Annotated in this window: 44 protein-coding genes and 2 tRNA genes (2 of these 46 cut by a window edge); 18 read left to right on the top strand and 28 right to left on the bottom strand. The window is 60.5% G+C overall.

Going from position 1 to position 57671, the window contains the following annotated elements:
• The 4 genes in view from hisS to trpS are tightly spaced (each overlapping or abutting the next) and all read right to left on the bottom strand, a layout consistent with a single transcriptional unit that may run on beyond the window.
• Positions 1–381: the beginning of a histidine--tRNA ligase gene (gene hisS / locus AC6HU3_RS10270; protein WP_497473665.1), read on the bottom strand. 858 nt of this gene lie to the left of the window's left edge; the window shows 381 of its 1239 coding nt (coding positions 1–381); it begins with the start codon at positions 379–381; the stop codon falls past the left edge of the window.
• Positions 378–1217: a sugar phosphate isomerase/epimerase family protein gene (locus AC6HU3_RS10275; protein WP_497473666.1), complete on the bottom strand. Its 840-nt coding sequence runs from the start codon at positions 1215–1217 to the stop codon at positions 378–380. The genes hisS and AC6HU3_RS10275 overlap by 4 nt, the downstream gene beginning before the upstream one ends.
• Positions 1201–1806 (bottom strand): riboflavin synthase, encoded by a 606-nt coding sequence (locus AC6HU3_RS10280; RefSeq protein ID WP_497473667.1) that lies wholly within the window; start codon positions 1804–1806, stop codon positions 1201–1203. Before AC6HU3_RS10280 ends, AC6HU3_RS10275 begins: the two co-directional genes overlap by 17 nt.
• Positions 1806–2999 carry a tryptophan--tRNA ligase gene (trpS, locus tag AC6HU3_RS10285; RefSeq protein ID WP_497473668.1) on the bottom strand — a complete coding sequence of 398 codons (1194 nt, stop codon included), beginning with the start codon at positions 2997–2999 and terminating at the stop codon, positions 1806–1808. Before trpS ends, AC6HU3_RS10280 begins: the two co-directional genes overlap by 1 nt.
• 117 nt (positions 3000–3116) lie before the next feature.
• Here trpS and AC6HU3_RS10290 point away from each other — a divergent pair, with 117 nt between their 5' ends.
• Genes AC6HU3_RS10290 through AC6HU3_RS10300 form a run of 3 tightly spaced genes read left to right on the top strand, consistent with a single transcriptional unit; the run spans position 3117 to position 6806 of the window.
• Entirely contained in the window at positions 3117–3440 is a 324-nt protein-coding gene (locus tag AC6HU3_RS10290; RefSeq protein WP_497473669.1) for an antibiotic biosynthesis monooxygenase family protein, read from the top strand.
• Between the two features lie 34 nt (positions 3441–3474).
• Positions 3475–4500, top strand: coding sequence for an RluA family pseudouridine synthase (locus AC6HU3_RS10295; RefSeq protein WP_497473670.1), 1026 nt, complete (start codon positions 3475–3477; stop codon positions 4498–4500).
• Positions 4488–6806, top strand: coding sequence for a cation:proton antiporter domain-containing protein (locus AC6HU3_RS10300; RefSeq protein ID WP_497473671.1), 2319 nt, complete (start codon positions 4488–4490; stop codon positions 6804–6806). Before AC6HU3_RS10295 ends, AC6HU3_RS10300 begins: the two co-directional genes overlap by 13 nt.
• Here the strand turns inward: AC6HU3_RS10300 and AC6HU3_RS10305 are convergent.
• From AC6HU3_RS10305 to AC6HU3_RS10335, 7 genes are all read right to left on the bottom strand, one after another.
• Positions 6800–7555 (bottom strand): arginase family protein, encoded by a 756-nt coding sequence (locus tag AC6HU3_RS10305; protein WP_497473672.1) that lies wholly within the window; start codon positions 7553–7555, stop codon positions 6800–6802. The genes AC6HU3_RS10300 and AC6HU3_RS10305 overlap by 7 nt on opposite strands.
• A gap of 4 nt (positions 7556–7559) precedes the next feature.
• Positions 7560–8393, bottom strand: a complete 834-nt coding sequence (speE, locus tag AC6HU3_RS10310; protein WP_497473673.1) for a polyamine aminopropyltransferase — start codon at positions 8391–8393, stop codon at positions 7560–7562.
• Complete coding sequence (locus tag AC6HU3_RS10315) at positions 8390–8884, bottom strand: pyruvoyl-dependent arginine decarboxylase (RefSeq protein ID WP_497473674.1); 495 nt, start codon at positions 8882–8884, stop codon at positions 8390–8392. Before AC6HU3_RS10315 ends, speE (AC6HU3_RS10310) begins: the two co-directional genes overlap by 4 nt.
• Before the next feature lie 14 nt (positions 8885–8898).
• Complete coding sequence (gene speE / locus AC6HU3_RS10320) at positions 8899–9813, bottom strand: polyamine aminopropyltransferase (RefSeq protein ID WP_497473675.1); 915 nt, start codon at positions 9811–9813, stop codon at positions 8899–8901.
• Complete coding sequence (locus AC6HU3_RS10325; protein ID WP_497473676.1) at positions 9813–10469, bottom strand: MBL fold metallo-hydrolase; 657 nt, start codon at positions 10467–10469, stop codon at positions 9813–9815. The genes speE (AC6HU3_RS10320) and AC6HU3_RS10325 overlap by 1 nt, the downstream gene beginning before the upstream one ends.
• Positions 10466–12262: an OmpA family protein gene (locus tag AC6HU3_RS10330; RefSeq protein ID WP_497473677.1), complete on the bottom strand. Its 1797-nt coding sequence runs from the start codon at positions 12260–12262 to the stop codon at positions 10466–10468. Before AC6HU3_RS10330 ends, AC6HU3_RS10325 begins: the two co-directional genes overlap by 4 nt.
• Before the next feature lie 390 nt (positions 12263–12652).
• Complete coding sequence (locus AC6HU3_RS10335) at positions 12653–12910, bottom strand: hypothetical protein (protein ID WP_497536327.1); 258 nt, start codon at positions 12908–12910, stop codon at positions 12653–12655.
• Positions 12911–13115: 205 nt separating this feature from the next.
• Between AC6HU3_RS10335 and AC6HU3_RS10340 the strand changes: the two genes are divergently transcribed.
• From AC6HU3_RS10340 to AC6HU3_RS10350, 3 genes are read left to right on the top strand one after another with little or no spacing between them, the layout of a single operon-like run.
• The gene (locus AC6HU3_RS10340; protein ID WP_497473678.1) at positions 13116–16019 is read left to right on the top strand and encodes a cache domain-containing protein; all 2904 of its coding nucleotides are present in this window, start codon (positions 13116–13118) and stop codon (positions 16017–16019) included.
• A complete protein-coding gene (locus tag AC6HU3_RS10345; RefSeq protein ID WP_497473679.1) occupies positions 15991–16986 on the top strand; it encodes a GGDEF domain-containing response regulator in 996 nt (331 codons plus the stop codon). The genes AC6HU3_RS10340 and AC6HU3_RS10345 overlap by 29 nt, the downstream gene beginning before the upstream one ends.
• Entirely contained in the window at positions 16983–17300 is a 318-nt protein-coding gene (locus AC6HU3_RS10350) for an Hpt domain-containing protein (RefSeq protein ID WP_497473680.1), read from the top strand. The genes AC6HU3_RS10345 and AC6HU3_RS10350 overlap by 4 nt, the downstream gene beginning before the upstream one ends.
• A 395-nt stretch (positions 17301–17695) precedes the next feature.
• Here AC6HU3_RS10350 and AC6HU3_RS10355 read toward each other — a convergent pair whose 3' ends face one another.
• The gene (locus AC6HU3_RS10355) at positions 17696–21187 is read right to left on the bottom strand and encodes an ATP-binding protein (protein ID WP_497473681.1); all 3492 of its coding nucleotides are present in this window, start codon (positions 21185–21187) and stop codon (positions 17696–17698) included.
• Positions 21188–21546: 359 nt separating this feature from the next.
• Here AC6HU3_RS10355 and AC6HU3_RS10360 point away from each other — a divergent pair, with 359 nt between their 5' ends.
• The 9 genes from AC6HU3_RS10360 to AC6HU3_RS10400 all read left to right on the top strand — a co-directional run bounded on the left by AC6HU3_RS10360 (position 21547) and on the right by AC6HU3_RS10400 (position 30692).
• Complete coding sequence (locus AC6HU3_RS10360) at positions 21547–23034, top strand: aldehyde dehydrogenase family protein (RefSeq protein WP_497473682.1); 1488 nt, start codon at positions 21547–21549, stop codon at positions 23032–23034.
• A gap of 1 nt (position 23035) precedes the next feature.
• The gene (locus tag AC6HU3_RS10365) at positions 23036–23239 is read left to right on the top strand and encodes a Trm112 family protein (protein WP_497473683.1); all 204 of its coding nucleotides are present in this window, start codon (positions 23036–23038) and stop codon (positions 23237–23239) included.
• Between the two features lie 15 nt (positions 23240–23254).
• Complete coding sequence (locus AC6HU3_RS10370) at positions 23255–26965, top strand: C25 family cysteine peptidase (protein WP_497536319.1); 3711 nt, start codon at positions 23255–23257, stop codon at positions 26963–26965.
• 14 nt (positions 26966–26979) lie between these two features.
• The gene (locus AC6HU3_RS10375; RefSeq protein WP_497473684.1) at positions 26980–27336 is read left to right on the top strand and encodes a bactofilin family protein; all 357 of its coding nucleotides are present in this window, start codon (positions 26980–26982) and stop codon (positions 27334–27336) included.
• Positions 27333–28127: a TatD family hydrolase gene (locus tag AC6HU3_RS10380; protein ID WP_497473685.1), complete on the top strand. Its 795-nt coding sequence runs from the start codon at positions 27333–27335 to the stop codon at positions 28125–28127. The genes AC6HU3_RS10375 and AC6HU3_RS10380 overlap by 4 nt, the downstream gene beginning before the upstream one ends.
• Positions 28124–29128 (top strand): bifunctional heptose 7-phosphate kinase/heptose 1-phosphate adenyltransferase, encoded by a 1005-nt coding sequence (locus tag AC6HU3_RS10385; protein WP_497473686.1) that lies wholly within the window; start codon positions 28124–28126, stop codon positions 29126–29128. Before AC6HU3_RS10380 ends, AC6HU3_RS10385 begins: the two co-directional genes overlap by 4 nt.
• On the top strand, positions 29109–29657 hold the full coding sequence (locus AC6HU3_RS10390) for a D-sedoheptulose-7-phosphate isomerase (RefSeq protein ID WP_497473687.1): 549 nt from the start codon (positions 29109–29111) through the stop codon (positions 29655–29657). Before AC6HU3_RS10385 ends, AC6HU3_RS10390 begins: the two co-directional genes overlap by 20 nt.
• Positions 29654–30577, top strand: coding sequence for an SPFH domain-containing protein (locus AC6HU3_RS10395; protein ID WP_497473688.1), 924 nt, complete (start codon positions 29654–29656; stop codon positions 30575–30577). Before AC6HU3_RS10390 ends, AC6HU3_RS10395 begins: the two co-directional genes overlap by 4 nt.
• Positions 30578–30616: 39 nt before the next feature.
• Positions 30617–30692: transfer RNA gene (locus AC6HU3_RS10400), tRNA-Thr, on the top strand.
• Here AC6HU3_RS10400 and AC6HU3_RS10405 read toward each other — a convergent pair.
• The 13 genes from AC6HU3_RS10405 to AC6HU3_RS10465 form a co-directional block, all read right to left on the bottom strand.
• Complete coding sequence (locus AC6HU3_RS10405; protein ID WP_497473689.1) at positions 30693–31241, bottom strand: phosphatase PAP2 family protein; 549 nt, start codon at positions 31239–31241, stop codon at positions 30693–30695.
• Positions 31238–32695, bottom strand: a complete 1458-nt coding sequence (gene lnt, locus AC6HU3_RS10410; RefSeq protein ID WP_497473690.1) for an apolipoprotein N-acyltransferase — start codon at positions 32693–32695, stop codon at positions 31238–31240. The genes AC6HU3_RS10405 and lnt overlap by 4 nt, the downstream gene beginning before the upstream one ends.
• A gap of 61 nt (positions 32696–32756) precedes the next feature.
• Positions 32757–33773, bottom strand: a complete 1017-nt coding sequence (locus AC6HU3_RS10415) for an ABC transporter substrate-binding protein (RefSeq protein WP_497473691.1) — start codon at positions 33771–33773, stop codon at positions 32757–32759.
• 49 nt (positions 33774–33822) lie between these two features.
• Positions 33823–36939, bottom strand: a complete 3117-nt coding sequence (locus tag AC6HU3_RS10420) for an outer membrane protein assembly factor BamB family protein (RefSeq protein ID WP_497473692.1) — start codon at positions 36937–36939, stop codon at positions 33823–33825.
• An 84-nt stretch (positions 36940–37023) separates the two neighbouring features.
• Positions 37024–37098 (bottom strand) — tRNA-Pro (locus AC6HU3_RS10425).
• Between the two features lie 50 nt (positions 37099–37148).
• A complete protein-coding gene (locus tag AC6HU3_RS10430; RefSeq protein ID WP_497473693.1) occupies positions 37149–37451 on the bottom strand; it encodes a MazG nucleotide pyrophosphohydrolase domain-containing protein in 303 nt (100 codons plus the stop codon).
• 10 nt (positions 37452–37461) lie between these two features.
• Positions 37462–38370: an AEC family transporter gene (locus AC6HU3_RS10435; RefSeq protein ID WP_497473694.1), complete on the bottom strand. Its 909-nt coding sequence runs from the start codon at positions 38368–38370 to the stop codon at positions 37462–37464.
• Positions 38367–38951 carry a methyltransferase family protein gene (locus AC6HU3_RS10440; protein ID WP_497473695.1) on the bottom strand — a complete coding sequence of 195 codons (585 nt, stop codon included), beginning with the start codon at positions 38949–38951 and terminating at the stop codon, positions 38367–38369. The genes AC6HU3_RS10435 and AC6HU3_RS10440 overlap by 4 nt, the downstream gene beginning before the upstream one ends.
• Before the next feature lie 16 nt (positions 38952–38967).
• Positions 38968–39555, bottom strand: coding sequence for a hypothetical protein (locus tag AC6HU3_RS10445; RefSeq protein WP_497473696.1), 588 nt, complete (start codon positions 39553–39555; stop codon positions 38968–38970).
• Positions 39543–40574 carry a hypothetical protein gene (locus AC6HU3_RS10450; RefSeq protein ID WP_497473697.1) on the bottom strand — a complete coding sequence of 344 codons (1032 nt, stop codon included), beginning with the start codon at positions 40572–40574 and terminating at the stop codon, positions 39543–39545. The genes AC6HU3_RS10445 and AC6HU3_RS10450 overlap by 13 nt, the downstream gene beginning before the upstream one ends.
• Positions 40575–40578: 4 nt before the next feature.
• On the bottom strand, positions 40579–42237 hold the full coding sequence (locus AC6HU3_RS10455) for a hypothetical protein (protein WP_497473698.1): 1659 nt from the start codon (positions 42235–42237) through the stop codon (positions 40579–40581).
• A gap of 14 nt (positions 42238–42251) precedes the next feature.
• The gene (locus tag AC6HU3_RS10460; RefSeq protein WP_497473699.1) at positions 42252–43190 is read right to left on the bottom strand and encodes an isoaspartyl peptidase/L-asparaginase family protein; all 939 of its coding nucleotides are present in this window, start codon (positions 43188–43190) and stop codon (positions 42252–42254) included.
• Between the two features lie 22 nt (positions 43191–43212).
• Positions 43213–44628: a response regulator gene (locus tag AC6HU3_RS10465; RefSeq protein ID WP_497473700.1), complete on the bottom strand. Its 1416-nt coding sequence runs from the start codon at positions 44626–44628 to the stop codon at positions 43213–43215.
• A 223-nt stretch (positions 44629–44851) separates the two neighbouring features.
• Between AC6HU3_RS10465 and AC6HU3_RS10470 the strand changes: the two genes are divergently transcribed.
• On the top strand, positions 44852–46069 hold the full coding sequence (locus tag AC6HU3_RS10470; protein ID WP_497473701.1) for a helix-turn-helix domain-containing protein: 1218 nt from the start codon (positions 44852–44854) through the stop codon (positions 46067–46069).
• Between the two features lie 73 nt (positions 46070–46142).
• Here AC6HU3_RS10470 and AC6HU3_RS10475 read toward each other — a convergent pair whose 3' ends face one another.
• On the bottom strand, positions 46143–47414 hold the full coding sequence (locus AC6HU3_RS10475) for a glycosyltransferase (RefSeq protein ID WP_497473702.1): 1272 nt from the start codon (positions 47412–47414) through the stop codon (positions 46143–46145).
• 262 nt (positions 47415–47676) lie between these two features.
• On the opposite strand from AC6HU3_RS10475, the gene AC6HU3_RS10480 reads away from it, so the two are divergent.
• Together AC6HU3_RS10480 and pbpC are read left to right on the top strand one after the other, a co-directional pair.
• A complete protein-coding gene (locus tag AC6HU3_RS10480) occupies positions 47677–52914 on the top strand; it encodes an alpha-2-macroglobulin family protein (protein WP_497473703.1) in 5238 nt (1745 codons plus the stop codon).
• Between the two features lie 25 nt (positions 52915–52939).
• Positions 52940–55135: a penicillin-binding protein 1C gene (pbpC, locus tag AC6HU3_RS10485; RefSeq protein ID WP_497473704.1), complete on the top strand. Its 2196-nt coding sequence runs from the start codon at positions 52940–52942 to the stop codon at positions 55133–55135.
• Between the two features lie 212 nt (positions 55136–55347).
• On the opposite strand, the gene AC6HU3_RS10490 is transcribed toward pbpC, so the two are convergent.
• Both AC6HU3_RS10490 and AC6HU3_RS10495 read right to left on the bottom strand, forming a co-directional pair.
• A complete protein-coding gene (locus AC6HU3_RS10490; RefSeq protein WP_497473705.1) occupies positions 55348–56235 on the bottom strand; it encodes an FIMAH domain-containing protein in 888 nt (295 codons plus the stop codon).
• A gap of 14 nt (positions 56236–56249) precedes the next feature.
• Positions 56250–57671: the 3' portion of a hypothetical protein gene (locus AC6HU3_RS10495; protein ID WP_497473706.1), read on the bottom strand. The gene runs 474 nt beyond the window's last position; the window shows 1422 of its 1896 coding nt (coding positions 475–1896); its start codon lies beyond the right edge, outside the window; its stop codon occupies positions 56250–56252.

Here is a 57671-nt window from a genome sequence, read left to right on the forward strand (position 1 = left end):
CTCCACGCCCACCTGCCAGAATTCCCGCAGGCGCCCTTTTTGAGGACGCTCGGCCCGGAAGTTGTTGATATGGTATCCCAGACGAAGGGGAGGCTGCATGCGGTGCTCCAGAAAGGCCCGCACCACCGGGGCCGTGCCTTCGGGTCGGAGGGTTACCCGGCGCCCTCCCCGATCCTGAAAGGTGAACATCTCCTTTTCCACGATGTCGGTGGCCTCGCCAATGCTGCGCTCAAAAAGTTCGGTTCGCTCCAGGGTGGGCGTGGTGATCCAGTGCACGTCGTGGGCAAGAAAGATGTTCCGAACGCGGTCCAGAAACGCATGTCTCCAGCGCATCTCCTCAGGCAGAAGATCCTCAAATCCACGCAGACGCTGAAACTTCATGGGGCATCCTCCGGAATGTAGGTTCGGAGAAAGGCATCAATCCGCTCCCGGGCCATTCGGAGAAACTCGGAGAAGGGGACGTCTCCATAGGTGTTGTAAATTTCAAATGTGAAGGGAACGGACGCCTTTCGGAGCACCCCCATCACCTGATCCCAGGGAACCCTTCCCTTCTCGTCCGGGAGGATGTGATCATCCATCCCCTCGCCCCAGTTGTCTGAAAGGTGGGTGTGGATCACCCGGTGACCCAGGCGTTCCCAGAATTCGGAGACCTGGGTGTTGCTCATCACGAGATGAGATGTGTCCATGCACACCCCGATCTCGTCAGGGAGGTCCGACATCAGGGCCACGAGATCATCCAGACGCCGTCCCCAGAACTTGGGCATCATGTTTTCCACCGCAATCCGGATACCGTGCTCCCGGGCCTCCGGCAGGAGGCGTTCCAGGGCTTCCCGGACCCGGATCAGACGACGGGGATTGCGGTCGTCGGAATAGATTCCTCCCGGATGGATGACCACCACCTTCACCCCCAGCACCTGGCCCACCTGAAAGGACACCCGGATCTTGTCCACGGACCGGCTCCACAAGTCCTGGTTCTCGGAAGTGAGGTCCACGTCCACAAACGGCGCGTGGAGAGAATAAAAGACAAGCCCATGTTCATCTGCCTTCTTCCGAACAGCCCGGGCATCGGCTTCCTTCCAGGGGGCATCCACGAACACCGCCTCGAGATGATGAAATCCCGCTTCACGAAAGAGGTCCAGATAAGGAAGAAGGGGGGTCTTCCAGAGAAAACCCGTGGAAAACACAACGGGACGTTTGTTTTCAGCGGGTTGTGACATAGGCCGTTCCCAGCCGGAGCACGTATTTTCCGATCACGTCAAATTCCACATTCACGGGGGCTCCTGCCCCTTTTTCCAGAAAATGGGTTCGTTCCAGGGTGTGGGGGATGAGCTGGATCTCCACGCGGGTGTCCTGGATCCCGTTGACGGTGAGGGACACCCCGTCCACGGCAATGGACCCCTTCTCCACAAGAAGTGGGGCAAACTCCTCCCGGAGCACGTCCACGGTCATGCGGGCTCCTTCCCGGGTTTGAACCAGGGCCCGGATCACCCCCACCGTATCCACGTGGCCCAGGACCAGGTGTCCGTCCAGCGGATCCCCCATCCGGAGAGGTCGTTCCAGATGAACCTTCTGACCGGGGCGAACCCCCATGCCGAAGTGGGTTTTCTCAAGGGTTTCCGGAGAAAGGAAGACCCGGAACCGCTCGTCTTTCACCTGTTCCGCGGTCAAACACGCTCCGTCTACGGCTACCGAATCCCCCACCCGGAGATCCCGGGCGAGTTCTGATCGGATCCAGAAACGAAGGCCTTCCTCCGTCGGTGTGGGATCCTCCACCACCCCCAGATGACGGATGAGACCGGTGAACATCAGGAAGCGCCTCCCGGCCGGGGCATGCCCATGGCCTCATACACCTGTTCCATGGTGGATCGCGCCATTTCCCGCGCCTTTCGCGTTCCCTCTTCCAGAATATCCCAGACGTCCTGACGACGCTTTTCAAAACGAGACCGGGCTTCCCGGAGTTCGTCCATTTTGGGTTCCAGATGTTCAAGCAGACGCGCTTTGCACGCCACGCATCCCAGCGCACCGGACCGGCAGTCCCGTTCAATGGCTTCCACTTCCTGGGCAGGGGTGACGATGCGGTGGAGGTGGAACACCGGGCAGATCTCGGGCCGGCCCGGATCGTTCTTGCGCACCTTCTGGGGGTCGGTGAACATGCCCCGCACTTTCTTCGCAAGGCTTTCCCGATCTTCTCCGATGACGATGGTGTTGTTGTAGGACTTGGACATCTTCCGACCGTCCGTGCCCAGGACTTTTTTGTGTTCGGTGAACAGGGGACGGGGGATGGGGAACACCTCTTTCCGGTAGGTCCGGTTGAAACGCCGGGCCAGCTCCCGGGTGAGTTCCAGGTGGGCTGCCTGATCTTCCCCGATGGGCACAAAGGCCGGACGATAGAGGAGCACATCGGCCGACTGGAGGACCGGATACCCCAGCCGCCCGTAGCTCACGAGGTGACCGTAGGACAGTTCTTCCTCCACCTCCTGTCCGGCAGCCTTCAGGCTGTCCAGAAAGGTCTTCTTCATCTCCGCTTTCAGGATGGCTTCCCGATCCGGGTGATTCTGAAGCTCCGACAGGCGGGCGAAAAGGGTATCGGCGGTTCTCTGGCTTGCCTCTTCGAGAAGGTTCTTCTGCTGGGTCCGGAGTTCTTCTGCTTTGAGCTGCGCCACGTATTCTTTCAGCGTGGGCATCCGGGTGAGACGGGAGACCGTGGTGAGCATGGAAAGGACCATGTGGAGTTCCACATGCTCGGGAATCCAGGACTGCACGAAGAGAACGGCCTTTTCGGGGTCCACGCCGGAAGCCAGCCAGTCCATCACCATTTCTTCGATGTTGGTCCGGAACTCCAGGGATTTTCGGGGATCTTCCGTCAGGGCATGCCAGTCCGCCACAAAGAAATAGCATGCATACCGGTTCTGCAGATCCTTCCAGTTCTCCAGAACACCAAAAAGATGTCCGAGATGCAAACGCCCCGTCGGGCGCATACCCGAAAGAACCCGTTCCACCGTCGGTATCCTCCTTTCCGGCGTTGGGCTATATCCTACACCCCCTCCGTGCAACTGTCAACCACACGCATTGGCTCCAGCGTTGATGCTCCGGTCCCAAACCTCTATCCTTCGGACATGTTCGTGACCATGAACCGCATCTTTGTCCATCCGGACTATGCCCGGGACTTTGAAGAGGTGTTCCGCAACCGGGCGCGTCTTGTGGATCGGATGCCGGGGTTCATCCGGAACGTGGTCCTCCGACCGGAGGACCCGGCAAAAGAACCCTATATCGTGATGACCTTCTGGGAGAGCCGGGCCCATTTTGAGGCCTGGGTGAATTCCCCTGAATTCCGGGAAGGTCATGCCCGCAGCGGTTCCCTTCCCCGGGAGGCTTTTCGGGCCCCCAACGTGCTGGAAACCTTTGAGGTCCTCCTGGATTCCGACGCCCCGGATTCTTGACCTTTCCCTTTCCGTATCGTACAATCCCCCCGCCATGAGCGGAAAGTTCCCCGTGGTTCAAAAAACCTTTCACCGTCGGGTGGCCGCCCGGATGGCGGGCACCCGGCTGGATCACTACATTACGCAATCGGGTATTGGCCTTTCCAGGAGCCAGGTGGAGAAACTTATCCAGTCCGGCCACGTCCTGGTGAACGGAAAACCCGTGACGAAGGCCGGATACCGGGTGAAGGAAGGGGACGAAATCCATGTGGAATACGAAATCCGGGTGAACCACGAGATCATCCCTCAACCCGAAATGGAGATCCCCATCCTGTATGAGGACCAGGATCTCGTGGTGATCAACAAGCCGGTGGGGGTGGTGGTCCATCCCGCCCGGGGCAACTTTATGAACACTCTGGTGAACGCGTTGATGGGACGATATCATGATCTCCCCGAAACGTCTGAACGGGTTCGCCCGGGCATCGTCCACCGGCTGGACAAGGATACCTCCGGCGTGATGGTGGTGGCCCGTTCCGAACGGGGGGTGCGGAGTCTTTCCCGACAGATTGAGGATCGCACGGCCTCCCGTATGTACCTTGCGCTGGTGTGGGGAAGCGTTCCGGTCCACGAAGGGGAGATCCACGCGCCCATCGGCCGGCATCCCATCCATCGGACCCGCATGGCCGTCACCCCCCTCCATTCCCGGCCGGCCCTCACCCGGTTCCGGGTCAGGGAGCGTTTCGGGAAGCTTGCCACCCTTCTTGAAATCACCCTGGGAACGGGCAGAACCCACCAGATTCGGGTTCATATGGAACATTACGGCCATCCCGTGATCGGGGACCCCACCTATTCCGGACGGGATACCCGGAAGATCTTTCAGGTGGTCCCGAGCACCTTGCTTCCCCACGTTCGGGAGATCCTTTCCCGGATTGATCGCCAGGCCCTTCACGCCTGGAGACTTTCCTTTGAACACCCGGCCACCGGCGCCTGGGTGACCTTTGAAGCACCCCTCCCGGAAGACATGGAATCCGTTCTCGCCTATCTGCGACAGCACAGAGAGGCGTTCATGTGGAAGGGCTGATTCACCTGATCCAGAGCGCCACTTCGGGAGCCGGTGGGTTCAGCCTGATCCACCTTCTTCTCGCCCTTTCTCTCGCGTGGATTTCGGGAGAAGTGGTGGCACGCATGGGCTATCCCGCGGTGCTGGGAGAACTGGCGGCGGGGATCGTGTTCGGGCCGGCCCTCCTCGGATGGATCCAGCCTTCCGAAGGGCTTGCGGCCCTGGCCGAGGTGGGGGTGTTCCTGCTCATGCTCTACATCGGCATGGAGATGGATTACACCGACATCCTGCGGGAAGCCCGGCCAGGCTTCTGGGCCACCTTCGGAGGGGTGCTGATCCCCTTCGTTACCGGTTTCGGGATCGGCTATTTCGCCGGGCTTTCCCTCCAGGAAAACCTGATCATCGCCACCACGTTTGCGGTCACCGCCCTGGCCACCAAATCCCGGATTCTGGTGGACCTGAACCTCCTCGGGACACGTCTTGCAAGTGTCCTGATCGCCACCGCCCTCACCACGGACATCCTCGCCCTGGTGCTTCTGGCCCTGGTGTATGGCCTCATCCACACCGGGAGTTTCGCATTCCACACCCTGATCTCCACCCTTCTTCACGTGGGCGCCTTTTTCACCGCAGCCGTGGTGATCGGCCACTATGGCCTTCCCCTCCTTGCACGCCTTGTGAGCCGGGTGGGCTTTCAGGGGCGAACGGTGAACTTCACCCTTCTGCTCATCGTGGCCCTGGTGTATGCGGCCATGGCGGAATGGGCCGGGATGCACGCCATCCTGGGGGCGTTCATTGCGGGGTTGTTTATGCGGGAAGGGATGATTCGGCGCAAACTCTCCCACGAACTCCGGGAGATGGTCCACGACCTTTCGGTGGGATTCCTTGCTCCGGTGTTCTTTGTGTATGCCGGGTTTGATGTGGATCTGGGCAGTGTGATGCACGCCCTCCCTTTTTTCCTCCTGGTCCTCTTCGGAGCCACCCTTTCCAAGATCCTGGGGACCATGCTGTTTTATGCAGGGGGTGGCTATCCCTGGCGGGAGGGACTGGTGCTGGGAAGCGCTCTCAACGGCCGTGGTGCGGTCGGCATCATCGTGGCACAGATTGGCCTTGAATCCGGTGTGCTTCAGCCTTCCACCTTTTCGGCCCTGGTTCTCATGGCCTTTTTCACCACCCTGAGCGTCCCCCTGCTCCTCAAGGCCGGGGTGGCCTGGCTCCGTCGAAGGGGCGAACTGGAAGCTTCCCGAACCCGGAAGGGGGTCCTCCTTGTGGGGGCTAACCCGGTGGGGCGGCATCTGGCTCGTGCGCTGGAAGAAGCCGGTGTCGTGCTGGTGGACGCCAACCCCGATTTTTGCGAAGAGGCTGAACGGCAGGGATACGCGTGCGTCCAGGGGAATGCGCTCAAAGAAGAGGTGCTTGAAACGGCTGGAGCAGAAAAGGTGCGCACCCTCATCGTGATGACCCCCAACACGGAAACCAACGTCCTGGTGGGCCGATACGCCCGGGAGATCTTCCTGGTCCCCGAAGTGTATGTGCTGGTGGAGGCAGACCACAAGGATGCCCTGTGGGAACCGGTGCAGGAGGAGGGACTTCTTCCTTTCAACTTCGGCGCATTCACCCTCAACGAGTGGATCCGGTGGGTTGGGGAAGGGCGGGTCCAGCCGGATGAGGTGGGAGTGACCCGGGAGATTCACCCGGAACTGTTTCTAGAAACCGTGTATCAGCACGACGTGGTGCTCCCCCTCTCTGTGATCCGGGATGGCGTCCCCGTGTTCTTCTATGCCCTGGAAGGCCTCCACGCCAGCGACCGGGTGAGGGTGCTCAAGCTTTCCGAACCCGCCTATGCGGCGCGTGATGATCTGGATCTCCTTATTGAGAAGGCGCGGGTCCTGGATCTTGAAGGGCAGGTGGATCAGGAGACCGTTTTTGAAATTCTTGCCAGGGCGTTTTCCGAACTTCTGGATATCTCGCCCGAAGACCTTCGGGTCCGCTTCAAGAACCGGGAAGCGGAACTCTCCACCTGGGTTGCTCCCGGTCTGGCCATTCCCCACGTTGTGATTCCCGGAAACCGGAAGTTTGCGCTGGTGATTACAAGAAGTGAACAGGGAATTCCCTGGGGGTCACCGGACCGAAAGGTCCACGCCATTTTCGCCTTTGTTTCCACCCTGGACTATCGCCTTCTCCACCTGCGGATCCTCGCGTCCATCGCCCAGATTGCCCACCACCCCGAATTTATGGACCGTTTTCTGGAAGCGAAAAATCCGCAGGAATTGCGTCAGTTTCTCCTCTCCGTCCCCCGCAGGCGTTTTGCCCGCCGGTATCTTCACTGAAGGGCGAGGAGAAGTTCCCGGAACACCACGGCGGCAAAGGACGCGCAGGCCGGAGGGCCGGCAAGGGGGTTGTATTCCACGAGATCGGCGGCCACGAGGCGGGGAATGCCCTTCAGGAGATGCACGAATTCACGAAAGGAGAGCCCGCCTGGCTCAAAGTTGGACACGCAGGGGAAATCTCCAAACACGTCCATATCCACCGTGAGATACACGGGACCCTCCGGAAGCGGGATCCGGGTCAGATCGGTTTCACCGGCCAACCGGACCTCCCAGGCGGGTTCTTCTTCGGGGGCCCGGGAGCGGATGCCGATGGAGAGGACGCGGTTCTGGACACGCCGGGCGACATGGTGCATCACCGTGGCATGGGTGAAGGCATCCCCCAGATATTGCTTTCGGGCATCCAGATGGGCGTCCAGATGGACGATGTGAAGGTCGGGATGGGTGCGCAGGGCGTGTTCCACACCGGCAAGGGTGATGAGGTGATCGCCTCCCAGGAGGAGGAAAGGCGGTGTCAGGTTGTCAGGCCAGAGCTCCAGGAGACGATCCAGACGGTTCCGCCCGTCACTTTCTTCAAGAACAAAGGGAAGATCCCCCAGATCTTCGAAGGGCTGGAGGACCTTCCCGTCCTGATAGGGGCTTGCATCCTCAATCCCCACAAAGCCCCACCGGATGAAGGCAGGCGCGAGGGCCACACCCTTCAGAAAGTTTTCTTTTCCCTCTGTGGGGATCCCCAGCACACGCACCGGCATGGAGTCAGGCGGGTTCTTCAACTTCCAGCAGGTTTTTCAGGAACAGGGGAAGGCTGAACAGGGCCCGGTGAAGACCTTCATGATAGAACTGGAGTCCCTCCGGAATCATCCGCCGAAAGGCCGGGAGAGAAGGCTGCGGTGAGGCGAGAAGAAAGGCCCAGAGTCCCCCTGGATAGGTGGGCACGGGTGCCACATAGGGTCGAACCGTCCGGAAAACGTTCTTCAGGATTTCATGGAGTTCCTTCAGACGGTCGCGGTGAAAAATGGGAGATTCAGCCTGAATACCCACGACCGACACGGGTTCCATCACCTTCAGAAGGTTTTCATAAAATGCCGGCGTGTAAAACACGGTGGCCGGTCCCACGGGGTCGCTCGTGTCCAGAAGGACCACATCAAAGGTTTCCCCGGCAGAACGGACAAACTCCGCTGCATCCTGGGTGACAAGTTCCAGGCGGGGATGATGAAAGGCCTCGGCATATTCCGGGAAAAAGGTTTTGGAGACCTCCACCACCTCGGGATCGATCTCCACCATCACCACCCGTTCCACGTCCGGATATCGCAGCACCTCCCGGGCCGTTCCTCCATCTCCGCCGCCCAGAATCAGGACCTTGCGGGGATCCGGGTGGTGCTGCATGACCGGGTGAACCAGGGCTTCGTGATAGAAAAACCCGTCCCGTTCCGTGGTCATCACCAGCCCGTCCAGAAGGAGCACCCGCCCGTAATCCCGGGTTTCGATCACCAGGATGTCCTGAACGCTTGAACGCCGGTGATACAGCACCCGCTCCGGAAGGAACACGATCCCGGCGTCCTTTCCGTGGATTTCCTCCACCCGGATCATGCTTCGCCTCCCGGGATGAGGGCCACGCCGGCAAAAACCGCGGTGGGACCATCCTCCACCACGGTGCTCGCCACCTCCACAAGAATCTCCCGAACGGGGATCGCCCGCATGGCCATGGCTTCCCGGGCCATGGCCTCCACCAGCCGGCGGGCGTCGTCCGGGGAAAGTTCTCCGGAATATTCCATGATCACGCCGATGGATGCGGGATCCTCCGGGATGGCCACGGAGACGGCAGCCGTGATGCGCTCGTTCCGGGTGGAGCTCACCTCGGCACCATAGGCAATGGGGAGCAGGGATCCCGGAGCAAGGTGGATATGCTCCACCCTGGGCGTTCCGGGCGGAAGGATGCTGGAGACCTTCACGAGATTGAACTGGCTGATGCCCGCATGGTGAAGGGCGCTGTCAAAGGCGTTGAGCGGGGTGGACGCCTTCCCCACCCCGGAGACCAGCATAAACCCCTGAAAGTGCGACGGAAAACGAACCTGAACCATGGATTCCCCTCGCGTTAGTCCGGATACACGTAGGGTTCACGGTCCGTGAGCACCCGGCCCTTTTGAAGGAGTTTTCTCAAATATACGGGAAGACGGAACATGGCGGGATGGAGTTCCGGGCTGTAATACCGGAGGCCTTCCACCCCCCGTGCTGCAAGGCGTTCCCGGATCTCCTGCTCCACCAGGAGTGCAGGATCCACCTTCCGGGAGGCCACCACGAAGGCCCAGGGCATCTGGAAGGAGAACACAAAGGCCCAGTAGACACGCACCACCGGGAAGAGATCCTCCAGGGTTCGGGCCACCGACGCCACAAAATCCGCATACACGGGATCGGCGCTGGCGGCCTGAACCACCAGCATGCCGTCATCTGAAAGGCGTTCCAGGACCTTCACATAGAATTCCCGTGTGAAGAGGAGCTGGGAGGGCCCTTCTTCCAGAGGTTCCGTGAGATCAGAAATCACCACGTCAAAGGTTTCGTCCGTCTCAAACACGAATTTCCGGGCGTCGTCAATCAGGACCTCCGACCGGGAGTCTTCAAAGGCTCCCCGGTGCCATTCGGGAAGGTGGACCTTGCACAGATCCACGAACTCGCCGTCAATGTCCACCATCACCGCCCGCTCCACGGTGCGATGCCGGAGGACCTCCCGCAGGGTGGCACCCTCCCCGCCTCCTGCGATGAACACCCGCCGGGGGTGAGGATGGGCCACGAGAACCGGATGGACCAGGGATTCGTGATAGATGTATTCGTCCACCTCTGCCGACTGGATCTTTTCGTCCAGAAACACCGTTTTTCCGAACACGTCCAGTTCGACGATGTCCACCTTCTGGAAGCGGGTTTTCCCCGAAAAGATGGGGCGGCGAACCCGATAGGCAAACCGCAGCGACGGGGAATGCTGTTCCACGAAATACAAACCCGTTGCCGTCTCCATCAACCTCCTCCCGGGATCAAAAGGTCATTCAAAAAGGGGTTATGCTGTTTTTCATGGGCCACCGTGGTCTCGGGGCCATGACCGGGGAAAAGACGCGTATCGTCCGGGAGCAAAGAGAAGAGCACTTCAAGGGAAGACCGCATGGCTGCAGGATCGCTTCCGGGAAGGTCGGTGCGTCCGATGGACTCCCGGAAGATCAGGTCGCCGGTGAAGGCCACCTTTTCCTTCGGGCTCCACAGCACCACACTCCCCGGAGAGTGCCCGGGCGTGTGGATCACCAGAAACTCCACCCCTCCCAGTCGAAACTTGTGGTTTTCCGTCAGGGCGTTCAGATTGGGATACACCACCGGCTCCAGGTGGGACATTCCGAAGAGGGCAAGTTGCTCCCGCATGTTTTCCACAAAGGGCCAGTCGCTCTGGTGGAGCCACAGCCCCTGGCGGAACAGCGTGGTGTATTCCCCGGCTTCAAGCACATGATCAAAGTGGCCGTGGGTGGCCACCAGGGCTTTGATGTTGAATTGCCCTTCCACCAGGGACTCCGCAACCTGGGGGAGGAAACGCCCCGGGTCGATCACCAGGACCTCCCGGGACGCCTCCTCCATCACCACATACAGGTTGCTCGCAAAAGGCTCCAGAACCTGGCGTTCAACCCTCACGGTCCCTCGCCCGGTGCGATCACCACCAGTTCCACCCGACGGTTCTGCTCCCGCCCGAAGGGCGTGCTGTTGTCCGCGATGGGACGGGTGGGGCCGTACCCCCTTGCGATGAGACGATCTTCGGGAATTTGATGCACCGTCACGAGATAGTTTTTCACCGCTTCGGCTCGGGCCTGGGACAGACGCATGTTGAAGGCAAAGGAACCCTGGCTGTCTGTGTGCCCCTGGATCTCGATCTTCACGTTGGGGTTGTCGGCCAGAATCCGCTTGATGAGTTCCGCCGCGCGGTCCAGAATGGGATAAGATTCCGGACGGATGGTGGCTTTCCCCACATCGAAGTGGATTTTCGGAAGGCGAACTTTGAGTTTTTTCCGAACCAGCGCCACCTCGGATTCCACCGTCTTGTCGGCTTCGATTTCATAGGTTTTGGAGACCGGGATATAGCCAGGGGCGGAGATCTTCACCGTATACGTTCCGGGCGTGAGGGTGAAGGAAGCCGAAGAGCCCTGGACCTGTTCGCCTCCTTCCACCTGAATGGTGGCGTTCACCACGGGCGTGCCTTTCTCCACATCCACGACGGTGATCTTGAGGGTGCCGAGTTTTGGCTTGGGTTTGGCTTTCCGCTTGAGGGTGAAGGTGAGGGAGAGGGTGTCCCCCGGTTTGAGCACCAGTGGTTTGGATGCGGGGAGGAAGTCGGTGTGCTCAAGATTCAGGGTATACACGCCGGGATCCGCAACGAGCTCAAAGGCTCCCGCGTCGGTGGAGGTGGCCTGGGCGATCAGACTATCTCCCCGATAGAGGCGGACATCCGCCCCTTCCACCGGGAGTTCGTTTTCGTCCAGAACCACACCGGCAAGATAGGCCGGTTTGGGTTTTTCGGGCGCTTTTTTCTGCGGGGGAGCAATCAACACATAGGCGGCCACATCCACACCGATGTCCGGGCGGAATCCGGGAAGGAGCCCCTCTCTGGGATAGCTGTTATGGCGGGAGAAGAGAGGAATGCTCCCGGCCACCTGGATGTTCGCCCCCTGCCGCTGACCCAGGCGAAAGCCGAGGCTCAGCCAGGTGGGACCGTTGCCGTACAGGTCCCGATAGTCTTTCTTGGTATACTGCAGGGTCCAGATTTCAAGGAGGGGAGAGAACACGGCGGGGGAGATGTCCACCCCGAGACCCCCAAACACCAGAGAAGGAAGGGTGTCGGCGATGTAGGAGTAGCCCCCCGCGTTCAGATGGACACCCCAGCGGGATGCCCCCCGGAAGGTGGCCATCACCTGCGCCCCCAGGGCCAGATCCTCCATGGTGAACCGGCGCAGGTATCCCCCCCGGAACTGAATTCCGGAGGATGTGATTTCCGGCGCAACGGCCGGATCCCGTTTCACACCCGTGGGGATCACGCCAAACACCCCGGCACCGAGGGTCCAGGGGCTCTCGGGCAGGGGATAGGACATTTTCAGGTCCACCCGGGTGTCACCCAGACCGTACGAATACCGGGTGGTTTTGGAACGGTCTTTTTCATAATCGGCCAGAAACTGTCCGGTCACGGAAAAGGCCACGTACCGGGTCAAGGCGTAGCCCAGGCCGAAATAGCCGTTGACTGCGAGGGTGGGCACATCGGATCCGTCCGTGGCTTTCACACCCCGATACCATGCGTGGATTCCGGGAAGAAGGAGGGCCAGCTGTCCCGGCGCGAAAATCTCAGCGCTCTGAACCCGAATCACCCCTTCCTGTGCGTTGTACGACAGCCCTGCTCCCAGAAAACCGGGAAGCAGAAGCATCCACACCACACGTTTCATCACCAACCTCCTGTTGGATGGACATCCTTCACCTGGAGAAAGTCCTGCGTGGCTGGGCAAAATTATACACCCTGCATGTCCGACCGGCAACCTGAAACCGAGGCAACGCTCCACGTATTGCCTCACGAGAAAATCTATTCGAACCGTAGTCGTTGCCTCATGAAGGCTCTTCAATACATGGAGATCTTCCTCCGCAGGCTCTGGAGGGGTCGCAAGGGAGAAAAGACGCTCCTGTAGCGAGAGAATCCGTTTCCTCAATTGAACCACATTGAGCTGAGCAAATCGCTCCCGAAGTTTCGCCTTCACCTCCTCCGGTACCCTCGGATTCCTTTCACCCCACGGAATTCCTTTGGAATTCCGTGGGGACCCCGTAAAATTCGCGACACGATTTTAGCAAGTCCAAGTCTTCTCCACCACCTTCATTGTCGGTTTGAAAAAGTTGACGAAAATGGAATCCAACCGCTCCACCTCCTCAAGCACCTCCAGTGCCTGGGGCGTGTCATACCGGAAATGCCCCACCAGGTCGATTTCGATGAAGCCGGGCTCGGCTTCGTTCCAGTCGGCGAAGGTTCGGATGGGGATCTGGTGTTTGAGATGTTTTCCCGGACGGGCAGGATCAAGGATTCTATACCCCCGAAAAGCAGGCAAAGATTGATTTTTACGGGGTCCCCCTGCGTTTCCGTGCGGAAACGCAGGGGGTGAAAGAAGGGTACGGGAGATTTCATGTAGATTCTTTCGTGAGGCAACCATGTCTTTTCGTGTAGATTTTAAATGAGGCAATGCGCCATATTGAACTGTTCACGTTTATCCTGTATGATTTAGACAGCGTTGTCACTTTTTAGGGAGCATCGTGATGAAGTGGCGAATGGACAGCATTCGTTCACAGAGTTTGGTCTTCACCTTTCTCTCCCTTACCGCCCTTTCTCTCCTGTTCGCTTTCATCGGGGTGGAGGTGGTGCGTCGGGCCATGGCGCGGGCCGAAGAACAGGCCGCCCGAAACGTACTGGACATGGTCTATCTCCAGGTGGAAAGCGAATACAACGATCTGGAGTATTTCCGGAATACCTTGCTTCAGAAGCACAAAGATCGTCTCAAAGACGTGGTGTCCGTCGTTGAGAGTGAACTCCGCCACCTCTACGAGCAGGTTCAACGGGGAGAAATCCCGGAAAGCCAGGCAAAGCGTCAGTTCCTTGAGAACCTTCGGCACGTTCGGTTCGGCCACAACGATTACATCTGGGTCTCCAACTACCAGTCGGTCCTGATCTCCCATCCCGATCCCCGTCTCCACAATAAAGATGTGTCCGACCTCAAAGACGTGAAGGGAAATCTCATCGTCCCGCCCATGGTGGTCATGGCCCGGGAAAAAGGCGAAGGGTATTACACTTACTGGTGGCGGCGTCTGGGCTCGGAAGAACCGGTTCCCAAACTGGCATATTTCAAACACTTTCCCGAGTGGAAGTGGGTGCTCGGAACCGGGGTGTATATCCCGGACGTTCAGGAAGAAGTGGATCGGAAAATCCAGAACATCGTTGAGCATCTCCAGAAGGTTCTGGAAAGTATTCGGGTCGGTAAAACGGGCTATATCTTTATCTTCACCGGCGATGGGAAGATGCTTGTCCACCCCAATCTGGCTGGAAAGGACATCCGCAACCTGAAAAACCCGGTCACGGGGCGCCCCATCATGCAGGAGCTGATCGAAGCCGCCGCCCATCCGGACAAACCGTTCCGATATCTGTGGAACCGTCCCGACGATCTGGAACATTACCGTTATCCCAAGCACTCCTATGTCCGGCATTTTGAGCCGCTGGACTGGTATATCGCTTCAACGGTGTATGAAGACGAGATCTTTGCCCCGGCCCGGTCGGTGGCACGGCGAATCATCCTGGCTTTTCTCCTCGTTACTGTGGTTGCCCTCGTGGCCGCCACAGGCCTCACCCGTCGGTTCACTTCGCCTCTCGCCCACCTGGTTCAGGTGATGCAAGAGATTCACGAAAAGGGAGAACTCCACCGCCGAGCACCTGTGAAGGGACCCAGGGAGATCCGGGACCTGGCCATCATCTTCAACCGGATGATGGACCGTCTGCAAGAGGCGCAGGAGAACCTTGAGGAAAAGGTACGGGAGCGAACCGCCGAACTGGAACGTTCCAATGCGCTTCTGCGGGAGGCTAAAGAAGCTGCGGATGCGGCAAACCAGGCCAAAAGCGAGTTCCTCGCCATGATGAGTCACGAAATCCGGACGCCCATGAACGCCATCATCGGTATGGCCGACCTCCTGTGGGAAACGGACCTGTCTCCCGAACAGCGTCAATATGTACAAACCCTCCGTTCGGCGGGGGAAACCCTTCTGGGCATCATCAACGATATCCTGGATATTTCCAAAATCGAGGCCGGGCGCATGACGCTGGAATCGGCCCCCTTCGATCTCGTGGAGGCCATCGAATCCGTGGGAGAGGTGATGGCCGTGCGGGCTCATGAAAAGGGGCTGGAGCTGATTCTGGATATCGCCCCCGACCTGCCCCGATACGTGGTGGGCGACGCCCTCCGGCTCAAACAGGTCCTCATCAACATTCTGGGGAATGCCGTGAAATTCACCGAGGCGGGTGAAATCGTGCTCACCGTACAAAGACAACGGGAAGAAAACGGTGTGGCTGAAATCTACTTCTCCGTTCGGGATACGGGGATCGGCATCCCGGAAGAAAAACTGGGACATATCTTTGAAAAGTTCACCCAGGCGGATGCCTCCACCACCCGGAAATACGGAGGAACCGGCCTGGGTCTTCCCATCTCGAAAAGCCTGGTGGAGATGATGGGAGGGCGGATGTGGGTGGAAAGCGAAGTGAACGAAGGAACCATCTTCCATTTTACGGTCCATCTCCCCATTGTAACCAGCCCTCCGGAGTCCGTGTCTCCCGTTCCGGTGGTAGATGTTGTGCGGAATAAACGCGTTCTGGTGGTGGATGACAACGCCACGAACCGGATGATTCTCCGGAAAATGCTTTCGGAATGGGGAGCCCGCGTCACCGAAGCCGCCGATGGTCCCACCGCGCTTGAGGCCCTGAGGAAAGCCCGACGCGAAGGGGTTGCGTATGATCTTGTGGTCCTGGACTGTCGCATGCCGGAGATGGATGGATTTGACGTGGCCGAAGTGATGCAGCGGGAAGGGCTCGTGAACGGAACCGTGCTCATGATGCTCACATCGGACAGCCGGGCTGAATATGCCGAGAGGGCAAAACAGGTGGGCATCCCCTTTTATCTCATGAAGCCCGTTCGCAAACAGGAACTCCAGCATTTCCTTGCTCAGGCATTTGGAGGACGCGTTAAAGAGCGGCGTCCGGAAACCAAGCGGGAGGAAACTGGACAAGAACGTCCCCTCCGCATCCTTCTGGTGGACGACTCTCCGGACAACCGGATGCTTGTGAAGACCTATCTCAAGAAAACGCCCCACCAGGTTGACATTGCGGAGAACGGCGCCGAGGCGGTGGAAAAGTTCAAACAGAATCCATACGATCTGGTGCTGATGGATGTTCAGATGCCGGTGATGGACGGGCTCACCGCCACCCGGAAGATCCGTGAATGGGAAAAGCAGCAGGGCCGGAAACCCGTGCCCATTTTGGCCCTGACGGCCCATGCGCTGAAGGAAGAGCAGGAGCGCAGCCTGGAAGCAGGGTGCACGGCCCATCTCACCAAACCCATACGGAAGAAGACCCTTCTTGCGGCCATCCGGGAATATGGCGCGGCGGATCCTGATCGTGGATGATTCCCCGGAGATCCGCGCGATCCTTCGGCGGATCCTCCGGAAAGCGGGCTATGGAGAGGTCCTGGAAGCCGCAAGCGGTGAAGAAGCCCTGGAGAAGCTGCAACGGGGGGAGGTGGACCTTATCCTGCTGGATGTGGAAATGGAAGGGATGGACGGGCTTTCCACCTGTCGGGCCATCCGGGAACATACCGGACTTCTCGATGTCCCTATCATCATGGTGACCGCCCGGGAAGACATGACCACCCTGAAAGAGGCCTTTCAATCGGGCGCCATGGACTATGTCCGCAAACCCTTCCGGAAAGAAGAACTCCTGACCCGGGTTCGCTCGGCCCTGCGTCTCAAGGAAGAGATGGATCTCCGGAAACAGCGGGAGAAAGAGCTGGAAGCCCTCACCCGCGAGCTGGAACAGGCGAACGAAAAACTCCGAGAACTCTCCCGAACTGACCCCCTCACGGGTCTCGCCAACCGCCGGGTGTTTGACGAGGTCCTCCACAAAGAATTTGCCCGTGCTCGACGGTATGGCCGACCCCTTGCGCTCCTTATGATGGATGTGGACCGGTTCAAGGTCTTCAACGACACCTATGGCCATCCCGCCGGCGATGCGTGTCTTCAAAGCGTTGCCAGCGTTTTTCGGAAGGCGCTGGGCCGCCCGTCGGATCTCGCTGCCCGTTACGGAGGTGAAGAGTTCGCCGGCATTCTTCCCGAAACGGACCCCCAGGGCGCGCTGCACGTGGCGAGAAAAGTGCAGGAAGGTGTTCGTGCGCTGGCCATTCCCCATGCCGGCCTTCCGTGGGGGCTGGTGACGGTGAGCATCGGAGTTGCAGCGTTCGTCCGGGATTTTCCTGAGACCCCCGAGGCCTTGGTGGCCCGGGCGGACCAGGCCCTGTATGAGGCCAAAGAGAGCGGGCGCAACCGCGTTGTCCTGGTGTCCGATCTTGAGTTGTCTGAACCGGGAGGGCACCCATGAGCGAAAAGATCATCGTGCGGGTGGATGCCGATCTGGAGGATCTGATCCCCGCATTTCTCGAAAACCGGTGGAAGGACCTTCATAGGCTTCGGGAACTTCTTGATCAGAAGGACTGGGATGAGATTCGGTCTCTGGGGCATACGATGAAGGGAATCGGCGGGGGCTACGGCTTTGACGGCATCACCGAGATCGGCGCGGCCCTGGAACAGGCCGCCCGGGACCAGGATCTCGAAAGGATCCGGGATCTCCTGGACCGGCTGGAGGACTACCTCTCCCGGGTGGAGGTGGTGTTTGTCGAAGAAGAGGAGATGTAGAACGTAGCTCCTTTAGATTTCAGCGTCCATCGAGCCAAATCATAACTGCATTTTCCATCCTGCATCCTGAAATCGGACATTTCCCCCTCCCGCCAGGGGAGGGAAAAAGACACCTCCAGGCAATTCCTCTCGGGAATTGCCTGGGAAACCCGTCAGCGTTCAGGGAAAACCTCCATTTTGCGGGTGCATTGAGGGAGGGCCTTCACCTCATGGGATTTTGAAAAAGGACCCTCCAATTGGGCGTGTCCGAAGTCGTGTCCGGATCTCAGGGTATCTTTCTTGCTTGTGCCATCCACGTTGAACGCACCTCTCCTTCTCCCGGGAAGTTGATAGAATCAATACCCGATGAGAAGTTGCCCGGCCATGCTTTCTTCGCTCATATCCCTGCCGTCCTTTCACATCCGCGAAAGTTTCTGAATGCGCTGGCGATAGAGGACTTTGCCCGTTCGCTGGAAAGCCTCCCGATAGGCCTCCATGGCCCGGCGCCGATCCGCCGGATGACCGGAAAGGCGATATCGAATCTCAAGCACCCTTGCCCGATCTCCCGGTGTGTCAGCGAGGCGCTCCAGCACCCTGAGGTGCCGGCGTGCGCGTTCCCGTGCTCCCTTCTCGATGGAGAACTCCGCCATCAGGGCATGGGTCCGGAACCGCATGGCCGGAGATTTCCGGAGCCGGGGATCCGACAGCAGACGCCGGACCTCCCGTCCAGCTTTTTCCGTCTCACCTGCTTCAAAAAGGATTTCCGCCCGGAACATGCGCATGTCCAGTTCTTTTCGGACTAGATTGCCCTGTTTTGCATACCGCAGGGCATGTTGCACCATCCGCAGGGCACGGTGAGGTTGACCGGCCAGGAAAAACACGTTGGCCAGGATCTGGAATGCGAACTCCATGCCCAGAAGGAATTTTCGCTGTCGGGCCTGCTGAAGGCTTTCCCATGCCAGACGATAGGCCTCTTTCCAGCGTCCAACCTGGGCAAGCACGAAGGCCAGGTTCAGCCGTGCACCTTCGGCACTCTGGAACACCGCCAGGCGTTGCAGCATCCGGTAACTTTTCTGAAATGCCTCCACGGCCTCCGAATAGGCTTCCCGATAGATGCAGTTGGCTCCGTAATTCAGCCAGGCCCGTGCAACGCGGACAGGATCATTCATCTTCCGAGCAAGTTCAAGATATTCCCGATAACACCGTACCGCCTCTTCATACCGTCCCAGGTCATCCAGCACGTTTCCCAGGTTATTGAGAACCAGGGCACGGATATAGGTTCTGCGCTCAGGAGGAATATTGGGAATCAGGGCCTCGGCCTGTTTCAGGGCCTGGAAGGCCTCTGAAGCCCGCCCCTCCCGCCACAGGGCAATTCCGTGATAGATGTGCACAATAGCCTGCCCTTCCCGATCCTGTCGGTCCTCACTGATCCGGGCCACGTGTTCCATCCAGGCCCGGCTTTTGTCCATCTCTCGCCGGTTCATATAGATCCAGGCAAGATCCACACAGGCCTGGCGTTCCTTTTCATAGAGCCCCAGCGTGCGGGCCATCAGTGCAGCGGATCGAAGTTCCTCCGCCCCCTTCTCCCACATCCCCATTTGCCGGAGCAGGCTTCCCTTTTCCACGGCAATGTCCACCCGCCTGATGGGATCCACGTCCAGCTGGCCGAGAGCATCCAGGAGTTCCAGTCGGCTGTGGGGATCCTCTCCCGGACGTATGGACGAAAGTGCCCGTTCCAGCGCGTGCTGAACCTTTTCTTCATCCCCCACCCCGTTTTTCCACGCCCGGAAAAGGTGAATGGCTGCATGGACGAGATCTTCGTTTTCCAGCACCCGGGCGAACCGTTGATGGCGGTGCCCACGATCTCGCCGGGTTTGCAGGGCATACAGGGTTTCCTGGAGAAGGGCATGGCGAAACCGGATGCGATCCCCAGCCGGTTCCCACCAGCCCTCCTGGATCAGCCGGTTCACCGGAACCGTAGTTTGGCTTGCCTTTTCCAGCCACCGGATCCGGAAATGGACGCCGGCCGTTGCGGCCAGGAGGAGGATCTCCCGGACCCCGGGATCCATGCGATCCAGCATGGCGGTCACCAGTTCATACACCCGGGGGGGGAGAGCTTCATCCGGTGCCCGGAATCTCCATGTCCCCTTTTCGCGGACCAGGGCACCGGTTTGACGAAGATGGCGAAAGAGTTCTTCCAGCACCAGGGGGGTGAGGGCACCCTGCCTCTCCATCCATCCCCAAAGACCACGGGGAATCCGTCCATCAAGCTGGGTGCGAAGATACGTCCGGACTTCCCTCTTCCGGAAAGGACGAAGATGGAGGGTGAGCGCCTGTTTCAACAAAAGAGGTTGCCCTTCCCGGTCACGCTGGAGAACCCAGACCGGAAAGGAAAGCTTGCGCTGCTGAAGCCGGGTCAGGAAGGTACGGGTGAGGGGGTCCAGGGTGTGGGCATCCTCCACAACCAGGAGATCGGGACGGATCGAGTCCAGCAAAAGGCCAAGCGCCAGTTGAATGAGCTGGTCCGGTGTATGGGGGGAAGGATCTTCTGGGGCCGGTTCGGATGAATCCTCGGGGAAAAGCCGTTCCCGGACGCGGACCCAGAACTCCGGTACGGAAATCGGAACGCCCAGCTGGTGTTCCAGCCACCGGATGAGGGCAGAGGAAACGGACAGACCCTCTTCGCCCGCCATCCGGGCGACCCGGAGGTGCGGATGGGCACGCAGGGCCTCTTCCACAAGGCGGGTTTTTCCCACGCCTCCTGGGCCCTGAATCACCACCCACCGGGGAGAAGACTCCAGGGACTCCCGGAGCCGCTGGAGCTCCTGCTTCCGTCCGATGAAGGCATCCACAGTTTTCCCTGACGTGTCGACCGGGGGGTGAAGGGGTCGAACGGCCCACACACCGGGGAAACCCCGCAAGGTGAGCGTGGGATGTTTTTCATGAGGAGGGGCAATCTCGATGATGGTCCCCCAGTCTGCAGCCTGGGCCAGACGGGCAGCCATGTTCACCGTGTTGCCCATCACGGTATATTCCGACCGCTTAGTCCCAACCCAGCCTGCAAACACCCGCCCCCACCGGAAGCCTCCCCGAACGCTCCGGCCCAGCAACTCCTGGAGGGACCGGGCGGCAAGGCGGCTCCGGCGTTCCACGCCTTCCACCGCCCGGGGCGCGCCAAAGAGCACAAGACCCGCCAGCCCTTTGTCCGCGTAGCCAAGACGGGCCACCCATCCTCCGTGGTGTCCGATCACGTCCAGAAGAATTTCCGCAATCTCCCGGGGAGATTCGTCCGCCCTGCAGTTAAAAAGGAGATACAGCACCCCCACCCACCGGTATTGCTCCTCCGCATGGTCCCACGGGAATCCTCCGGGAATCGGCCGGAGTGAATCTGTGGGACTGTGGCCCATCGCGGGCTCTTCGGGTGGCGGGAAGGAGGCGTCTCCTGGGAGCATGAGAGGCCGCCACAGGCGAGGGTTCAGCAGAGGCCCCCAGGGGACGAACAGGGTCTGGACGGGGGACCGAAGGAGGAACCAGCGGACCTCTCCGGAAGCTTCATAGAGGTGATAACGCTGGGGATCCAGATGCTGCTGGACATCCCGGATCCATCCCTTCCGTTCCGCCTGTCCTGGGAAAACCACCACCATCCCGTCTCCGGTGAACTGGATCACCTCTCCGGCCCACCGGTTCAGGGAAGAGAGCAGGGGGTCCAGCCTGTGCTGGAGGAGGGCCACCAGCCGTTCCAGTCCTTCCACCCCGTGGCGCGCTTCCAGGTCCCGGGTCCAGCCGGTGAAATTAACCGTGTCCAGGATCACTCCTTCGGCGACCCACTGGCCCTCGCTTTCTCCGGCGTGGAAAGCCCGAACCACCCGTTTGGGGAAGACGAGTCGCTGTGCTGCAGAGATGGGCATGGAGACCTCCAGCCTGTGTCCCAATTATACGAACCGTTCCGGAAACCCTCAATGCCCTCCACTGAAGATCACTCATAGGTTCGGACATCACGTTCTCGCTCCAGGTGACGCAATCGAGGACGCCCATAGCCCCCTCCCCCTGCCCCTCCCACCAGGGGAGGGGAGAAGACACTGTGAAACCGTGGATGGATTGGTACTCCCTCCCCCTCGACGGGGGAGGGTTGGGGTGGGGGTGTCCAAACGTTTGTCCGAAGGTCAACATCCACGTTCTCCGGGACGGCATCCGAACCGGTCCCGCCGAATCGTGCGTGCGGCATGCTTTATCATAAGCCCACACGGCAAAACACAGGAGGCGTATCATGGAGGTCTTCAAGAACTACATTGGCGGAAAATGGGTCCCTTCCACGTCGTCCCGAACCTTTGAAAGCCGGAATCCCGCGCACTGGGACGAGGTTCTGGGCGTGTTCCCGGACAGCACGGAAGAGGACGTTCAGAAGGCGGTGGACGCTGCGAAAGAGGCGTTCCGGATCTGGTCCCGCATGCCGGCCCCGAAACGTGGAGAAATCCTCCGGAAAGCTGGCGAAATCCTCCTGGCCCGGAAGAAGGAGATTGCCCAGGTGATGACCCGGGAAATCGGGAAGGTTTTGAAAGAAGCCGAAGGTGACGTGCAGGAAGCCATCGACACCGCGTTCTACTCCGCAGGCGAGACCCGCCGGATGTTCGGCTACACCACTCCCTCGGAACTCCCCAACAAATACGCCCTGACCTTCCGCACCCCGGTGGGGATCGCCGGCATCATCACCGCCTGGAACTTCCCCATCGCCGTCCCCGCCTGGAAGATCTTCCCTGCCCTGGCTGCCGGGAACACCGTGATCTTCAAACCCGCCCCTGATGCCTCTCTCACCGCCAGCTATTTTGTGGAAGTGTTTGAAGAAGCGGGGCTTCCGGCCGGCGTGTTCAACCTGGTGTTTGGCGCAGGCATTGCCGGAAGGGCCATCGTGGAACATCCGGACATCAAGATCATCGCCTTCACCGGTGGAACGGAAACCGGAAAGAAGATCTATGAGGCGGCGGGCCGTCGTCTGAAACGGGTTTCACTGGAACTCGGCGGGAAAAACCCTCAGATCGTGATGCCCAGCGCCGACCTGGATCTTGCGGTGGAGGGCGCGGTGTGGGGCGCGTATGGCACCACAGGCCAGCGATGCACGTCCACCAGCCGTCTTATCCTCCACGAGGCCATCTATGACGCCTTCATGGAGAAGTTCAAAGATCGGGTTGCCCGCATCAAAATCGGGGACGGGCTGGATCCCGAGGTGGAGATGGGGCCCGTGATCAACAAAACCCAGCTTGAGAAAGATCTCATGTATGTGAAGATCGGTCAGGAGGAGGGGGCGCGTCTCACCTATGGCGGGAAGCAGCTCACCGACGGCCCCTATGCCGAAGGGTGGTTCATGGAACCCACCATTTTTGAGGACGTGACCCCCCAGATGCGCATCTTCAAGGAAGAGATCTTTGGTCCCGTGCTTTCCGTGATCCGGGTGAAGTCCTTTGAAGAGGCCATCCAGGTGGCCAACGCCGTGCGCTATGGCCTTTCGTCGTCTATCTATACCCGGGACACCGTGGAGGCCATGCGGGCCGTTCAGGAGCTGGAAGCCGGGATCACCTATGTGAACGCCCCCACCATCGGGGCGGAATCCCATTTGCCTTTCGGCGGCGTGAAGGATACCGGGAACGGTGCCCGGGAAGGGGGCTGGACGGTGTTTGACATCTTCACCGAGTGGAAGACGGTGTACATTGACTTCTCCGGCAAACTCCAGAAAGCCCAGATCGACACGTGGGAGGAATGAGATGCCGGTGAAGGGGGACCGCACCATTCCGCCGGAACACCTGGATGAACTCCTGGAAATCCTGGCCTGCCCAAAGTGCAAGCAGCCGGTGGAATATCGCAAGGAAGACAACGTCTTTCTCTGCCGGCATTGCAAACTCAAATTCCCCGTGATTGACGGGATTCCGGACTTTCTTCTGGAAGATGCCGAACCCCTGGAGGACTGAACCCGGCAGGTGGTGATGACCTTTCTTACACTGGTTTTTCTCGGCACCCTGGTGCGCACCGAGGTGGTGGATCGTTCGACGGTCCTGGACATCGTGATCTCTGTAGACATGGTAGAACTCCAGAACGAGATTCGGAACGCCACCCTTCCCGCCCTTTCCCGGCGTCCCTACATTCCCTACGTGGACGTTCACGTGGCCCTTCCCGGTCTTCCATCCGGTGAGGCCTCTTTCCAGCCCTCCTGGCAGGGGATTGTCCTGCCGGGGGTTCCGGAGCTCCAGGTGGACCGGGATGGACTGGACATCCGTGTGGTTTTTCGTGAAACTTCTGTTCCTGACTCCCGGATTGAGCCCGCCGTACAGGTTCACCGGGTCCAGGGCTTTCCCTATGCCACGGTGCGGGTTCCCCTCCTCCGGTATGGGCAGGGTCGGGTGGAAGCCCTCCGCGCCCTGACGGTTCGGATTCCCATCCACCGGCGCACGGGGAACAAGCGAACACCTCCGGGATTCCTTTCCCATCTCGTGATCAATCCGGAGCATCTGGTTTCCCTTCCGCAGCGCACACTGAAAAAAAGCGCCCCCCCTCTGGCGAATTTATGGTTCCGGATGGGGATTCCCCGTTCCGGACTGTATGCCCTCACGGGAAAGGATCTTGCTTCCCTGGGTCTGGAAGGCGTGCGCACGGACGCCGTGGCGGTGTTCTGCACGGATGGGGATACGCTGGACGGCCAGAACGTGACGGATGTATTCGCCGCCCTCCAGCGGGTTCCGGTTCTCCTTCAGGACGGTGGGACGCCGGGGGTGCTGGAGGTGGGGGACACCCTTTTCTTCTATGCCGAAGGTCCCCGGCGATACCGGTTTTCTTCGGGGGAGTGGCGGTGGTTTGAACACCCCTACACGGACAGGGTTTTCTGCTATCTGGGCGTGGGCACCACCCCCTCTCCGACTATGCCCGAATCTGCCCTCACCGGCGGGACCGTGCTCAACGAGGGACTTTTTTTCTTTCGGCACGAACGGAATCTCGTCAACCTGGCTCGCAAGGGTCTCCGGTGGGAGGGGGAAGAAATCTTCCGTCCTGCCGGTGTGAGCTCTCTGGATACCAGCGTCGCGTACCGTCTGGATCCCCTCCCGTCCGGACCAGGCGAACTCCGGTTTGCCTTTGTGTCCGGTCGGGAATATGCCGATTACCGGGAAATCCGCTGGCAGATGGGCTCCTCTTCCGGCACGGACAGCCTGCGTCCCTACATCACCGACGCTTGCGTGGGGGGGTGTCGGGACAGTGTGGAAGCCCTCCCTCCTTCGGGATCCATCCGGTTTACCTTCCGGTGGTACCGGCCGGAAGATGACCTCCTCTATCTGGACTGGGTGGAACTCGCCTACCGTGCCCGGCTTGCGGTGACCGATCAGCGTCTGGTGCATTTCTCTCCGCAGGACACGGGCCTTCGCAGGCTTCAGGTCCAGGGGAATCCCCGATGGGTGCTGGACGTGACGGATCCACTGAGGCCTGTGCGGGTTGGGGGGCTTCAGGCCGCCAGTGGCCAGACGGAATTTTCCTGGCGCGTCGTGGACAGCACGCGGTTGCTTCTTGTGGCCTCTCCTCTTCAGCCTTCTGATCTCCGTGCGGTGGATCTCAACGCCCTCTGGAGTGTCTCCACGCCCGCGGACTTCGTGCTTATTTATCCCCGTGCCCTGGGGGCGGTGGTGGGCCCTTATCTGGACTGGAGGAGAACTCGCATCCCCCGGTATGACGGAACGCAATGGGTCTACTCAACCGGAGGCGTGACAGCTTTTGCCATCGAGGACATTTTTGAAGCCTTTGGATTCGGCGTCCGGGATCCGGTGGCCCTCCGAAACTTTTTCGTGTATCTTGCCCAGGAAAATCTGGTCCAGCCTGGAAGCACCTTTGTGCTGCTTCTGGGAGATGGAACCTATGATTACAAAAATTACACCGGCACAGGGGGCAACCTGATTCCCCCCTATGAACCTTTTGAAGCCATTGACGTGAACGAGTTTGCCATCCGGGGAGCCTGGGATGAATTTTTTGTGGACCTGGACGCCAGCGGGGGTGCGGTGGCGGGCGAACTCTTTATCGGGCGGCTGCCCGTGCGGTCTCCAGATGAAGCCTTCGCTTATCTTGAGATGATGAAACGGTATGAGCGGGGTGAGGTGACGGGCATGTGGCGCAACCGGGTGGTCCTGGTCTCGGACGACGAATACGCCGAAGGCCGCTCCTCCGAAGCGTTCCACATGCAGTCCACCCAGCGGGTGTATCAGGCCCTTCCTTCCTTCATGGAGACCACACCCGTGTATCTCATTCAGTATCCCCGGAGCGAGCGGTCCATCCGGGGCCAGGATGCCCTGGTGGACGCCTTCAACCGGGGGAGCCTCCTTCTGAACTTTTTCGGACACGGCAATCCCGTGACCCTGACCCACGAAAACATCCTTCCCCCTTCGGCGTATTCCCGCCTTCAGGCCTCTCAGCGTCCCACCCTGGCGGTGTTTGCTTCCTGCAAGGTGGGCGCCTTTGACCGTGTTGAACCCGAAGCGGTGCTGGGGGAACTGTTTCTGAAGAAGGGAATTGCCATCGGGACGGTTTCTTCCTCGGCCCTTTCCTTTGCCTTTGCCAACGAGGTGTATGTGATCACCATGATCCAGTCCGCCCTGTCTTATTCCCTTCCCCTCGGCGAACTGTATCTGTATGGAAAGAACCAGCCCTATTATCTCCTCCTGGGAGACCCCGCTGTGATCTTCCGGTTTCCGGAACCAGCCACCACCTGGAACGTTGCGCTTCCGGACACGTTCCGAAGCGGTGAAGCCGTTACCTACACGGCCTCGGCCGAAGATTCCCTCTATATGACGTCCCTGCGGATCCCCCCCCGGGACACCACTTATGTGGGCGGGGTGACCATCACCTACACCCGTCCATCCGTCCCCCTCTTCACGGGTCCCGTGACGGGACCGCAGGTGGCGGGTGAGGTGTTCGTTCCGGTCCTCCAGGGGGTGGACAGCCTTGAGTTCGTGCTGGTGGAGGCGAAAGGCCGCGCGGGATCTCTGGCTCTCGCAAGGCCCTATGTCCTTTCGGGCACGGTTCCCATCGGCGGAGGACCGGAGGTGCAGGCGTGGCTTGAAGAAACGCCCCTGGAGGAGGGGAAAAAGGTGGTGGTTCCAGAACAATCCCGGCTTCGCCTGGTTCTTCAGGATCCCGAGGGGATTGCCCTCCAGGGGGGGGTGCGGGTGACGGCCCTTTCATCTTCCTGGGACCTTTCTTCCGAACTCGCTTTTCCTCCGGGAGACTTCCGGCAGGCGGTGGTGGAAGCCCAACTCACCCTCCCGGCCAGCGATTCTTTTGACCTGGTGGTGGAGGCCCGGGACAATGTGGGACAGACCACCATCCGGCGCTTTCCCGTGGGCGTCCTTCAGGCCACGGGTCAGGGCATCGTATCCTTCCTGCCTTACCCCAATCCATGGAAACGGGGGGCCACACCCCTTTTCTTCACCTTCCTTCTTGGGGAAGCCGGGTACGTTTCCCTCAAGGTCTTCAGCATCGCAGGAAAGGAAGTGTATCGCGTTCCGGAAACCTTTCTCCCCGCCGGCTTTCATCGCTGGACCTGGCAGGGGCAGAGCACCACGGGGTGGCGACTGGGAGGCGGGGTGTATTTTGCCGTGCTCACCTGGAACAGCGGAACCCGACAGGATCGAAAAACCACGGGGATTCTGATCATCCCCTGAACGGGAGGCAAGGCATGGCCAAACAGCAGGAACTGGACACCATTCTGGGAGGAGGGGCCAATCTCCAGGGAGACCTGGTCATCAAGGGCGGTGCCCGGGTGGATGGAAGGCTCAAGGGTACGCTGCGGGTGGAAGGTCACCTGGTGGTGGGGAAAACCGGTGTGGTGGATGGAGAGATCCGGGCCCACTCGGCGCTGGTGGCGGGAACCGTCAAGGGGAAACTGGTGGTGCAGGAGCGGGCGGAGTTTGAGGCCGGAGCCCGGTTTCACGGGGACCTGGAGTGCAAACGCCTGGTGGTCCACGACGGGGTTCTGTTCGACGGGACCTGTACCATGACCGGGAAAAAACCGGAAGGGCAGGAGAAGAAGTGAACACGCTGAAGCTGTTTGATACCCACACGCACATCAACGACGACGCCTTCAACAAAGACCGCGAGCAGGTGATCGAGCGGGCGCTGGAGGCAGGTGTGGTCCGGATGAATCTGGTGGGGTATAATCCCCGGACCATCCGGAAGGCGATGGAGATGGTGGAAGCCCGCCCGGATATTTTCGTGTTTTCTGCAGCCACCCATCCCCATGAAGCGGCGAAGTTTTCAAAAGACCGTGAGGCCCAGATCCGGGAAGCCCTCCGCCACCCGCAGGCGGTGGCCGTGGGGGAAACGGGCCTGGACTATTTCAAGGACTACGCCCCCCGCCATGTCCAGCAGGCGGTGTTCCGTCACCACCTGGAACTGGCCATCGAGTTTCAGAAACCCGTGATCCTCCACCTTCGGGATGCCTGGGACGATGCGTTCCGGATCCTGGAAGAGTATAAGGATGACCTGCCCGGCGGAGTGTTCCACTGTTTCACCGGGGGACCGGACGAAGCCGATCATATCCGGGTGGATTTTCCGAACTTTGTGGTTTCCTTTTCGGGGATCCTCACGTTCAAAAAGGAACAACCCCTGCAGGAGGTGGCGGCGACCTTTCCGGAAAACCGGATTCTGATCGAAACCGATGCCCCCTTCCTCACGCCTGTTCCTCACCGGGGAAAGCGGAACGAACCTGCGTATCTCGTCCACACGTTCCAGTTTCTTGCCCAGCTGCGCGGAACCCCACCGGAGTCCCTTGCCGAGATCCTATGGCACAACACCCACAGCGTGTATCAGATGGAAGCGACATGAAGGTGGACGAACTTCTCGCCCGGCTTCGCGGGGCGCGTCCCCGGATCCTGGTGGTGGGAGACGTGATGCTGGATGGCTACTGGTTTGGGGACGCCGAACGGATCAGTCCCGAGGCGCCGGTTCCCGTGGTGGCGGTGGAACGGGAGGAATACCGTCCGGGTGGGGCGGCCAATGTGGCGGCCATCCTGGCAAACCTGGGGGCGGACGTGGTGTTGATCGGTGCAACGGGGCGGGATGAGGAAGCCTCCACCCTTCGTTCCCTTCTCCGGGAGGTGGGCCTTTCGGCCGAAGGGCTTGTTCCGACGGATCGCCCCACGGTGCGCAAGATCCGGGTGATCGCCCGGAACCAGCAACTTGCCCGTCTGGACTGGGAAGATCCCTCCCCTCTTTCGGAGAGGGATTTCCTGGTTCTTCTGGATCGGATTCGATCCGTTATCCCGGAGGTGGACGGGGTGGTGTTTCAGGACTATGCCAAGGGCGTGTTCAGCCCGGAACGCATTCCTCATCTTCTGGAGGCCTGCGGTGATCGCCCCATCCTGGTGGACCCCAAGCCCGTCCACATGGACGCCTTCCGGGGCGTCACCCTGTTGAAACCCAACCGGGCGGAATACGGCGCATGGGGTCGGTTTCCCCTCACCGGTGAGGGGCTCTTCCGTGCACGGGAAACGCTCGGTGTGGAGTATCTTCTCGTCACCCTGGGCCCCGAGGGGATGGTGCTCGTCATGGAGCAGGAACAGATGGCCCTGCCTTCCACCCGCCATGAGGTGTTTGACGTCACGGGGGCGGGGGATGCGGTCCTGGCCGGCATGGCCTTTGCCCTCATGTGCGGTGCTTCTCCCGAGGAGTCCGCCCTGTTTGCCACTCTTCTGGCTGGAAGGGAGGTGATGCATCTGGGGGCGACTCCCATTTCCTGGGAGGAGGTGGAGAAAGAAGCCTGGGATTATGGAGAGGGGCTCGCTCAGGGCATCCGGAGGATTCATCGTGCGGGAACTCCGTCCTGAACTACGGATTCAGCTGTACCAAACGTTCTGGGAAACGTATGGGGAGGCGGTGGAGGATCTTGCCCGGGACATCCGGGGCCTTTTTCAGCAAGGCCGGCGTCTTTTTGTGGCAGGAAACGGCGGAAGTGCCGCCCAGGCCGATCACCTTGTGGCTGAACTGGTGGGCCGATTTCATCGCAAACGGAATGCTTATCCCGCCGTCCTTCTGGGCGGGAGCCTGGCCACGCTCACGGCCCTGTCCAACGACTTCGGATATGAAGGAGCCCTGGCCTTCGAACTCGAAGCGTTGAGCACGCCGGGAGACGGGCTCCTGGCGCTCACCACGTCCGGGACATCCCCGAATATTCTCCGTTTGCTTGAGGTGGCCAGGGAACGGGATGTCCATACCTTTGTCCTCACGGGGGAAAGGGGACGGGATCTCCCTGCAGACCGGGTGATTGCGGTGCCGTCGGCCTCCACCCCCCTGATTCAGGAAGTCCATCTTCAGATTCTGCACACCCTGGCATCGTTGCTGGAGGGGGAAAGATGATTCAGGCGCTCCTGGCTTTGCTCTTGCTTGCGGCGGGTGTTTTCCTTTTCGTCCGTCGGAATTTCACCATGGTCCTGGTGGAGCGGGGCGGGGAACTCGTCTCGGTCCCCCGCTGGAAGGTGCGGAATCTGGACGTGGTCTGGCTTGTGGGAATTGGGGTTCTCTCCCTGTTTGTCTGGGGATTCCGCCTTGTTCCTCCCGGCTCGGTGGCCGTTCGTCCCGACGGAACGGTTGTCCGGGGATGGTTCTGGACCCCCTGGCCCACCGAAAGGGTTCAAGCCTATCCCGTGACCCGTCAGGTGTTGCTTCTGCCGGAAAAAGGGGAGGAGGGGCTCTGGGCCCCCACCCGGGATGGGGTGTCGGCGGGTGTGCGGGTGGCCCTCTGGTATGCCCTGGACACCAGCCAGATCCATGACGTGGCCACCCGGTGGAAGCCGGAGGACCTTACCCGTGCCCTCCACACCCTGGTGGAGGGATCGGTTCGGAATGTTCTCGCCGGCCTTTCCCTCCGGGAGCTTGCCGGAGCTTCCCGGGAAAGTCTCGCCACCGTGATCCGGGATCGCATTTCGCGGGTTCTGGGGGAAGAGGGGATGCGGGTGGAGCGGGTGATCCTCCAGGATGTGATGATTCCCGTGGCGTTTCAGAAAGTGTTTGAACAGGAAGCTCTGGCCCGATCCCGCCTCGCCCAGGAGGATCTGGAGCTGGAGCGGGCCCGAAAAGCGGCTGAGCGCGCCCGGGTGGAGGCCGAAGGAAAAGCCCGGGCCATTGAGATCGTTTCCCGTGCTCTGAAGCAAAATCCGGAATACCTTCGGTATCTCTATATCGAAAAACTTTCGGACAAGGTGGAGGTGATCATCCAGGACAGCAAGGGATTCCTGAACTTTCCGGACACGGGCCGCAAGCGTTCGCCGGGGGATTGAAGTTTCTGGAGAAGATGTGTATAATCAAAACCCCCACGAGCCACCGTAGCTCAGTCGGCAGAGCAGCGGTTTCGTAAACCGCAGGTCGGCGGTTCGAGTCCGCCCGGTGGCTCCATCAGAACCGAAGACTCCAGAGTTTCTCCCGGTAACGATACACCAGCCGACCCGCCACCCATCCCAGGACCCCTCCCACCAGCACATCCGTGGGCCAGTGGCGCCGAAGGTATACACGCGACACCGCCACCCCTGATGCCCAGAGAAGGAGGGGGACCTGAATCTCCCAGCGGGGATAGGCAGCCGTGTAATAGCCAGCCACATAAAACGATAGGGCCGCGTGGCCGGACGGAAAGGAGGCGTTCCAGCGGGGACTGGGGGGTTCGGGTCGGGGCCGGTTGAACGTGCCTTTCAGCAGGGTGATGACAGGGGCAAAGGCCGCCATCCCCAGATAGGCGGCTTTGAGATGATGAAAGGCCAGGGAGTCGTGGAGGGCATCGGCCAGAAGGGCGCCGTGAAACATCCCGAGCACCACCATGTCCGCATCTCCGGAATGAGTGAGGCCCTCCATCACCACGTCCAGGGTGGGGGTGCGATGGGCCTGGACCCAGTCATACACGGCCTGATCCGGGGGAAACACCGCCACCAGTGCCATCAGAAAGCCCGTCATGATCCGTCCTCCTCTTTTCTTTTCCGGAGCAGGGGAAGGAGCACGCCCACCAGGGCAAGAACGATCCAGGGAGCATCGCCCACGAGAACATAGAAGGTTTTGTGATCATAAAGGGGCACGGACAGCACGAGACGCCCTTCCTCCATGAGCCCCAGCGTGTCCGCCATCTCTCCGGTGGGGAGAATCAGTCCGGAGATTCCCGTGCGGGCCGCCCGCACAAAGGCCCTTCCCGTCTCCACCGCCCGGATTCGGTGAAGGTGGAAGTGCTCCCGGGGTCCCAGACTCTTTCCAAACCACCCGTCGTTGGTGAGATTCACCAGAACCTGCGCACCTGCCCGCACCGTGGATCGGGCAAGGTCGGGAAAGATCCCTTCATAGCAGATGAGCACACCGATCCGAACCGTATCTCCTTCACGTGTGACAAAGGAAATGGGATCTGCGGACGTGCCGGGCCGATAGTGTCCCCCACCCAGGTTGATCTTCCCAAGCAAAGGAATCCACTGCTCCCCGGGGATAAATTCCCCGAAAGGGACCAGCTGGCGCTTGCGGTACACCCCTTCCACCTTCCGGGGAGAGGTGAGCAGGAGTGCGGCGTTGTGCGGCGTTTTCCCGTCAAACCACACATCCCCGAACAGCATGGGAACCCCCGTTTCAACAAGGAGACTGTCCACGAAATCCCGGGTGGATCGGTGATAGGGATACACGCCGTAAAAGGCCGATTCCGAAAAAAGCATCAGGTCCACATCCCCGGGGAGATCCGAGAGAAGACGGGTGTACGAGGCCTGCATCCGGGGCCACTCGGTGGGATCTCCGATCACGGAAGGGAGCACGGCCGGCTGGACCACCACCACCCGGAGCTCTCCGGCGGGTTCCGGCGGGTGATTCAGAAGATACCGGCCCAGGGTCCAGACGCCATACAGAAGGGCGGCAAACAGGAACAGGGCGATGCCCCGTCCGTCCCGGAGGGCGCGTGCCACGCCGAAAGACAGGGCCACCACAAGAAACGTCCATCCGTAGGGTCCCACGATGGACACGACCTGGAGAAAGGAAGGCATGGCTAGGGCACCTTCCCACAGGGGGGACCAGGGGAAAGCGAGGAGGGGAAGATGGGCCCGGAAGAGCTCAAAACCCACCCACAGTCCGGCGGCAAAGAAGGCCGAAAGGGGCCAGGCCGGTCGAACACGGCGGAACCCCCAGGCGAGAAGTCCCCACAGCGCGCTGTGGACAAGAACCACCAGGATCACCCCCACGTAGAGCAGAACGGTCACACCGGATGGAACGGGCACATTCCGCATCCAGCCCGCGTGGAGCGCCCAGAAGGGAAGGCCGGCCACAAATCCGCGAAGCCAGGCCCGGCCGGGAGACGCAGCGGTCTCCGAGAGGAGAAAAAAAAGGGCGGCGAAAGCAAAAATCGTGCCTGGAATCAAAAAGGGAGGGAAGGCCAGGAGGGCCATCCCCCCCATGAGAAGTCCTGAACCCAGGTCCTTCAACGCCTCCCGTGGCGGGAGGGTGAACTCAGCGCGCACGGAAGAGTTCGGCAGGCGGGAAGAGGGAATCCACCGGATAATCCACAAAGATCAGGTTCATGGCCTTCATCTGCTCGATGGACGTGCGAAGCTGCGCCGGAGACAGCTCTTCCAGGGTCACGATGGCGGGAAGGGGGAAAGAGTCCGGAGGGGTGAGGGTGGTGTCTCCTTCAAACAGGTGATTCCAGGCGATAGCCCGGGCCTCCTCGGGGTGCTGGCGGATATACTGGATGGCTTTCTGGATGGCCTGACCCATCCGGATGGTGGCCCGGCGTTTCTCACCCAGGGTGAGGTTCAACTGGGAAGTGTAGATGAGGTCCAGGAAAAAGGGCGAGCCCACCCGGTTCTCAAGGAAACCGTCTTCCAGAATGGCTGCCTTCCGGGTGGAAAGAAGATAGGTCCGCACAGGCTCATACACCACCGCCGCATCCACCTTCCCTTCTTCAAACGCCCGAATCAGGTCCTTCAGACTGAAGGGCAGAAACACAAAGGAGCGGACTTCCAGCCCCTCCTTTTCCAGAATGGTGCGCAGGAGGTCGCCGTCTTTCGTGAGTCTCCAGTAGCCAATGCGTTTCCCTTCCAGGGCTTTCAGGGACCGGTAACGGGGGCGTCCCCGGCGGTTGGTGGCCACCATCAGGGCGGTCATGGGGCGATCCACCGAACTGGAGGTGAAGGCAAAGAAGCGGTAGGCCAGAGGACGGCGGAGGGTGGCGGGAACGAAGGAAAGCCAGATGGTTCCCGCTCCGAACTGGGCGTTTCCGTTCGCCACGGCATCCACCTCCTCCGCCCGGCGGGCAGAAACGTCCACCGTGACCTGGACGCCGGTGGAATCAAAAAAACCTTTCTCCTCGGCCACCCACACGGGAAGGGCCCCGAGGGAGCGTGCCACGAGGATCTTCCCCTCCACCTTTCCCCGCTCCCGGATCTGCGGGGCAACGAGGATATACAGCAGAACAAGAGCCAGAAGGGTGTTCACCGCATAAAGGATCTTGACCCGGCCGTTCATTCAGGACCTCCTTTTTTGGCCTTAAGTTTCGGGCATGAGAAAAGAACTTTCAAGGACGGAGCCCCCGGGGAGACAGGAGGAATTTTACCCGATCCCGATGGGTTCCGGAAGGCGTGGACAGTTCCACCACCACAAAATACGGTCCGGCCGCAAGGCCCTCCACCGGAAGGGGGATGTCCTGGAGTCCCGAAGAAACAGGCACACGACGGACTTCCAGGCGCTCTCCACCAAAGGAAAAGATTTCATACCGCAGTGTTCCCGAAGCGGGGCTGGTGACCCGAAGGAAGACCCTTCCCGTCCGGTATGCCGGGTTGGGGAACACCCGGACCCGGAAGGACGAAGCAGAAGGCGACACCGCAAGGGGCTGAAGCACATCCCGGGAAGAGGACACCACTCCGGAAGCGGTGAGACTCCGGGCATACACAAGGCTTCCCGTGAAACCCACGACCTCCAGGCGTCCATCCCCGTTGAGGTCCACGAGAGAGGGGAGATCCCCCCCTGCAAAATCCTCGGCCACCACCCGGTTGCCCAGGTATGCTCCCATGCCGGAAATCTGAAGGAGAAGTCCACCCTCAAGTCCTGCAGCGCCCACAACCGGGTGGGCGGAATCCACGGGGAGAGAAGCCACGTCCACAAGCCCTCCCTCAGGGGTATAGATCCGGACGAGAGCATCCAGCACCACCGCCACCCGCGGGATGTTCCCTTCGCGATACACGACCGAGGGAGCGGTGTTCGTGCCCGATGAGGGCGTATGGTGGAGGAGGGTGCCGTCCGAAGCATACCGGACGAAACCCCGGTCGCTCACCCATCCCGCAATTTCCAGATTCTGTCCCCGACGAAACACCAGGGGGCCTCCCGTGGTGAGGGCACCGGACGTGATCCCAAAAGATGCAAGACGTTCCTGGCCTGAGATGGAAAGCAGATGAAACTGTCCGGACACGGACTGGACGATCAGGGTGTCCCCCACCCGGGCAAAGCGCCCCCTCACGGGTTCGCCCACAAAGGCACGGAAAACGATCTGCCCGTCCTGCAGGCGTAGCCCCACCACCTCCCCGCTTTCGCTCCCGATCCACAGTTTCCCGGAATCCACCTGAGGGGGACTGAGGGCAAGTTGCACCGGTAGCCGGGTTTGCCACAGGGTGATGCCCTGGACCAGATCCAGCGCTTCCGCCGTTCCATCCGTCCACACCAGAAGCAGCGTGTCTCCGGAGAGAACCGGCGAGGGCACCAGGTCCACCCGTGGGGATAGGGCCTGGACGATCAGGCTGAAGGTGTTTCCCTGGTACATAAACACCCGGGCGGGACGGGTGGAATCCGAAAGGGGATCCCCGAGGTCCACAAGGACGATCTGGCGGGAGTTCGCAAGGGTCACCCACCGACCGGTGGTGCCCTCAAAGGGGATGGGGAAGGGGGGGAGGAGATCCGGAGGACGGAGGGTGAAGGTCATGGAGTCGCCTGTATCTGAAACGCTTTCGATCACAAGGGGCGCATCAGCCCCGGAGTTCAGGCGGGCAGGTGGGAACGTCCAGGGAGCCAGGGTGGCGTTGTGGCCTGCCCGGAAAGGATCGTAAGAGCTTCCGAAAATTTCTTCCACACCCCCAACCGCAAAGGTTTCCAGGTCCTGAACCCCATCTGCCTCCACCAGATCCACGCCCATGGGGCGAACTGCGTTCACGGTGTTGTAGGCGTATTCCCGGCGGATGATGCCGTCGTCAATGTGCCAGACGAGAAGGCCCGAACCGGGGAGAAGATAGTCGTTCTCCCCGTAGAAGTGCACCACCACTCCGTCCTTCCACCGGCCATACACCGCCGTTTCCAGGGTGTCTCCGTTGCACACGTACACCGAATCGTTGGCACCCAGGTTGTCCTTCTTGTATTCCAGGAAATACCACTCCTCCGGTGTGAGACGAACAGCGAGGTACCGGGGGTGAGCGCCCGGACTCTCCTGGAGCACTCCTGCCGAATCCGTCAGGATCATGCCGGGATACAGGGAAAACGTCGTGGGGCTGTCCGGAGGGGAGATCACCGAAAGACTGGGCCCGAACAGGCCCTGGCGAACATCGTAGGGCTCATCCCACAGAAGGTGGACGATGCTGTCGGTCCAATAGCGCTCCCAGGCGTTGGGGAGGGGAGGAAGGAGTCCGGGGGGAATGGCCCCGGGAACGGAGAGATAACTCCCGGACCCCATGATGCCCCAGGCGCCGATGCCGGCCCCCTGGCCATAAACATCGTAGAGATCGGGCTGGAAGAAAAGGAAATGACCGGCTTCGTGGATCAGGGTCCCCTGGAGCATGAAGGTGGCGCCGTCCTGGGACATGGTTTCGGGGAGAATGGCCACGTCATACACCGTGTCCTGACCCTCGTTCAAGACCAGATAGGGCACACCGAGATAATAGTCAAAAATTCCGGGCGGGAGGGTGACGGCGGCGATGTCATAGGGGGTGTCGAAGTTGAGGTCTGTCTGCCAGGCGCTTCCCGCGTGGAAGATGACATACCGGGGCAGGACTCCCTCATCATAGTCCCGTGTGCCGTTCTGATCAATGTCCTCAAAGGACACCCGGGGGTCCTGGTCGGCGATAAGGAACGCATCCCGGGCCAGGTTCACAAGGCCCTGTTCAAAATGGGTTTCATCCCCGTAATAGCGCATGGGATGGGGAAGCACATAGGCGCTGTCGGGCTCATCCGGCACCACCCGCCATTCGATCTTTACCCGGCCATAGGTCCAGAGGTTGACGTAGTGGGCCAGGGCCTCCAGCTGGCGTTCAAAATAGGTCTTATCATGGGGAGGTTCGTAATACGGGTTATAGAAGGTGTCTCCACAGGGGGTGACGGTGTCAATGGGATCGCCGGTGGGTTCCAGGATGAACCGGCCGTTTCCGGTGGTGAGGGGATCGTCCGGGATCTCTTCGGGGAACTGGACCCGGATGGCCAGGATGCGCATCACGACCGGCGAGTCCAGGACAGCTCTCTGGAGACGGGGCTTCACGAGCTCGGGGGTGTGGACAGCCTGGAACATGCGCAGGCGGGTCCGGATGGCGCGGTCCCGTTCAAGGGGAGGGCGGACCACCTCAAAGCGGGCGGAAGGTGGAATCCGGACCCACCCCCCGCTTCCAAGGGTTGCCGGAACAAGAAAACCCAGAAGAAATGAAACGCGCAGGCTTTTCATGAGCGAAGGGGATTATACAGGACGGCAGGGGAACCTGCAGACATGGTCATGGCTTCTCCAGAATGTTTATCCGAAGGGCAAAACTCGGGGCGCCCGGATTCGAACCGGGGACCTCCTGCTCCCAAGGCAGGCGCGCTAACCAGGCTGCGCTACGCCCCGTCGGGCTTGAGTGTACGCATTCCGCACTGAACCGTCAACGATCCGCTGGTTCAGGAGCGGACGGGATCCTGATAGGGACAGGTGCAGGGCGATGTGCCGCATTTGGGACAGCCGTTCTGGTAGCGTGCCATGGCCTCATCCAGGTCAACCCCCACCAGATTGGCCACCGACAGCAACCAGGCAAGGACATCGGAGAACTCCAGCGACAGCTCCTCGGAATCTCCGGAAAGCAGGGCGCCCGCCAGCTCCCCAACTTCCTCCACAAACCAGGCGTAGGTGGGGAAAAGCCCCCGCCGGCGGTCCCGTTCTCCATAGGTCCGTGCGATGATCTCCTGCCATGCCTTGAGATCCATGCCTGCCTCCTCAAAAATGGAGTGGGAGAAACACCGGAATCACGATCAAGCTCAGGAGATGGGTCAGGAACACGCCCCGGGCCGTGAGATGGACGTTCCCCCCATAGCGAGCGGCGATCACCACCGTGTTGACCGCCGAGGGCATCAGGGCTTCCATCCACAGGAGTTCCCGGGCGGGGGTTGGCAGGGAAATCCAGTGCAGGAAGGCCAGGGTGAGAAGGGGCAGGGTCAGGGCCTTGGTGGCTCCCACCGCGAGGAGAGCCGGCATTTCTTCCCGGGAGACCCCACCCACCATTCCGGCCAGATACCCCCCCACGAGAAACATGCCGAGGGGGATGGTGGCCTCGCCAAATGCCGCAAGGGGTAAACGGATCCAGGAAGGCAGATCCACGTGAAGAAAAGTCAGGAGAACGCCCACAATCACCGCAACAAAGGGGGGGGTGATGGGAAATTCCCGTTTTCCGGAGAGAAGCATAACCCCCACGCTCCAGAGGAAAGGGCTCGCAGTGAAGACGAAGAAAAACACGGCCACCTGAAAGGCCGCGGCCTTTTCGGGTGGGAAGAGCGCCACCGCAAGGGTCAGGGGCAGGTATCCCGCATTCTGGAACAGAGAAAGCCCAAGAACCTCTCGCCAGAACGCCCGCACCTCTTTCCAGAGCCACCAGGGGAGAAGCCCAACGAGGGCCAAAAAGGCAAGCAGAAAGGGAAACAGGGGAATGAGGGCGTGGGTTCGGAGGGCTTCAAAAGAGAGGGCATCCATGAAGCGAATCAGGATCAGTGCTGGCAGGGTGAGGTCAATCACCAGCCGGGCCAGCGCCGGAAGAGCCTCTTCAGGAAACCACTTTTTGTGGACGAACAGGGCGCCCACCAGAGCCATGAAACCGATCTGGAGCACGCCGGACAGAATGGACGCCGTCATGGGCAGAGGAATTGGTGCTTGAGGGCGGCAAGCACCACCATGCCCGCAAGAAGCCAGAAGGTGCTTCGTTCGCTGTGGAGGGCCATCCGGACGTCTCCCCGCTCGTCTTCATGCCAGGCCCGTCCCCGAAGGGGAAGGAAGCGGGGGACGCGGGCCCGGTAAACCCGATATTCGGGAAACCGGGACATGAGAAAGTCCTCTTCGGCATCCGTGATGAGGGTATATTCCAGCCAGAAGAGCAGGGCATAGGCCCCCCAGATCCACAGATTGGCGGTCAGAAGTCCCACAAACCCCAGCCCCACCAGGAAATTTCCCCCATAGATGGGATGGCGCACCCACGCGTAGGGTCCCCCCCGGGCAAGACGGGACGCGGTGATGTGCCGGGCCCGGGTGGTGAGCCCCGCGTGGGCCACGGACCAGATCCGGAGGAGTTCGCCGAGAACCAGTCCCGCAAGCCCGATCCCCACGCTCCATCCCGTGGGACATGAGGCCGCCACCGCAATGACGAAAAAGGGGACGGGCAGCCAACCCCGGTGGCGAAACAGAACCTTTCCAATCCGTACACGGACGGTTGAGGGCATCACCGTTCTGGATGGTTCAGAAACGGGTGGTCAGCAAAACCCCCGCACCCCCATGGGGCGTCGGGTGCAGGGAGATGTTCACGCCGGCATCACGGGCCCGAAAATAGGCGTCCAGGGCGCTCACCACGTGGTGGGCCACAAGAAGTCCCACCAGCACCCGTGTGCGGTTCCCCCAGGATCGGGCCGTGCCCCGGAGATCCGCATAGGCAAACCAGGCATCCCGGCTTTCCCACGCCCAGGTTACGGAGGGAAGCCGTTCCTGGACATACCGGTTCTGGGCGTCGAGGTCGCCGGGATAGAGCTCCCGGGCCTGGCGATACAGGTCGTCCCGGTAGTCCTCAAACGTTTCATAGCCTTCGGCCAGATCAAAAAACCGGGCGGTGAGATTTCCGTCCGGCCGGGCGTGACGGAGGGCATAGAGTTCCGCGTTGGTTGCAGCCCGGCGGCTTTCCTGCCAGGCGAGAAACGTGCCCGCCCCCAGCACGCCTTCCGTGATCACGAACACCCGGGGCGAAGCCCCCAGGCTGACCTGCCCCCATCCGGGCAGGATCAGGGAGCGCAGGGCCGCCTGAAAGGGGGACAGGGCCAGAATCAGGGCAACCACCACAGCGTTCCCTCCGGTGTGACCAGGCGATACATCCTCCCCTTCTGGATTCTGTTCACCTTCCGTCCAGAAGGGTCCAACACGATCTCCCGGCCGTTCGACGGACGGGGGCCGAACACAATCGCCGTTCGCTGGAGGTGGTTCTCGTTCACCGATGTAGTGAGATCCAGGAGCCAGGCCACCATGTTGATGAGGAGGACGGCGTTGTCCAGTTCGTTCCAGTTGTCATACAGGTTGTCCCCGGGATCACCGGTTCCGTCATCCGGGGGGGATGAATCCCCCATGGCGCAGAACTTCCCCAGGCCATAGGTCCCGCAGGCCACCATCAGGCGGGTGGAGCTCCCCACCGAAACGGAGGGGTGCCACACCACGCCCTCCACGGAAGAAGACCCTCCCGTCAGGGAGATGAGCGTCCCGCCGTGAAAGGCAATGGCGTACACCCTCCCCGCAGGTCCCGTGATGACCGGGTGGTTGGTGTCCACCACAGAAGAACTATCCGAGAAGGAATTGTAGGAATCGCCCGTGACGTGGAAATGGATCCCCAGGCTGTCTTCAAAGGCCGCGTTCAGAACATGGGGAGAATCCCATCCGTCGTTGTCCCGATCCGATCCATTGTGGTTTGCAATCAGGATCACCGATCTCCCCGCCTTGAGAAAATCGAGAACAGCCTGGACTTCCTGAGAAGACAGGGGGTTCTGGGGTTCAGGGAGGATGAACAGTTCAAAGTGGGAGAGGTCCAGACTGTCCGCACCGTTTCCATACCGGATGGATTGACCGGGAGGGAGAGTCCGGATGCGCCGCCCCGTTCGGGTCAGGATGTTGAAGGCCCAGGTGGAATAGGCCCCGTCCCAGTCTGTGGGAGAAGAAGGGGAAGAGGGCGTGGGGAGAGGTGCGTTGTGATCCGCCACCCAGTCCGCATTCCCGGCGGTCTCATTTTTCGTCCAATCCATCAGGACGCCGGTCTGGGCATGGAGAGGGCCGACGAGCACGGCCAGGGCCAGGTATTTCGCCACTTTCACGCTTTTACTCCGCAAATTTCAGGAACAGGGAGGCATGGGGAGGCACGTTCACCTCGGATTTGGCCTCCAGGCGTCCCTGTTCAGGGTGGATCATGGTTTTTTTCAACCGGTAGGGGAACGTGTGAACACCGGATGTGTTGAAAAGGAGGATCCCCCGGGAGAATTCCCGGAAAAGAAGGGACCCCTCATCTTTTTTCCGTTTATACACCTTGAAGGTTCCACGGGGTTCTCCATAGTCCCGTCGGAGTTGGCTGAGCAAACCGTATTCCGCGGGGCGTTCGTCAAAACTGGACAAAGACACATACAGGTCCGGATGGGCCACAAGATACAGGGCATCCAGCACGTAACGGGCAAGGCGTTCTCCCTCGGGCCACTGAATCTGAAGGATGACCGGTTTGGTGGCCAGTTTGAGCTCTTTTTCCAGCGCACGGGGGGCCGGAATGGCACCGTCCTGATGAACGAAATGCTTGAGCAGGGGCAGGTGAGTTTTTCGGACGAGATCTTCCAGGCCCGGACGGGCTATAAGGGAAGCGTTCAGGGCTCCAATCACGTTGATGTTACGTTTCGCCAGATCCTGCAGGGTTTTTCGTATGGCTTCCCCGCCCCCGGGTGTTTCAGTGGCATACCAGCCCAGATGATCGGCCATGATTCCGTCCACGGTCCACGAGGTGTTCCGCCGGAAGGCATCCTCGATATAGCGGGAGAGATTGATCACCACCCGATCCCGACACACCGGATCCGAAAGGTTCATGGCGTAATATTCCAGGCCGCCGTCCACACGCACCATCCGCTGGCCGGTGGAGGATGTCAGAAAACACTCCGGACGTTTCTGATTGGCCCAGTCAAAGGGGAAAAAGTCCCCAAAACGCCCCAGCACGTTGTTGGGCCCCTCCTTCCGGCTCACCACACTCACCCAGGGGGTGGCATACAGATACACGGGCAGCGAGGGGTTGATGGCTTTGATCCGGGCCGCCGTCAGGGGATCCTGCACCACGAAGAGGTCAAAGGTCACCAGATCCCGGATCCAGTCCGTGGTGAAGGAAGACGGCATGAAGCGAACGAGCCGGAAGGGACGGAGGACGGGAGGTGGAAGGTTTTTCCCGGCGGTGAGGACCAGATGGTCCAGCCACAGATGCCCGGCCACGGGCCCGTCGCCCGTGCGCACATGAAGGGCGATCTGAAGGGCACGAAAACCCTGGGGAAGAAGGATTTTCTTCTCCACTTTCTGCCAGCCCTTTTGCGGGAAGTGGGGACTTTCATACAGGGTGAGAGCCGTGTCCCCCCCGGATCGCCGGAGGATGAGATAGGCGGCATAGGTCATGCCCACCCGACCGGAATCCTGAATCCAGAACCGGACATTCAGGGTGTCACCGGGCTGGGGATAGGCGGACGAGAGGGGATAAATGCCCGGAGAAAGCACAAAGAATTCCGTGGACAACCCTGCGCCCTTCCGTGTGACCTCGAAGGACTGGCTGGCCCCCCCTCGATACACCACCCGGCTGTCCAGGGAACGTTCCACCTGAACACCACTGGAAACAAGGGTCTTTCCAGGGAGGAAGCGCCATCCATCCGCCAGACCGTCTTGATCTGCATCCATTTCAAAGGCGCCCCAGCCCGCGGCAAAATTTAGAGCTGTTTGGGCGATGAGCAGTGCCCACCACATACATCCCTCCTGGCTCAGTTCGAACGCTCCACAAACCGGATGTCTGGATGTTCATGGGTTGCAAAGGCGACGGGCATGGCCTCCGTGTTGTGGGCAAATCCCACCCGTCCCGCCGGGTCCACGGTGATGAGCCCGGCCTCCAGGTCTGGAATCCGCTGTTCAGCCTCTTTGAGGGCAGACCGGGCCGCCTCCATGGCGTCCACGCCGCCCTCCATGACGTCCACCGCCCGGAAGGTCAGGAGGCTTCGCATGATGCCCTCTCCGATGCCGGTGGCCGATGCACCGCCCCCGGAGGATGCGTAGGTGCCGGCACCCGGAAGAGGGGTGTCACCAATCCGGCCGAAGAGTTTGAGAAAAATCCCCCCTGTGGACGTTCCTGCCACAATTTCTCCTTCCGGTCCCAACACCACACATCCCACCGTGCCGTGGAGAAGCTCGGGATAGGCTTTCAGGAATTCCGGGAGTTTCCGCGCCCACCGGGGCGCTTCCCCTCGTTCCAGCCGCTCGATCAGCTCTCTCCATTGCCGCCGCCGCTCTTCGGTGATGGGGTCGTATTCCGGGAATCCGAGATAACGGGCAAAGCGCTCGGCACCCTCCCCGGAAAGCAGGACATGATCCGTGCGCTCCATCACGGCACGGGCGAGTTCGATGGGGTTTTTGATGCGTTCCACGTTGGCCACCGCCCCCATCCGCTGGGTGGATCCCACCATCAGCGCGGCGTCCATTTCACACCGTCCGTCCACGGTGAGCACCGATCCGGTCCCCGCGTTCAGCACGGGGCTGTCTTCCAGCACTTTCACCGCCGCCACGCACATGTCCACCGCGCTTCCACCCTGCTGTTTCACCTCGAGTGCAGCCCGAACCGCCTCTCGCGCGGCCTTCTCCACCTCGTCCCGCTTCTTCTCGGGTTTTTTGCCCGCGCCCGTGTGCACAATCACCGCCCAGGGTTGCATGGTTTCCACTCCTTTTCAACGTTCAGGACAGGCGTTCCAGACGAATGAGGGGCACCACCATCTCTTCCAGGGATACGCCCCCATGGAAGAGCCAGTGCCGGTAGGTGTCGGCAAATTTCCGGGGATCGGATTCATAGACGAAATAGCCCTCTTCCATCGCAAGAAGCAGCCGATCTCCCATGGACCGGGGAAGCCCCCACCCTTCCAGATCCCGAATGTCCAGGGCCTTGCCCCGGAGGACTTTCATGCTCTGTCCGATTTTGTAACGAAGTCCTCCTGAAACCTCCCGTCCCGCCCGGATGACCACCGGTTCCCGGGCTTCCACCCATCCGTGGTCGCTTGTGAGCACCACCGTGTAGCCCTGCTCCAGCGCCTGATCCAGCGCAGGACCCAGGGGTGTTTCCTGCATCAGGAACTCCACGAACTTCCGGAAATCCACATCCCGGATAAAGGGCATTCGCTGCCAGAGGTGTCCAAGCCAGTCGAAAAAGCTCACCACCACCACTTCAAAGGGGGCTTTCCAGTCCCCTTCAAAATGTTCCGGGCGGAGCCACTTCCGGAACCGGAAGGCAAGGTCCAGGCCCTCCCGGACCAGATGATGTTCGAGAAGTTGCGCTTCTTCCTTGTTGTTTTCCAGGGCTCCTGGATACCGGCGGTGGATGTCCCTGGGAAGCATGCCCGCAAACAGGGCGTTCCGGGCGAAAGGCGTGGCGGAAGGAAGAAGGGTGAAGAGAAGGGTGCGTTCCATCCGTACAGGTGTTTTCAGAAACCGGAGGATCCGATGAAACTGCTCCAGCCGGAGACCGTCCATCACCACAAGCACCACACGCTGGCCTTCCCGAAGCAAAGGAAAGACATGTTCGGGGAGGGCGCGATGGAGAAGCAGGGAGGAATCCAGCAAGTCGGGGTACGTGCGCTCGATCCAGCGAGCAAAGGCGCTGTTCTGGGAGCGGCGCTCGTGATGGAAGAGTTCGTCCGGGGTTTCCGCCCATTCGGCGAGAATCCGGGCCCGCTCCAGCCAGTCCGAAGGCTCCTGCCCCAGGGATGCGAGTTCCCGGGAAAACTTCCGGAGCCGGCGTGCTTCCTGGGGGCGAACCTGTTCCATCAGAGCCAGAAGCTGGGAGGGACGGAAAGGCTTGACCACATAGCCCACGACACCCGGTTCGCCCGCAAGGCTCATGACGTCAGGGTCTTCCACCATGGTGATGAACGCCACGGGAAGGTTGGGGTGATGAGACCGCAGCTCGCCAAACAGCTGTTCTCCGTTCATGCCCGGCATACGGTAATCCAGAAGCACAAGGTCCACCGGCTCCTGCGCCAGGAGGTCCAGGGCTTTTGCCGGATGGTTGGCGGTCAGAACCTGGATGCCTCGCTGTTCCAGAAAACGGATGTGTGCACGAAACCCCTCGATTTCGTCATCCACCCACAGAATCCGCATGGGCTAATTGTACGCCGGGCGCCCTGACGTGTCAACGAAACGTGTAGCATTACAATACATACTGACCCACCCCCTGAAGTTTCCGAATACAGCAGGAACGTGTGGATGTGGGTTGAAAGGACAGCCGAGAAGCTGGACATTCACCCCCTGAGCCGGTATGAACCAAACTCAGGGGGTGAAGATGATGATCGTAAGCGCCGTCACCTACAGGGAGTTGGTCGCCATGAGTAAAGATCCAACCTTCCCCAAACGCAAGGTGATCGAAGTCTACCAGCGCACAGGAAGTATACGGGAGACCGCCCGAATCTTCTCCATGTCCCGAAACACCGTTCGCGCCATCATCCGGGAGTACAAACAGCACGGCGAAGCCTCCCTTCTTCCCCAATCCCGTCGCCCTCACCGATCCCCCCGCAAAACCCCTGAACACATTGAGAAAAAGGTCCTCGAATGGAAATCCGCCCATTCCTCCTGGGGCGTCCAGCGGATCGCCAAACAGATCGCCCACGACGAGGGAATTCAAATCTCTCCGGTCACCGTCTGGCGTATCCTGAAACGCACGGGTGTGAAGATCTCCCGGAAACGCAAGAAGAATTCGGGCGGCGCTGCGCCTGCTGTATGGACGTGGGAACGGTACGAAGACCGGGAGGGCGTGATCCTGCTCCAGGTGGACTGGAAATACATCCTGGACAAGAAAGCGCTGGGAACAAAGCGGTATGACCATATCCGAAAACGGAAACTCCCCCGATTCCAGTTTACCGTTCTGGAAGCGCGGAGCCGTCTACGTCTGATCTTCTTTGCCTATCGTCTGACGCGGGAGAACAGTCGTCTGGGGATGGTTCTGGCGGTGATGGTGCTGCGCATGCTGGGTCTTGAGGGATGGATGGTGCTCCAGACGGATCATGGGGAGGAATTTGGGGGGACGAATCCGGATCGTCTGGCCCAGATCAATTTGAGGGATCTGTTGCCGGTGGGAGCGCAGATGGTGAGATATCCGATGGGTCGGAAGCAGTACAATGGCCGTGTGGAGCGGAGCCACCGGACGGATGATGAGGAATTCTACCGTCCAAAGATTCTGGAGGTGAGGGATGTGAAAGAGTTTCTCCGGGCGGCGTCGGAGTGGTCGTGGTTTTACAACATGGAGCGGGTGCATCTCGGGTACGGGATGGAAGGGAGGACACCGTGGGAGGCTTTTCAGGAGATTTACGGCGTCTCTGGTGTTGATCCCTTCTTCCCGGTGGTCCTTCTGGATGACCTGGCTGTGCTGTACACCACGCAGTTCCTCCCCGAAATGGAGGGGGTGGGTCAAGATCTGTTGAAATACTACAACGCATGGCCTCATCCAAACGTGTACGCCTTTCCCTCCGTCCCCCACACTCTCCAGAGAGACACAAACACGGCTTTCTCCCTCCACCAGGTACGAAGTTCCCGTGGAGCATCCTGATCGAATGGGTTGAGGAACTGGACCTGGCGATGATCTCGACAGGGCTTCCTCGTTTCGGGTGAAACAGTAAGATTCAAAAAGGCTCTCGGGCCAAGAGAGAGCCGATGATCTCCACCGCCCGGGTCACCCCCTTTTCCCTCCGGATGGCCTCCCCCACAGCCCGGGCTCGACACTGAGTCTCCCGGTTTTCAAGCACCTCCCGGAGGGCCCCTTTCAGACGGTCCGGCGTGAGGTTCCGGAAGTGGCCCAGACTCACACCGGCACCGATGGCCTCCACCCGTTCTCCCCAGAAGAACTGATCCGCCAGGAAGGGCACGATCACGGTGGGACGGCCGAAACGCAGCCCCATCGCCGTGGTTCCCGCCCCTCCGTGATGGATCACTGCATCCATCCGGGGAAAGAGCCACTCGTGGGGAATCTCCCGAACCGGATACAGGCGGGGATGTCGGGGGACCTCCACGCCACTCCACCCCGTGCCCATCACCGCATACACATCCAGAGATTCCAGGGTCTGAAGAAGAATCTGAACCGCTCGGACGGGGTCGGGGAGGGGCATGCTTCCGAAGCCGATATACACCACCGGGCGATGGGTGGAAAGAAAGATCTCCAGATCCGGCGGGGGCGTGAAGGGTGGTGTTTTCCGGAACCAGTATCCGGTGATGTGGACCCAGTCCGGCCAGTCCGGAGGTCGCGGCACGACGTGCTCGCTGAAGGCGTAGAGGTGAGGGATTCGGAGTTGCCTGAGGAGGGGAAAGGGACCCCGCAGCCCCAGGGGAGAAAGCCCCAGACGTTTCCGGAGGTGGTTGGAAGGTTTGCGCACAAGCCACCAGGACAACAACGAGGCGAAGGCGTAGGTCAGGCGGTTGGTGAAGGGCGTGCGGAGCCACCGGGGGAAGTGTCCCACAGGAGCCGGAAAGGCGCGGGTGGGGGTGAGAGGCTGGAGATAGGCGGCCACCCCCGGAATCCCCCGGGCCTGGGCGATGTGAAAGGCCGGAAATCCCAGACTGGAAAACACGATGAGACGGGCGTCCGAACATGCCCGGACCAGATGATCCATCACCGTATCGGCGTGCTCCAGGAAGCGTTCCATGATCCCCCGGATGAGCCGATCACCCCGGCGAGCACGGGCCATGAACGCCTTCCCTTCCTCGTCTTCCACGAAGGACCGGATGGGGATGCCCAGGGAGGCGAAATCCAGATCCGCTTGCCGGGCCATGTCCGCAAAGTCGGGATGGGTCACCAGCCGGACGGGAAGGCCTGCCTCCCGCAACCCCTCACCCAGGGCCACATAGGGCTGAACGTCCCCCCGGGTGCCCGCGGTCACGATCACGATGGGCAAGGACATCCCGGGAAAGATACGCAGAACCGGACGAACCTTCACCTCCGGGTCAACGTCCGGCGTCCATGGTCCCCCCAGTCCCTCCCGCCAGGGGAGGTGAGAAGAACCCCATCCACCTCCGGCAACGTTCGGGAAAAATCCTCTATGTTCGTGGGGTGCAGTCGGTGAGGGTGTTCGAACGTATGTCCGGAGGTCAGCACGCGCACCCTTGATATTCTGCCGCAGGGGTTATATAGTAGGCTATGGTCCATCCAGCAAGGAGGGAGTGATGCGGTTCTGGATCTATGCCCTCGGGAGCGTTTTTCTCTTCATCTTCCTCGCCTGCCCTTCCCGAAAACCCTCCGAACGCCACGTGCCCAAAACACCCGACGTTGCGAACAAGCGCGGTGAGGTCACACCCCCCACCCTCCCCGTCGAAGTCCATCCCTCTGGACGCCTTGGCTTTCCTCCCCGGGAAATCCACGTTCAGTGGAAACGCCCCACACCCGCCCGAATCGGCCCCGTACGGGATGACCTCCTCTCTCAATGCTTCGACATCCATCCCGGCCTTCCCATCGAGGCCGTGTGGGTCCAGGAAAACCACCTGAAAATCCGTCTCCTCCGACTCCCCACCCCCAAAACACGCTATCAGTACACCCTCTCCTGCCTTCCCGACGCCGACACCGTCTATCCCCTTCCGGAACCTGTCTCCGCAGAGTTCATCACCCCTCCCCTGGACGCCATCAGCGCCGTGGTCCATCGGGTGAACGCCGCAAAACTCTGGATCCGCCTGGAACCCATCTACCCCATGGACACCACCCGCACCACCCTCCTGCGCCAGATCGCCCTCCGCACACGGCATCAAGAAATCCCCCCGGACACGCTCGTGGTCCGGGATTCAGCCATTTTCCTTCGTTTTTCCCATCCCGAGAAACCCGCCGTCAAGCTCGTCATCCGCAAGGGATGGCGCACCCGGGAAGAAAACTTTCAACTCGAAAAAGACGTCATCCTCACCCTCAAGATCCCGAAGCGCAACGTCTCCATCCAGCGGGTGGAAGGGACCTGGAAATCCGGGGAACCTGTGATTGTGATCACCTGCGCCCTGACCCACGAATCGCGATGCAAACTCGATCCGGATTATGTGCTTCGCACCGTCCGCATGCTCCCCCGCGTGGGCAACCTCACCGCCACCAGCCTTTCCGACGGGAGCGTCGTCCTCCACGGCGACTTTCAGCCCGGACATCTATACGTTCTTACGTTCCCCAAGGGATTCTCGGTGGAAGACGCGGCTCTTCCTTCCGAGGTGACCCGGACGGTGCAGATTCCGGAAGAACCCGTCCGCTTCCGCTTCCCCATCCAGGGCATGATCTTTCCACCGGGGTTCCAGAACGGACGGCTTCCCGTCCAGGTTCACGGGAGTGACCGCTTCCGCCTGCGGATTCGCTGGATTCCCCCGGACAACCTCGCCCTGTGGGCACGATCGCGGAGAGACTGGTGGTATTCCTGGAATCAGTATGCCGAACTCATCCGGGACACGGTGATGGAAGCCCACCCCGAAAAAGGTGCCGTCTGGCTTTCCCTCCCGGAACTGGTTCTGGACAGCCCGGGGGTCTATGTCCTCGAAGGGGAGCTCGTGATGCCCCGCAACCGCAGGCTTTCCTGGAGAGAGCGGGAATGGGCGCAGGATCGGGCAACCCTCCTGATTTCCCCCATCCTGCTCTATGCCCGAACCTCTTCCCGAGAGGTGGACGTGTGGGCGGTGGATGCCTCGCAATATGCCCCTCTTCAGGGCGTGGACATGGAAGTCCGGAGCGCACGCAATGTCCTCATTGGCCGGTGTGTCACGGATGCAAACGGTCACTGCCAAACTTCAGCGGGGCGGTTTCGACCGGCCACCATTCTTGCACGAAAGGGAACGCATGTGACCTTTCTGGACCTTCTTTCCGAACGTATGTCGCTTTCCACAAACTGGCCAGGTGGAACCCCGCCCGGTCCGTTCCGGGTGGCCCTGCTCCCCGAACGGGATCTCTACCGTCCAGGAGAAACCCTCCACGTCGCCGTTGTGGCCCGGAACTGGGGAACCTGGACCGGCGCGCCCCTCAAACTCCTCCTGTCGCTCCGCACCCCGAAGGGAAGGGTGTTCAGGGAACGCACGCTGGAACTTTCCGGCGCAGGATGGGGAGAGGCCGACTTTGATCTCCCCGCAACCATGAGCACGGGGACCTACACCCTCCAGGCCCGTTTCGGGGATGAGGTGGTGGATCAACGAAAAATCTTTGTGGAGGTGTTTCGCCCGAGCCGGATGCATCTGGATGTGGACGTGCCTCCCTTTGTGGTGGGGGACGCCCTGCCCGTGATCCTCCGGGCAAGGTATCTCTTTGGCCGTCCCGCCTCCGGACTTTCTTTCCACGTGCGATGTGAAGGAAAGGTCCTCTCTCACTTTTCCCTTCCCGATGACCCGCGGTATAAGGTGTTCACGGGGATCGAATTCCATGCTCCCGAATACCGCACCGTTCCGGGTCATCTGGACGAAGACGGCAAAGCGAACGTGACGTGCACCCTTCCCCGCCGGGGCCCCCTCCTCCAGGTCCGGGTCCAGGTGGAGGTGTCCGATCCAACCGGTGAAGCCACCCGGGCAACAAAATCCACCGTGCTGATGGAAAAACCGGTGCTCATCGGGCTCTATTCGCCAATCCGGTATGCTTCCGAATCCCCGGTTCCCATCGCCCTCCATCTCTGGAGTCCCGAAGGCCGTCCACAGGATCGAACGGTCACCCTGACCCTACGCCGCACACGCTTTGAATGGGAATATGTGAACTTTAACTGGCGAAAAATCACCTGGACCGATACCCTCAAGGTGGTGACCCTTCAGACGGTGGATGGGCATGCATCCTGGACCTGGACCCCTCCGAAGACGTGGTTCTGGGGCAAGTATGAAATTGTGGCCACAGCCGATGATGCGATCCCTTCGCTGCTCGTGATCCATGCCGGCTGGTGGTGGGAAAAGGAACAGCCTTATCTTGCCCCGGAACGCATCCCCCTCAACGTTCCGAAGGAAGTGGATGAGGGGGAGACGATTCCGGTGAGCCTGGCCTCGCCCTATCCGGGGAAGGCACTTGTGACGCTGGAAACACAGCGAATGGAAGCCTTCCGGTGGGTGGATGTGTCGGCGGGAACCACCCGGGTGGACCTTCCGGGCGTTTCCGGCGAACCCGTGGCCTATGTGAGCGTGTTCCTCTTTCGTCCTACCTCCATGGGGGTCCTTCGGAAAGCGGGAATGGCCCGGATCCAGGTGATCCCTTCCCGCCTCATGGCTCCGGTGTCCCTCAAACTTCCCGATACCCTCCGGCCGGGGACCACCGCGGAACTGGTGATCCAGAGTGACGAACCGGTGGAGGGGGCGGTTGCCCTTGTGGACGAAGGGATTCTGAGCCTCACCGGATTTGATCCCCCCGACGTGGTTCGCCACATTCTCCGGCCCTATCCACCGCAGTTTGAAGGGGCGGACAACCTGTATGCCCTGATGCGCGTGTCTCTCCCGGGCGGAGGGGAAGCAGGAGGTGCCGAAGCCCTTCCCGTGGTCCAGAGCCAGCGCCTGTTCGCCCAATGGAAACCCTTTGAGGGAAAGGGGAGATTGCGGATTCCTCTGAAGGTGCCGTCCTTCTATACCGGAGAAGCGCGCCTTGCTGTCCACGTGGTCTCGAAGGATCGGATGAAGACCCTCACCCGGCGTCTCCCGGTACGTTCCGCCCTCAGCTGGAACGTGGTGGGGCCGGATTACCTGTATCCTGGAGATCACAGCCAGGTGGCGATTCGTGTCTGGAATGAACGGGATCGAACACAGAAGGTCCAACTGAAGTTTCAGGGACCAGGGCTGCGAAAAACACGCTCCATCACGCTTTCTCCGCGCAAAGACACCCTCCTGCGCCTGGACTTTCGGGCTCCGAAAGAACCCGGGGAGGCGGTGTATACCCTGGAGCTTGCAGGACGCGCAACCCTCCGGGATACGCTTCGCATCCAGGTGTTCCCCCGAACCACCTTTGTGCGCAAGGGGACGCTTCTTGAACTCCGGGAGGGGACCCACGATCTCACCCCCCACGTCCAGGCCTTTTCTCCCGCCTTCCACCGGGTTCGGGTGATGGTGGCGCCTCATCCCCTCGTGGGCGGACTTCAGCACCTGGCCTATCTCGTGGGGTATCCTTACGGGTGCCTGGAGCAAACCACGTCCCGGCTGGTTCCCCTGGTGGCCTTTTACGATCTTCTTCCCGCCCTGGATTCCTCCTTTTCAGCTGTCCAGATCCGGAATTTTGCCGAGGGTGGGATTGCCCGGCTGCTCGCCTTCCAGCGTTACGACGGGAGTTTCGCCTTCTGGCCCGGCGGGGATCAGGAAGCGCCCCCCGAACTCCAGTTTTACACCCTGTTCCTCCTCCAGGAAGCCCGCGAAGCCGGGTTTTCCGTCCCCCGTGGTCTTGCCGAACAGGCCGCTCAGCGCCTTCTCGGCTATGTGGATCAGTCGTCTTTCGGTGCGTTTGTCCTGGCCCGGGAAGGCGTGTTGCGCTCCACCTACGCCACCCATCTCCTCAACATCCTTCAGGACAGAAACCAGGCCCCTGAAGACCGGCTGTGGGCAACCGCTGCCCTGTATGCCCTCGGCAACCGCACCCTGGCCCTTCAGCACTTCTCCACCCTTCCCCCTCCTCCCTGGCCCCGAAAGGTCCGGGAGTGGTATGAAAGCGATCTGCGGGACAAAGGCATGTACCTGTGGGTGCGGGAATACCTGTATCCCGGGCATCCGGCGCAGGCGGAAGATTTCCTCGATCTCGCTCAGGCCCTCTCCCGGCGGCCGTCCTTTTATTATTCCACGCAGGAACTGGGCTGGGCCCTCCTTGCCCTTGCCCTTCGCCTCCGGCACGTGCCGCCGCCTCCGGAACTGGACGTGGCCCTCACGGTGGATGGGAAGTCCTGGCCGTTCGTGAGCGTTCAGCGCGCCATGAAGCTGGCCCGGATTCCGGAACATCCCACCTCCCTTCGTCTGAACGTCCGGAAGGGACCGGTGTATGTGCTCGTGGAGAACTACGGATTCCCCACCGAACCGGAACGTCTTCCCACCACCTATGCGGTTGAGGTTCGCCTTCTCTCCCTGGACGGGCGTGAAGTGCGGGAGTTTCAGGCCGGGGAATGGTATATCCTGGAGGTGTGGGCAAAAGTTCCGGACCCTGCGCCGGATGCCGTGGTGGATGTGGGACTCCCCGCAGGGCTCCGGGCAGAAAGTCCCCGCCTTTTCAATCTGCTCGTGCCCTCGCTGGGCGTTCCCGCGGATGTGCATCCCTTTGCGGCGGCCTATCTGGATGTGCGAGGCCACACGGTTCGAGCCTTCGGCACGTTGAGGCAGGGGAAAAACCTCTTTCGGGTTCCGGTGCGGGCGGTGATACCCGGGACCTATTATTTCCCCCGCGCTTCCGTGATGCGGATGTACCTTCCCACCCGACAGGGACATGCACCCGACGGACAGATTGTCATCCGTTAAACACCCGCACCGGCTCTGGACAGGGGTGGTTCTTCTTGGCCTTGGCGCGGCGGTGGTGGGCATGCTGTGGATTCCCCTTCCCGAGGCGCCGCAGGCGTACAGTCAGGAGATCCTGGATCAAAACGGCCGGTGGCTCCGGGTGTTCCTTTCCGAACGGGGAACCTGGCGGCTCTATGCGCCCCTGGATTCCGTGCCTCCTCTTCTCGTTCAGGCCACCCTCTGCTATGAGGACCGGCGGTTCTTTCACCACCCGGGGGTGGACGTGCTGGCCGTTGCCCGGGCGCTATGGCAGAACGTTCGGGCCCGGCGTGTGGTCTCCGGGGCGTCCACCCTTCCCATGCAGGTGGTCCGGATCCTCCATCCCCGTCCCCGCACCATCTGGAGCAAGATGCTCGAAGCCCTGCAGGCGGTGAAACTGACGGGGGTGTGGGGCCGGAGGAAGGTGCTGGAAGTGTATTTCAACACGGCGCCTTATGGAGGGAACATCGAAGGGGTCCGGGCGGCCGCGTGGATGTATTTTGAAAAGCCCCTTCGGGACCTGGATCCTGCGGAGATCGCGTTTCTCGTGAGCCTTCCGCAGCAGCCCACCTTCCGGTTTCCCCATCTTTCGCGGGAACAGGCCCTCCGGCGTGCGCGAGATCGGGTGCTGAAGCGGATGTTCCGGTGCGGACTCCTTTCTCAGGAGGCTTACGCGCGGGGCAGGGAACGACCGGTTCCGGTGGATATCCGGCCCTTCCCTCAGAGAGCCCTCCACGTGACGGACTGGCTTCATCAGCGGGACCCCCGGAGGGTGATCCACACCACCCTTGACCCCGGAATTCAGGATATGGTGGAACGACTGGTGGCCCGGGAACGGGTTCGTCTTCGGGAGATCGGGGGGCGTCATCTGGCCGTGGTGGTGGTGGACAACGCCACGGGCGAGATCCGTGCAGCTGTGGGAAGTGGGGACTATTTTGACCCGGAGGGAGGACAGATTCCGGGGTTTGACGTGCGAAGGCCGGTGGGGTCGCTCCTCAAACCGTTCCTGGTGGCCCTTGCCTTTCAGGAGGGCGTGGTCACCCCGAAAAGCGTGCTTCTGGACATTCCCATGCGCTTTGGCCGGTTCAGCCCGTCCAACTTTGACAACACGTTTTCGGGCTGGATTTCCCTTTCCGATGCCCTCCGGGAGTCGCGCAACGTTCCCTTCGTGGACCTTCTTCTGCGGGTGGGGTGGGGGCGATGGGTTCAGTGGCTTGAAGAGGTGGGGTTTGCGGGCGATCGGGTTTCAACCTATGGCCTTGCAAGCATCACGGGTGGGCTGGAAGCCACCCTTCTGGAAATGACCGCCCTCTATGCCATGATAGCACGGGGAGGGCTCCACGCTCCCCTTCGGATCCATCAGGAATCCGCGGTGTCTTCCCGGCGGGTTCTCCGGGAAGGGTCGGTGGCCCTGGTTCTCCGGATCCTCCGGGAACGGGAGCGACCGGACTTTCCGGGACAGCGGGTGCTGCGTGAAATGCCTGTGATTTACTGGAAAACGGGAACCTCCTGGGGCCGGCGAGATGCCTGGAGTGTGGGGTTCACCGATCGTTACACCGTGGGCGTGTGGGCCGGGAACTTCACGCCGCGCTCGGCGGAGCGCCTGGTGGGTGCGGTGGCCGCTGCGCCTCTGATGTTTGACCTTCTTGAGGCCCTCGGCGGAGACAGCATCCCCACTGCGACACCCGAACTCCTTCCCGTGGAAGTGTGTGGCCACACGGGCTATCCCGCCCGGGACATCTGCCCCCTCCGGGACACGGTGGAGGTGCTGGGTGACCGGGTGCCCCCGCTGTGTCCCTATCACCGGGCCGTGTGGGTCCGGGTGAAGGATTCCACGGTGGTGTGCGGAAGAACAACCGACCCGGTGGTCCGGGTGATTTCGCTGGATGCCCCTCCGGAGGTCCGCCGTTTCCGGCCCGATCTCCCTCCTTCCTATCCTTCCTGCACGGACGACCTCCCCCTTGTGGTGGAAAGTCCCGAAAATGGGGGCGTGTATGTCCGATCTCTTCAGCACGAAGGAAAGGTGCTCTTTCTGGCCCGCACAGGTCATCCACCGGTGTTCTGGAGGCTGAACGGAAGGGCACTCGGGAAGACCTGGTCGGGAGAAGGGCGGTGGATGGATCTCGAACCGGGGGAATATGTCCTGCGGGTTCTGGATCGGGCAGGCCAGCGAAAAAAGATCACGTTCACCCTTCTTCCCTGAAAGGGTTTTTCCTTCCGCGATGATCGTACAGAACCGCGTGGCGATGGGCCGCACCTGGCAGAAAAGCACGCCTCACCCTTTCTTTCGGTTCGGCGTGGACCGGCGGTGAGGCCGAACGGGCATGGTTTTTCGCTTCCTTCCAGGCTTGCGCCTTTTGTTGCGGCTTCACAGGCACAATCTTTTTCCCTGACCGGGTTTTGGCCATCGTCTCCTCACCGTCCTGGTCGTCCCTCCGGGAAGGGGATGCGGTTCAGGATATACCGGGCGCGGTAATACAGGACATAAAACGCCTCGTCCTGAACGTGCCCCTGGTTGTGAAAACGCTCCAGGGTGCTGAGAAACCGCTCCAGCGTGGCGCGATAGCGATCCAGGCGTTCTTCCCGTGACCAGCGGAGGGCCTGCTGAAGAAGCCGGGCAAGACGGTCATGCGCCCGTTCACTCATCCACCCGATGGCGAAAGCCGTGTCGTTCCGGATCTGGAGGTGGATCACCATGGAGTCCAGGGACTGCGGTGGCAGGGGTCCCGGACCTACCGTCCGCCCGTATTTGCCGGGTCCAAAGGGGGTGAGGGCATGGAATAACGGCATACCGTATTTTTGATCCAGTTCCTCCACCACGCCCTCCGTGGGGGCAATGTACGTGGGTGCAGAAAGGGTATCATATCCTTCTGCGTTCCAGTAACTGATATCCGGGAGCTCAGAGGTAATGAACACGTACCGGGCCGTGTCACCAGGAGGGATGTAAGAAACCCAAAAGGGGATTCGAGAGTAAACATCTGACCATCCTGAAGGGAAAAAGGAGAAATGTTCACCGTAGGAAGTGTCTCCATCGGCATAAGAATAAACATGAATTCCCGAAGCCGGGATAGCGGTTGCAGGTATACCAAAAGTGGCAATCGCCTGCGCACTTTGAGGGGAATTGATAACAGTATACCGATACAGGAACCGGGACGAATCCATCCACAGGGTTTCTTTGACTTCCACCACAACCTGTGCTTCGAAACGATCGGTTTCCGGGATCTCCACAATGGCTGTGTCCCCCGAGGGAAGCACCACAACCTTGCGGATAACAAGAACGAGAAACAGAGAAACCCATCGCATCAGTTCCCTCCTTTTCAGGGAACCACCGTGAAGTGATAATGATACCTTGCCTGATTTGCCGTTCGATGAATCCTGCGTGCAAAGTTCAACCTCAGCAAACGGACTACTCTCAAGGTCAGATATGTAAATCGCTCCGGGTTCAGACTTAACCCATCACTTCGCTGTCCCTGGAGGTCCACCTGTTCGCCCGTGCGATGCCATTCGTGTCCCACACCTGTTGCACAGGGCTCGGTGGGATGGTAATTCCCACAGATGTCAAACATCCCACCCCATGGAAGGCTCATGTCGTTGATGCGCAATAGTTCTCCGGGGATAGAGTCGTGAGCCAGTAAAGCCAGGGTTCGAATAAAGTTGTGCAGGTAATACCTTCCCCAGTGATTGGACGGATGGATGGTCGTTTCTCCCACAAGTTCGTAACCGATGCCTGGTCCGACCAGCTCCCAGAAATCCTGGTATCCCACCATCAATGTTTCCACCGTGGTCCATCGAAATTCTCTCCCAATAGAAACTTTGATCGTTTTCTTCCCCGACGCTTCTGCGGGTCTGTAAGGAATATGAAAAATCCCCAGTGAATCCGTATGCCCCCACACGATCGCAACGGTATCAAGGCGGAGAATCTCCGTTGTGTCCGCCTGATATGTACCATAACCGTCTTGGAAGGTAGAATCGACTATCCCTCGTACCTGAGTCACAACCCATTCGCCTACAAGGGGTGCGTTATCATGCGTATGACCACCTGTAGCACGTACACCCCTCGATTCCAATTTTACGGGTACGTTTGGGATCGGCTCCCCACTGCGTGGATGGGTGATACGTAGTTCCACGTGCACGGTTTCGGCGTCTGGATAGGGACGAAGAGGATTGTATCTCTCCGGCACGTAGGGCCGTACGGGATTAGGACTCAGGGTAATTGTGACCCGCGGCATCACAATCACCTCCATGGTGTCCGCAAGATAGTTGGAGAAAAGATCATGAGACCACGCCATCACCCGGTATCGCTTCCCGATTTCCATCCCGAAATCCACCGGAATCTGCGCTATGTCGTTCAACCCCGTCCAGGCAAACACACGGAAAACCGTATCCTTGACCACCGGACCCACCGTGTTTCCGAGGGAATCCACACCCACCACACGAATCCCCACATCCGCCCAGGAATTCTCCCGGATCCGGAGATTCACCGTGTCCACCCCAAACACCGTATCCACGTCCGCCCCCGTTCCGGACACCAGTTCCAGTTCCAGAAAGTCATCCTGTAACCACAGATCGTCCACCACCACAGGAGGCTGGGTTTGAAGATCCTCCTTCCCACCCCTCCGCTTTGCCGGAACCACCACAGGAGCATACCAGGCTTCCGCCTGCACCCTGCCCGGATATACCGTGATGCAATCCAGATACCGGTGACCCCCGATCCACACGGAAGAGGCAAATCCCAGGCC

The sequence above is a fragment of the Caldifarcimen microaerophilum genome, assembly GCF_055387105.1.

Excerpts from the sequence above, each read along its gene's own strand:
- AC6HU3_RS10405 (WP_497473689.1), bottom strand. The coding sequence starts at position 31,241 with ATGACGGGCTTTCTGATGGCACTGGTGGCGGTGTTTCCCCCGGATCAG.
- AC6HU3_RS10480 (WP_497473703.1), top strand. The coding sequence starts at position 47,677 with ATGCGGTTCTGGATCTATGCCCTCGGGAGCGTTTTTCTCTTCATCTTC.
- AC6HU3_RS10315 (WP_497473674.1), bottom strand. The coding sequence starts at position 8,884 with ATGGTTCAGGTTCGTTTTCCGTCGCACTTTCAGGGGTTTATGCTGGTC.
- AC6HU3_RS10340 (WP_497473678.1), top strand. The coding sequence starts at position 13,116 with ATGAAGTGGCGAATGGACAGCATTCGTTCACAGAGTTTGGTCTTCACC.
- AC6HU3_RS10275 (WP_497473666.1), bottom strand. The coding sequence starts at position 1,217 with ATGTCACAACCCGCTGAAAACAAACGTCCCGTTGTGTTTTCCACGGGT.
- AC6HU3_RS10365 (WP_497473683.1), top strand. The coding sequence starts at position 23,036 with ATGCCGGTGAAGGGGGACCGCACCATTCCGCCGGAACACCTGGATGAA.
- AC6HU3_RS10330 (WP_497473677.1), bottom strand. The coding sequence starts at position 12,262 with ATGAAACGTGTGGTGTGGATGCTTCTGCTTCCCGGTTTTCTGGGAGCA.
- AC6HU3_RS10360 (WP_497473682.1), top strand. The coding sequence starts at position 21,547 with ATGGAGGTCTTCAAGAACTACATTGGCGGAAAATGGGTCCCTTCCACG.
- AC6HU3_RS10375 (WP_497473684.1), top strand. The coding sequence starts at position 26,980 with ATGGCCAAACAGCAGGAACTGGACACCATTCTGGGAGGAGGGGCCAAT.
- AC6HU3_RS10440 (WP_497473695.1), bottom strand. The coding sequence starts at position 38,951 with ATGCCCTCAACCGTCCGTGTACGGATTGGAAAGGTTCTGTTTCGCCAC.
- AC6HU3_RS10435 (WP_497473694.1), bottom strand. The coding sequence starts at position 38,370 with ATGACGGCGTCCATTCTGTCCGGCGTGCTCCAGATCGGTTTCATGGCT.
- AC6HU3_RS10345 (WP_497473679.1), top strand. The coding sequence starts at position 15,991 with ATGGCGCGGCGGATCCTGATCGTGGATGATTCCCCGGAGATCCGCGCG.
- AC6HU3_RS10455 (WP_497473698.1), bottom strand. The coding sequence starts at position 42,237 with ATGTGGTGGGCACTGCTCATCGCCCAAACAGCTCTAAATTTTGCCGCG.
- AC6HU3_RS10385 (WP_497473686.1), top strand. The coding sequence starts at position 28,124 with ATGAAGGTGGACGAACTTCTCGCCCGGCTTCGCGGGGCGCGTCCCCGG.
- AC6HU3_RS10370 (WP_497536319.1), top strand. The coding sequence starts at position 23,255 with ATGACCTTTCTTACACTGGTTTTTCTCGGCACCCTGGTGCGCACCGAG.
- AC6HU3_RS10430 (WP_497473693.1), bottom strand. The coding sequence starts at position 37,451 with ATGGATCTCAAGGCATGGCAGGAGATCATCGCACGGACCTATGGAGAA.
- AC6HU3_RS10475 (WP_497473702.1), bottom strand. The coding sequence starts at position 47,414 with ATGTCCTTGCCCATCGTGATCGTGACCGCGGGCACCCGGGGGGACGTT.
- AC6HU3_RS10460 (WP_497473699.1), bottom strand. The coding sequence starts at position 43,190 with ATGCAACCCTGGGCGGTGATTGTGCACACGGGCGCGGGCAAAAAACCC.
- AC6HU3_RS10490 (WP_497473705.1), bottom strand. The coding sequence starts at position 56,235 with ATGCGATGGGTTTCTCTGTTTCTCGTTCTTGTTATCCGCAAGGTTGTG.
- AC6HU3_RS10280 (WP_497473667.1), bottom strand. The coding sequence starts at position 1,806 with ATGTTCACCGGTCTCATCCGTCATCTGGGGGTGGTGGAGGATCCCACA.
- AC6HU3_RS10395 (WP_497473688.1), top strand. The coding sequence starts at position 29,654 with ATGATTCAGGCGCTCCTGGCTTTGCTCTTGCTTGCGGCGGGTGTTTTC.
- AC6HU3_RS10420 (WP_497473692.1), bottom strand. The coding sequence starts at position 36,939 with ATGAAAAGCCTGCGCGTTTCATTTCTTCTGGGTTTTCTTGTTCCGGCA.
- AC6HU3_RS10350 (WP_497473680.1), top strand. The coding sequence starts at position 16,983 with ATGAGCGAAAAGATCATCGTGCGGGTGGATGCCGATCTGGAGGATCTG.
- lnt (WP_497473690.1), bottom strand. The coding sequence starts at position 32,695 with ATGGCCCTCCTGGCCTTCCCTCCCTTTTTGATTCCAGGCACGATTTTT.
- AC6HU3_RS10290 (WP_497473669.1), top strand. The coding sequence starts at position 3,117 with ATGTTCGTGACCATGAACCGCATCTTTGTCCATCCGGACTATGCCCGG.
- AC6HU3_RS10465 (WP_497473700.1), bottom strand. The coding sequence starts at position 44,628 with ATGCGGATTCTGTGGGTGGATGACGAAATCGAGGGGTTTCGTGCACAC.
- AC6HU3_RS10470 (WP_497473701.1), top strand. The coding sequence starts at position 44,852 with ATGAGTAAAGATCCAACCTTCCCCAAACGCAAGGTGATCGAAGTCTAC.
- AC6HU3_RS10415 (WP_497473691.1), bottom strand. The coding sequence starts at position 33,773 with ATGAACGGCCGGGTCAAGATCCTTTATGCGGTGAACACCCTTCTGGCT.
- AC6HU3_RS10305 (WP_497473672.1), bottom strand. The coding sequence starts at position 7,555 with ATGCCGGTGCGTGTGCTGGGGATCCCCACAGAGGGAAAAGAAAACTTT.
- speE (WP_497473675.1), bottom strand. The coding sequence starts at position 9,813 with ATGGAGACGGCAACGGGTTTGTATTTCGTGGAACAGCATTCCCCGTCG.
- AC6HU3_RS10295 (WP_497473670.1), top strand. The coding sequence starts at position 3,475 with ATGAGCGGAAAGTTCCCCGTGGTTCAAAAAACCTTTCACCGTCGGGTG.
- AC6HU3_RS10355 (WP_497473681.1), bottom strand. The coding sequence starts at position 21,187 with ATGCCCATCTCTGCAGCACAGCGACTCGTCTTCCCCAAACGGGTGGTT.
- speE (WP_497473673.1), bottom strand. The coding sequence starts at position 8,393 with ATGATCCGGGTGGAGGAAATCCACGGAAAGGACGCCGGGATCGTGTTC.